Origin of the sequence: Chromobacterium subtsugae (assembly GCF_035919665.1) — a bacterium.
Lineage (GTDB): Bacteria > Pseudomonadota > Gammaproteobacteria > Burkholderiales > Chromobacteriaceae > Chromobacterium > Chromobacterium subtsugae.
Genome location: NZ_CP142381.1, coordinates 1,182,051 through 1,236,956, shown reverse-complemented (window position 1 = coordinate 1,236,956; position 54,906 = coordinate 1,182,051). Strand labels below are relative to the sequence as shown.

Sequence of the window (54,906 nt, the reverse complement as noted above, 5' to 3'; positions counted from 1 at the left end):
CTCAAGCCCGCCCTGTCCAACGGCAGCCTGCGCTGCATAGGGGCGACCACCTACAACGAGTACCGCGGCATCTTCGAGAAGGACAACGCGCTGTCGCGCCGCTTCCAGAAGATAGACGTCTCCGAGCCCACCGTGCAGCAGACGGTGGAAATCCTCAAGGGACTGAAATCGCGCTTCGAGGCGCACCACGGCGTCAAGTACACGCAGTCGGCGCTGTCCACCGCGGCCGAGCTGGCGGCCCGCTACATCAACGACCGCCATCTGCCGGACAAGGCCATCGACGTGATCGACGAGGCCGGCGCCGCGCAGAAGATCCTCCCCAAATCGCGGCAGAAGAAGGTGATCAACAAGTCGGAGATCGAAGAGATCGTCGCCAAGATCGCCCGCATTCCGCCGAAGACGGTCTCCAGCGACGACAAGAACGTGCTGAAGAACCTGGAGCGCGATCTGAAGAACGTGGTGTTCGGCCAGGAGAAGGCGATCGAAGGCCTGGCCAGCGCGATCAAGATGACGCGCTCCGGCCTCGGCAATCCGCAAAAGCCGATCGGATCGTTCCTGTTCTCCGGCCCCACCGGCGTCGGCAAAACCGAGCTGGCGCGCCAGTTGGCCTACATCCTCGGCGTCGAGCTGATCCGCTTCGACATGTCCGAGTACATGGAGCGCCACGCGGTGTCGCGGCTGATCGGCGCGCCGCCGGGCTATGTCGGCTTCGAACAGGGCGGCCAGTTGACCGAGGCCATCAACAAGCATCCGTACGCGGTGGTGCTGCTGGACGAGATCGAAAAAGCGCATCCGGACATCTACAACGTGTTGCTGCAGGTGATGGACCACGGCACGCTGACCGACAACAACGGCCGCAAGGCGGACTTCCGCAACGTGGTGCTGATCATGACCACCAACGCGGGCGCGGAGTCGCTGTCCAAACCGGCGCTGGGCTTCACCCAGACCAAGGTGGCCGGCGACGAGATGGGCGACATCAAGCGGATGTTCAGTCCGGAATTCCGCAACCGCCTGGACGCCATCATCCCGTTCGGCGTGCTGGACGAGCAGATCATCCTGCAGGTGGTGGACAAGTTCCTGATGCAGCTGGAGCAGCAACTGGCGGAGAAGCACGTCGACATCCACTTCACCGACGAGCTGCGCCGCTTCCTGGCCAAGAACGGCTTCGACCCGCTGATGGGCGCGCGGCCGATGGCGCGCCTGATCCAGGACACGCTGCGCAAGGCGCTGGCAGACGAGCTGCTGTTCGGCCGCCTGGTCGGCGGCGGCGAAGTGACCGTCACCGAAGCGGACGGCAAGGTGGAGCTGCTGTTCGACCAGCCCGCGCTGGCCGCCGAGCCCGCCTGAGTCCGGCAAGCCTGGAAACGATGCCTGAACGCCCGCGCAAGCGGGCGTTTTTCATGGCGCTAGCCGCGCGGATGATGGCGCGCGTGCAACTGCTTTAACCGTTCGCGCGCGACGTGGGTGTAGATCTGGGTAGTCGAAATGTCGGCATGGCCCAATAGCAACTGCACCACCCGCAGGTCGGCGCCATGGTTGACCAGGTGGGTGGCGAAGGCGTGGCGCAGCACGTGCGGACTGACCTTGGCCAGCCCTTGGCGCGCGGCGTATTGCGAAATCAAATGCCAGGCCATCTGCCGCGTCATGCCGGCTTTGCGCTGGGTGACGAACACCGCGTCGCACGGCAGGCCGGCCAGCAGCAGCGGCCGCGCTTCGCGCATATAGCGCAGCAGCCAGTCCTGGGCGATTTCGCCCAGCGGCACCAGCCGCTCCTTGCTGCCCTTGCCCATCGTTTTCACCACGCCGTCCAGCAGGTTCAGCTGGGTCAGCGTCATGCCCACCAACTCCGACACCCGCAGGCCGCTGGCGTATAGCACCTCCAGCATCGCCCGGTCGCGCAGGCCCAGCGGCGTCGCCACGTCCGGCGCCAGCAGCAGCGCCTCCACCGCCTGCTCCGACATCGACTTGGGCAACCGCAGTCCCTGTTTGGGCGTGGCCAGTCCGGCGCTGGGATCGTCGGCCCTTTGCCCGCTTTGCGCCAAGTGCTGGTAATAGCGGCGCAGCGCCGATGTCAGCCGCGCCCGCGTCGCCGGCTTTTCGCTGTCGACGCCGGCCAGCAGCGCTTGCCGCAGCTGCTCGGCATCGGCCTGCGCCAGCGTGGCGCCCGCTGCCTGCAAACGGCCTGACAATTTGGCCAGATCGCGCCGGTACGCCGCCAGCGTGTTCTGCGACAGGCCGTCGCTCAGCCACAGTTGGTCGAGAAAAGCGTCGATGCCGTCCTTATCCGAGTTCATGCCGCAACAGCCATCGCTTGATGTCCAGCGTCTCGTCGCCGCGGGACTGGTTGAAACCGCCCAGCCCCGCGCTCGCCACCACCCGGTGGCAAGGCACGATGATGGGAATGGGATTGCGGCCGCAGGCCCCGCCGACCGCGCGCGGCGACGACGCCAGATCGCGGGACAGGTCCAAATAGCGGCGGGTCTCGCCGCGCGGTATCGCCGCGATCTGCTGCCACACCCGCAGCTGGTACGGCGTGCCAAGCAGCCGCCACGGCACGCTGAACGCATGGTCCGCGTCGGCGTAGTAGGCGTCCAGCTGCCGCTCCACCTCAGCCTCCAGGCTGCCCGGCGCGGGCGGCCGCAAAACCGCGCCGGCCGGCAGAAAGCGCAGCCCGCGCAATTCGCCGTCTTCGCAGCGCACGCCCAAGCGCCCGAACGGCGCGGCGATCACCACCGGATACTCCATCCCCGTCTCCCAATAAAAAAAGCGCAAGGCCGAGCCTTGCGCTTTGATCATAACGGCTGTCGCCGACAGGATTAGCCCTGTTTGCGAGCCGGCAGCTTTTCCTTGATGCGTGCGGACTTGCCGGTACGACCACGCAGGTAGTACAGCTTGGCGCGACGCACGTCGCCGCGGCGCTTCACTTCAACGGAAGCCACCAGCGGGGAGTAGGTCTGGAAGGTACGCTCAACGCCTTCGCCGGCGGACATCTTGCGCACGGTGAACGCGCTGTTCAGGCCGCGGTTACGCTTGGCGATGACAACGCCTTCGTAAGCCTGCAGACGCTCGCGGTTGCCTTCCTTTACCTTGACTTGAACCACTACGGTATCGCCAGGAGCGAATTCCGGCAGGGTTTTGCCCAGGCGTGCGATTTCTTCTTGCTCGAGTTTCTGGATCAGATCCATGTTTTACTCCGGTTTTTTGCGGATATCTTGTTCCTGCTGGTACTCCGCCAGCAGCCGAGATTCCTGTTTTGTCAAAACGCGGTCTTGCAGCAGCTCGGGCCGACGCTTCCACGTCCTGCCCAGCGACTGCTTGAGCCGCCATTTGGCGATCAGGGCATGATTACCGGACAACAGCACGTCCGGCACCCGCATGCCTCGATACTCTTCGGGTCGGGTATAGTGCGGGCAGTCCAAAAGACCGTCCACAAATGAGTCTTCATAGGCCGACTGCGCATCGTTGAGCGCGCCAGGCAACAAGCGCACCACCGCGTCGGTCAGCACCATCGCCGGCAACTCGCCGCCGGACAGCACGTAGTCGCCGATGGAGATTTCCTCGTCGACCGCGGTTTCTATCAGGCGCTCGTCTATGCCTTCGTAGCGTCCGCACAGCAGGATCAATCCCGGCCGCTGCGACAGCTCCACCGCCTTGGCGTGGCTGAGCCTAGCGCCTTGCGGCGACAGGTAGATCACATGGCTGCGTTCGACGCCGGCCGCCTGTTGGCGGTTGCGGGCGGAAGCGATGGCCTGCTCCAGCGGCTCGATCTGCATCACCATGCCCGGACCGCCGCCATATGGCCGGTCATCCACCCGACGATAATTGTCGTGGGTGAAATCCCGCGGATTCCAAGCCTTGAAGCCCCAGAGATTCAAGTCAAGCGCCCGCTGGCTGACGCCAAAGCGGGCGATAGAGTCGAACATCTCCGGAAACAGCGTAACCGCGTCGATCTGCATCAGTAGTCCAGGCCCCAGTCCACCAGGATGCGGCCTTCGGCCGGCATCACTTCCAGCACGTACTGGTCGACGAAGGGGATCAGCCTTTGGCCGTGCTCGCCCTTCACCACCAACACGTCGTTGGCGCCGGTTTCCATCAGACTGTCCACCGCGCCCAGCGTTTCGCCCTGCTGATTGACCACCGCCAGACCGATCAGATCGCTCCAGTAGTATTCGCCTTCGCCAGCCTCGGGCAGTTCGCTGCGGGGCACGGCGATCTGCATGCCGCGCAGGGCTTCCGCCCCGTCGCGGTCCTCGACGCCTTCCAGCTTGGCGGCAAGCGCCTTGGGCTGGATGGTGCCGTTCTCAAATGCATGCGGCTTCCAGCTGCCGTCCTTGCCCAGCCACCAGACTGGGTAGTCGAACAGGCCGTCAGCGTGTTCGGTATCGGCGTGGATTTTCACCCAGCCCTTGATACCGAAGGCGCCGCGCACAAAGCCCATTACCACCAGATCTTCGTCGCGCATGCGCCCAATTCCGTCTTGATGTCGGATAGCCGGATTAAGCGGCTACGACTTTCTGCTCTTTCAGCAGCTTGGCAACGGAGTCGGACAGCTGAGCGCCGACGCCAACCCAGTAGTTCAGACGGTCCATGGTGAAGCGAACGCGCTCTTGCTTTTCGTTGGCTACCGGATTGTAGAAGCCAACGCGCTCGATGAAGCGACCGTCACGACGGTTGCGGGAGTCGGTCACCACGATGTTGTAGAACGGACGGTTCTTGGCGCCGCCGCGTGCCAGACGAATCACTACCATTGTCGATTGTCCTTGAAAAAAACTGTGTATAGAAAAGCCCACGATTTTAGGGCAGATTTCCCTTATCTTGCAAGCGCTTAATGCAAGTCCCTGTTCCGCCAGCCTATTGCAGCGTCTTCAGCACCAGGCTCAGCGCCCGGTCTTCGGGGTGGGCCTCGATGCTAAATCCCAGTTTATGCATCAGTTTCAGCATGCCCTTGTTGCCCGCCAGCACCTCGCCGCGCATGATCTTCAGCCCCTGCTCGCGCGCCGCGTCGAACAAGGCCTGCATCAACAGATTGCCTATGCCGCGCCCCTGCCAGTCGTCGGCCACTTCCAGCGCGAACTCGCAGGCTTCGTTGTCCGGATCGGTGATGAAGCGCGCCACCGCCAGCATCTGCTCGGCACCCTGGTCGTCGCGCGTCATCGCCAGCGCCATCTCGCGGTCGTAATCCAGCTGGGTGAAGCGGACCAGCATGCTCTGCGACAGCTGCTTGATGCTCGACAGGTAGCGGTTGTAGCGGCTTTCCTCCGACAAATTGCGCACGAAGGCCTGCTGCATGTCGGCGTCCTCCGGCCGGATCGGCCGTATCATCACCGGCGTGCCGTCGGACAGTTTGGCGCAGATCACCATGTGCGAAGGGTAAGGCATGATGGCCATATGGCCGTAGCGCTTGAGGTCGGCGCGCGCCGGCTCGACGAAGATGCGCGCATCCAGCGCGATCACGCCTTTCTCGTCGGCCACCAGCGGGTTGATGTCCATTTCCCGCAGCTGCGGCAGCTCGCACACCATTTCCGACACCTGCAGCAGCACGTGGCGCAATTCGTCCAGGTCCACCGGCGGCAGGTTCTTGAACGGCCCCAGCAGCTCGCCGATGCGAGTCTGCGCCACCATATTGTCGACCAGGTAGTCGTTGAGCGGCGGCAGCGCCAACGCCAGATCGCGCATCACCTCCACCGCGATGCCGCCGGCGCCGAAGGCGATCACCGGGCCGAAGGCGATGTCGTGCGCCACGCCCACCATCACTTCGCGGGCGAAGCGGCGCTTGCGCATCGGCTGCACCGAGATGCCGTCGATGCGCGCGTCCGGCCGCGCCTGGCGGGTCCGCGACAGGATGGCGTCGAACGCCGCCCGCAGCGTGGCCTCGTTGCTGATGTTGAGCTCCACCCCGCCGACGTCGGACTTATAGATGATGTCCGGCGAATCGATCTTCAGCACCACCGGATAGCCTATCTTGTCGGCCTGCTTCACCGCCTCGTCGGCGTTGCGCGCCAGCGTGGTGGGATTGACCGGGATGCGGAAGGCCGCCAGCACCTGCTTGGATTCGCGCTCGGACAGGATGTTGCGGCCTTCGGCCAGCGCTCTGTCTATCACCTTGCGCGCCGCCGCCGCGTCCGGTCCGGAGCGCTTGCCCTCCAGCGGCCCCGGCGTCTGCAGCAGCAACTGCTGGTTGTGCTGGTAGGCCGCCAGGTGGCGGAACACCTCGATGCCGTATTCCGGCGCGCGAAAATGCGCGCACTTGGCCTTGGAGAACAGTTCGCGGCTTTCCGACACCTTGGCGTCGCCCAGCCAGGACAGGAACAGCGGCTTGGTGGTCTCGCGCTGCAGGCCTATCATCAGCTGCGCGGTGGTCAGGTGGTCGGTGCCGGCCTGCGGCGTGAAGATCACCATCACGCCGTCGACGCCGGAGTCGTCGACGCAGGCCTTGACCGCGGTGCGAAAACGCATCGGGCTGGCGTCGCCGATGATGTCCAGCGGATTGCCGCGCGACCAGTTGCGCGGCAGCACGCTGTCCAGCAGCTTGACGGTGCCCTCGCCCAGCTTCGCCAGCTCCACGCCGTAATCGACGGCGCTGTCGGCCGCCAGCATGCCGGGGCCGAAGCCGTTGGTGACGATGGCCAGCCGCTTGCCGCCGACGCGGTAATTGGCGGCCAGCACCTTGGCGGCGGTGAACAGCTGGGCGATCGACGACACCCTGAGCACGCCGGCGCGGGCCAGCGCCGCGTCGAAGACTTCGCCGCTGGCCACCAGATTGCTGGAATGAGTCAGGCCGCGGGCATCGCTCTCGAAGCGGCCCGACTTGATCACCACCACCGGTTTGGTGCGGGCGGCGGCGCGCAGCGCCGACATGAAGCGGCGCGCGTCGTGAATGTGGTGCACATGCAACAAAATCCCCTGGGTGGCGTTGTCGGCCACCAGGTAATCGAGAATTTCGCCGAAACCGACATCCAGCGCGCCGCCCAGCGAAATCACGCTGGAAAAGCCGATTTCCTTGCTATCGGCCCAGTCCAGCATCGCCGCGCACAGCGCCGACGACTCCGACACCAGCGCCAGATTGCCCGGCCGCACCTTGCCGCTGTAATTGCTGGCGTTGAAACCCGCCACCGGCCGCATCAGGCCCAGCACATTCGGCCCCAGGATGCGGATGCCGAAATGGCGGGCGATGGACAGCGCCTCGTTGATCAGCTCCTGCTCCAGCTGCTCGCTGTCGGAAAACTCCTTGGCCAGCAGCACCGCCTTGACGCCCTTCTTGCCGCAGTCCTTGACGATGGCGGGCAAGGAGCGGATGGCGGTCACCACCACCGCCAGCTCCACCGGCTCGTCTATCTGCCGCACCGAAGCCACCGCCGGAATGCCCCCCACCACCTTATGATTGAGGTTGACCGGAAACAGCTTGCCCTGGAAGGAACTGGCCAGCAGATTGGCGAACACCGCCTGGCCGATCGAGCCGGGACGGTCGCTGGCGCCCACCACGGCCACGGTGCGCGGAGAAAACAGCGGGGTCAGATAATGTGGCCTCATGCGCGTTCATCCTCGGAAACAATGTCTATCGGCGCCGGCGCGCTCGGGCAGCCGCTCCGAGCGCCAGCTTACGCGATCCCGGGCCCGCGCGGCGCGGCAGCGCGGCCGGCCTTGATCATGCGGGCTAAATCTTTTCGTCATATTGACTTTGGGCAAGCGGCGGACAAATGCATTTCATGTCACAGGCAGCGACGATTTTCCCCGCCGCCGCGCCCAGCCAGTAGCGCAGACTTTACAATATTGCTAATCTTTACTATTCCGCAACAAACCTTGTTGCGTTGCACCATTCAGCCGCCGCGGCCCGCGCGCCCGGTCAGGCAGGAGCCGACTCAACCATGACGAAACGCGTCGTCACCCTCGCTCATTATTACACCCAGCCCGAAATCCAGCAGATGGCGGACAAGGTGGGAGACAGCCTGGAATTATCGTTGTACGCCAAGGAAGCCCAAGCCGACATCATCGTGTTCGCCGGCGTGCGCTTCATGGCCGAAACCGCCAAGATCCTGAATCCGCAAGCCACGGTGATCCTGCCGGACGCCGGCTCCACCTGCTCGCTGGTCACCCAGACCGACGTGGCGGAGCTGACGCAGTGGCGCAAGCGCTACCCGGACCACGTCCACGTGTCCTACATCAACTCCAGCGCCGAACACAAAGCCGTGTCCGACTGGATCGTCACCAGCCGCAACGTCGACGACATCATCGCCCACCTGTACGCCGAAGGTAAGAAAGTCATCTTCTCGCCCGACCGCAACATGGGCGGCTACCTGAACGACCAGTACGGCTACGACATGCCGCTGTGGTCGGCGGTGTGCGAGGTCCACGACAAGTTCAACGAAGCCGCGCTGAACGAGGCCTTCGAGGCCGTGCCCGGCGAGAAATACCTGATCGCCCACCCGGAAAGCCCGCTGCCGGTGCTGAAGAAAGCCGACTACGTCGGCTCCACCTCCGGCATGCTCAACTGGGTGAAGGCCTACCAGGGCGACGCCAAGGCGGTGATCTTCGTCGCCACCGAAGACGGCATCCTGTACAACATGGGCCTGGCCCGCCCCGACCTCGACCTGCGCCAGGCGCCGATCTACGCCGGCTGCCAGTGCAACTCCTGTCCGTACATGAAGATGAACACCATCGAGGCGGTCAAGCGCGCGCAGCAGGGCCAGGGTCTGGAGATCGACTATCTGACGCCGGCGCAGATGGACGCCGCCCGGGTGCCCATCGAGCGCATGCTGGAATTCAGCCAGCGCTACTACGCCTGACACAGGCCAAGAAGCCCGCGCGCAGCGGGCTTTTTTACGGCCCGACGCCGCGGCGGCCCTATTCGCTGTCATCCCGGCGGCGCTACAATCATGCGATATCAACGGAAAGACAGTATGAAGTTTCTGCTCAGCAACGATGACGGTTATTCCGCTCCCGGCCTGGCCATGCTGGCCGCCACGCTCTCGCGTTACGGCGAAGTGGTGGTGGTGGCCCCCGAGCGCGACCGCAGCGGCGCCAGCAACTCGCTGACGCTGGACCGGCCGCTGACCGTCCGCACCGCCGCCAACGGCTTCCACTACGTCAATGGCACCCCCACCGACTGCGTCCACCTGGCCGTGACCGGCATGCTCGACTTCAAGCCGGACATGGTGTTCAGCGGCATCAACAACGGCCCCAATATGGGCGACGACACGCTGTACTCCGGCACCGTCGCCGCCGCCACCGAAGGCTTCATGCTGGGCATTCCCTCCATCGCCGTCTCGCTGGCCGGCTATAGCGGCCGGCATTTTTCCACCGCCGGCAAAGTGGTGGCGCAACTGGTGGAGCGCTGCCTGGAACAGCCCTTCCAGCAACCGGTGCTGCTCAACGTCAATGTGCCGGATGTGCCGGAGGACGCGTTGGGCCCCTTGTCCGTGACGCGTCTGGGCCGCCGCCATGCCGCGCAGCCGGCAATCAAATCTCAGAATCCGCGCGGAGAGACGATATACTGGGTGGGACCGGTGGGCGCGGTGCAGGATGCCGCCGCGGGCACCGATTTCGGCTGCGTCGCGGCCTCCCAGGCTTCGATCACCCCGCTGATGCTCGATTTGACCGCCTTCGGGCAACTGGACAGGATTTCCACATGGCTTCACCGCTGACACAGAACGGCCAGGCATACGGCATGCTTTCCGAGCGCACCCGCCGGCGCATGACCGACCGCCTGCGCCAGAATGGCATCAGCGACGAAAGAGTACTCAAGGCCATGCACGAGGTGCCGCGCCACCTGTTCGTCGACCAGGCTCTGGCCACCCGCGCCTACGACGACGTGTCGCTGCCCATCGGCCATGGCCAGACCATCTCCCAGCCGCTGACCGTGGCCAGGATGACGGAGTTGCTGCTGCAGGGTCGCCAGCCGGGGAAAATCCTGGAAATCGGCACCGGTTGCGGCTACCAGGCCGCGGTGCTGCTGAAAACCGGCGCCGAGGTGTATTCGATGGAACGACTGGCCGCGATTCTTGACCAAGCCAGACGCAATCTTCGCGCCTCCAAGCTGGTCAACGCCCGCCTGGTGCATGGCGACGGCAACGCCGGCCTGCCCGAAGCCGCGCCGTTCGACGGCATCATCGTCGCGGCCGCGGCGCGGAGCATACCCGGCGCGCTGGTCGACCAACTGGCCGAAGGCGGCCGGATGGTGCTGCCGCTGGGCGAAACCGAGCAGCATTTGTGGCTGCTGGAAAAAACCTCGCAGGGCGTGCAGAAAACCAAGCTCGACCCGGTGAAATTCGTTCCGCTGCTGAATGGGCGTAGTTGAAACTGCAAAAACGCAACACTATCGCTGTCAGACAATCAAGCAAAACTCTTATTCAACGTTTCAACAAAAAAAACATGCTAAAAATGCATTGCAGGTATGCGTATATATTAGTTGCCGCGCTGGGGGCCGGATTGGCCGGTTGCAGCAGCATGGTGCAACAGGCCGCGCCGGTGGAAAGCGCCGCGCCCGCCCCAGTGGGCCAGAGCAAACCGGCGCAAACCGCGCCGGCGGTTCCGGCCGCGACGACGGGCAATACTGTCGCCACCCCGTACCGGGACCAGGGCAGCCTGGCCGTGCAGCCGGTGGACAGCGGCGCGGCAGCCGCCGGCGAGCAGACTTATGTGGTGAAACCCGGCGACAACCTGTTCCGCATATCGCTGAACCATGGCTTGAAGTACAAGGACGTGGCCGCCTGGAACAATCTGCCGGACACCGGCATCAAGGTCGGCCAGGTGCTGCGGCTGACGCCGCCGGGCGGCTCGATGCCAAGCTCCGCAGCCGGCACGGCGCCGGTCACGGTCGCGACGAGTCCGGCCGCCGGGCAGTCCGCTGCCGGCGCAGGCGCGGTCAAGGCCTATCCCAAAGCCTTGAAGCTGCCATACGGCAGCGACGCGGCGAAAGAACTGGCGGCTCAGAGCGAGGGACGCCAGGTCGGCAAGAACAACGCTCAGGCGTCCGGCTCCGCCGCGGCGCCGGCGCCCGGCAAAAAGCCGGAAGCCAGCGCGGCGGTCATCGCGCCGGCTCCCGCCAAGGACGCCAGCGCGCCGGCCGCCAAGGCCGACGAAGACGCGGTGGCTTGGGCGTGGCCTACCGAGGGCAAGGTGTCGAAAGGCTACTCGGACAGCAATAAAGGCGTGGAAATCGCCGGCCGCATGGGCCAGCCGGTGCTCGCCGCAGGTGATGGCAAGGTGGTGTACAGCGGCGCCGGGCTTCGCGGCTATGGCAAGCTGATCATCATCAAACACAATAAGACCTTCCTGTCAGCGTATGCGCATAACAGCCAGCTGCTGGTAAAGGAAGGACAGTCTGTCAAGAAAGGGCAGAAGATTGCCGAAATGGGCAATTCCGATGCCGACCAAGTCAAGCTGCACTTCGAGATCCGCCGTTTCGGCAAGCCGGTGGACCCGATGCAGTACCTTGAACACAAGTCCTGAACGGGTAGGCTCCGCCCCCGTCGGGACAAGACAGCGACGGGGGTAGAGAGATGAGCAACGAAATGGATATCCTGGACGAGAACGAACTTCTCGACGAGGAAGGCGGCGAGGAAGCCGCCGCCGAAACCGAAGCGGAAGAAGCCGCGGAAAGCACCGCGGTCTTCGAAGACGTGGTCGCCGACGTCACCCAGATTTATCTGAACGACATCGGCAACAACGCGCTGCTGACCCCGCAGGAAGAACTGGCGCTGGCGCGCAGGGTGGTGGCCGGCGAATTCGAAGCCCGACAGAAGATGATCGAGCACAACCTGCGGCTGGTGGTGAACATCGCCAAGCATTACATCAACCGCGGGCTGGCCCTGCTCGACCTGATCGAGGAAGGCAATATCGGCCTGATGCACGCGCTGGAGAAATTCGACCCCGAGCGCGGCTTCCGCTTCTCCACCTACGCCACCTGGTGGATACGCCAGAGCATCGAACGCGCGATCATGAACCAGTCGCGCACCATCCGCCTGCCGGTGCACGTGATCAAGGAGCTGAACGTCTATCTGCGCGCCTCGCGCCATCTGGAAAGCCAGATCGGCCGCGAGCCCAGCATAGAGGAGATCGCCCACCTGGTCGGCAAGCCGGTGGAGGATGTGCGCAAGGTGATGAACCTCAACGAGCGCATGGCTTCGCTGGACGCGCCGCTGGACATCGATCCGATGCTGTCGATCGGCGAATCCATCCCGGACGAGCAGCACGAAGAGCCGGAGCTGCAGCTGCACAACAACCAGCTGGAAATGTTCGTCCACGACTGGCTGAGCCAGCTCAACGAGAAACAGCGGCTGGTGATAGAGCGGCGCTACGGGCTCAACGGCTACGAGATCTGCACGCTGGAGGAACTGGCCGCCTCGCTCAGCCTGACCCGCGAGCGCGTCCGGCAAATCCAGATCGAAGGCCTGGAGCAACTGCGCCGCATCCTGCGCCGCAAGGGCATCTCGCGCGACTTCCTGCTCTGAGCCGCACCCGCTCCATCCGCTTAAGCCCGGCCCTGCCGGGCTTTGTCATTTCCAGCGCCGCGCCCGCCGCAGCCAGCGCCGCTCCTCCGCCGCATCCGGCTCGCTGCGGCGATAGCGCAGCGCCATGTAGTCGTCGACCAGCCGCTTCAGCCCGCGGTAATCGTCCAGCGGCAGTCCCCGCGCCGCCTTCAGCACCTCCAACGGTCCCTGCGCGGCCGTGGTCGGAATTTGCCGCCGCGCCAACCCAGCCCGTATCAGACGCCAGCCCTCCGCCATCGGCGCCTGCGCCGGACGCCTGCGCCACCACAGCAGCAAGGGCAGCGTCGCCAGCAGCATGCCCGCGGACACCCCGCGCGCCACGCTGCCGGCATCCACCCGCGCGCCCAGGCCCAAGCGCTGGAACAGCCCCTGCTGCCGGCTGGCGTCGTAACCCACCACCCACTGCTGCCAGGCGAAATTGACAGCCGTCCATTGCAGGCGCCAGCTGCGCAGCCAGCCCGGCGGCAAGATGGCCGAAACTCCCGCTCCGCCGCTCAGCCCGGGCAGCGCCTGCTCCGCGGCCTGCTCCACCCGCGCCGGCGACACCGCGGCGGTGGGATCCACCCGCTGCCATTCGCCAGTATCTGACAGCCAGATTTCCACCCAGGCGTGGGCGTCGGACGAACGCACCTGCCAGAAGCGCCCCACCGGGTTGTATTCGCCCCCCTGATAACCGACCACCACCCGGGCCGGGATGCCGGCCGCGCGGGCGAGAAAGGCGAACGCCGAGGCATAGTGCTCGCAAAAACCTCGCCGGGTATCGAACAGGAACTGGTCCACCGCCTGCTCTCCCAACAGCGGCGGCCGCAAGGTGTAACGGAAGCCGCCCAGCCGCAGATATTGCAGCGCCTCGCCGGCGAAAGCCCGCTCGCCGCCGGCCTGGCGCGCCAGCCGCTGCGCCAATGCCCGGCTGCGCGGATTGCCCGGCGGCAAGCGCCGGTAGAACGCCTGGCTGGCGGCCGACAAGGCAGCCGGATAACGCCCTCCCAGGCTGCTGGCCAGCGCGTAGCGGGCCAACTCGTCCCGTTTCTCGTCCTGGCGCAACAGCCCGCCGGCCTCCAGATGACTGTCGCCGCCGGCCTGCTGCGGCAGATCAAGCGCCGGCAGCCGGCCCCGGTCCGGTTTCAGCGTCAGACTGTACGCCACCCGGCGGCCCAGCGCTGGCGGCAAGGATTCGCCGCGCTCGCCGCCGACATTCAGCCAGCGCCGGCCGTCGAAATCATCCAGCAGCATCACCCGCCAATACAGCTGGTCCTGCGGCGGCGCGGCGCCGGCGAACACCGCCGAAAACGCCGGCTCGCGATTGAGGATGAGCTGGCTGATGCTGCCGGGCGCCATGCTGTCGCCCAAGCCGCTGGCGGCCGCGCCCTCCTGGCCCGGCATGCTCCACAGCGGCTCTGGCAGCCTGGGCATCACCACAAACAGCACCAGCATCATCGGCAGCGACAACAGCAGCGCCTGCGCGGCGCTGCGCCAGCTGCCGCGCGGCAATTGGCCGGCCAGCGCCGCGGTGGCCCAGGTCAGCAGCAACAGGCAGGCCACCAGCCAGCCAGCCATCAGCGGCGACTGGTCGAACAACAGCGGCATCGCCGCCAGGAAGAAGCCCAGCGCCAGCAGCACCCGCCAGTCGCGCAGGGTAGCGGTTTCGAAAGCCTTGAACGCGATCAGCAAGGCCAGCAGGGCAACGCCCCCCTCCCGCCCCACCAGCGTGCGCAGGCTAAGCCACAACACCGCGACAGCGGCCAGCAGAACCGGCAGCAACAGCCAACGCGACGGCAAGCCGCGTCCTGCCGCCTCCAGCCAGGCCCGGCCGGCCAGCGCCAGCCAGAATAGCGCCAGCAGCCACGGCGGCAAATGCCAGGCCAGCGGCAGCGCGCACCAAGCCAGCGCCAGCAGCGCCGGCCAGCGGCGTTCGCCCGCGGCCTCCGGCGTCATGGCCGCTCTCCATACAGCGCCAGCGCGCTCAGCGCCTGCTCGCGCTGGCGCGGCTGCGGACCGATCTCGCCGCCTGGCAGGCACAGCCGGTAAGGCTGGCAGCGGCGCTCGCAGCGCTCCACCCGCCAGGCAAGCCGCGACAAGCGCCGCTCGGCATCGGGCTCCAGAGCGTAATCGCTCCATCGCAGCAGCATCAATTCGCCCCCGCCCTCGCCGGCGAAGCGCTTGCTGGCCAGCACATCCCGCTGGGCCAGCACTTTCCAGGCGATCCGGCGCGGCGTGTCGCCATGGCGGTATGCGTCCAGATGGGAGAAATCGTCGCCGTCGGGCAGGCTTTCCCTGCCTTCCCCGCCCTCTCCTTCGCTGACGCCGCGCGCCGTGTCCGGCAGCGGCGCCGGATACACCAGCAGCCGCGACTGCAGCCGCAGCACCGCCCAGGCGCGGATCAGGCCGAAAGGCGCCTCGCTCGCCACCACGCAGGCCGGCAGCGCCAGCCAGCCGCGGCTGCCGGCGCGCAGCTCCAGCTCCACGCAGCCGCTCGCCATCGCATCCAGCGTGCAAGACAGCCTTGGCGCGCCAGGCTGCTGCACATAGGCATGCAATTGCCGCTGCAGCGGCGACGGGTTGTCCAGCAACAGGCGGAAGCGGGCGGCGTCGCCGGCGAACACCGCGGCGCCCGGCTCCGCCCGCAGCCTCAGGCCGGACAGCTGGCGGTAAGCCATCAGCACCGCCACCAACACCAGGCTGACGATCCAGAACGCCAGCGCGTAAGCGAGGCTTACCTGGTAGTTGAGCGCCCCCACCCACACCGCCAGCGCCACCGCCAGCAGCAGCAGGCCGAAGCGTGTGGGCAGCAGGTAGATGCGGCGCTGGGACAGCTCGCAGCGCTCCTCCAGCGGCAGCCTGGCCAGCAGCCAGCGCCGCAGGCGCTCACGGAATGGCGACATGGGTCAGCAGCCGCTCCAGTTCCCGCTCCACGCCGCCGGCCGCGGCCTGCAGCCGATGCGCCGCCACCGGCAGGAACACCGCCTTCACGTCTTCCGGCAGCAGATGGTCGCGCCCCGCCAGCAGCGCCCAGCCGCGCGCGGCGGCCGCCAGCGCCTGGCCGGCGCGCGGGCTGAGTCCGGTGGCGAACACGCCGGACTGCCGCGTGGCCTCCAACAGCGCCAGCAGATACTCCGCCAGCGCCGGACTCACTACCACCGCCGCGGCCTTGCGCTGCAGCGCCAGCAATTCGTCGGGCTTCATCACCGCCTGGAAGCGTTCCAGCAGGCTGCGCCTGTCCTCGCCCATCAGCAGCGCGCGCTCGGCCTCCCGCGGCGGGTAACCCAGCGAAATGCGCATCAGGAAACGGTCCAGCTGCGATTCGGGCAGCGGAAAGGTGCCCATCTGCTCGCCCGGGTTCTGGGTGGCGATGACGAAGAACGGCGACGGCAACGCGTGGGTGTCGCCGTCTATCGACGCCTGGCGCTCCTCCATCGCCTCCAGCAGCGCCGACTGCACCTTGGGCGAAGCGCGGTTGATTTCGTCGGCCAGCAGCACCTGGGTGAACACCGGCCCCTTGTGCAGTTCGAAGCGGCCGCTGTCGCGCTGGTAAATGCTGACGCCCAGGATATCGGCCGGCAGCAGGTCGCTGGTGAACTGCACCCGGCGGTAGTCGAGGCCCAGCACCGTGGCCAGCCCGTGCGCCAGCGTGGTCTTGCCGACGCCTGGCACATCCTCGATCAGCAGGTGGCCGCGGGCGATCAAACAGGCGAAAGCCAGCCTCAGCGCCTGCGGCTTGCCCAGAATCAATGTGTTCAGTTGCCGATAGGCCTGGGAGAGTGATTGCATTTGCCCCCGCTTGCGCGCAGTATTTATCAAAAATAGATAAACGATATTTCATTGTAAGCACGCAGGGAGCGTTCGTGTTCACTTGGCTGAAAAACCGCTTGCAGCGCAATGGCCTGACCGCCTACGTCACCCATGCCGACTGCCTGCAGCACAATATGGGGGCGGGCCACCCCGAATGTCCGGAAAGGCTGACCGCCATCCGCGACCAGCTGATGGCCTCGCAGATCTACGACAGCCTGCAGGAAGTGGAGGCGCCGGAAGCCACCTACGAGCAACTGGCCCGCGTGCACCCGCCGCGCTATGTCGAATACCTGGAGGCCTGCGCCCCCAGCGTCGGCACCTTCCGCATGGACCCGGACACCGCGATGTCGCCCGGCACGCTGCAAGCGGCCCGCCGCGCCGCCGGCGCCGTGGTCAAGGCGGTGGAGCTGGTGGCCGAGGACAAGGCGGCCAACGCCTTCTGCGCGGTGCGCCCGCCCGGCCACCATGCCGAAAGCGACAAGGCGATGGGTTTCTGCTTCTTCAACAACATCGCCGTCGGCGTCACCCACGCGCTGACGCACTACAAGTTCGAGCGGGTGGCGGTGGTGGATTTCGACGTCCACCACGGCAACGGCACCGAGGAAATCCTGCACGACGATCCGCGCGTGCTGATGGTGTCCATCTTCCAGCACCCGTTCTACCCCTATTGCGGCGACGAGCCCAGGGGGCCGAACATGCACAACGTGCCGCTGAAAGCCGGCAGCGGCGGCCGCGAGTTCCGCGAGGCGGTGGAAAACGTCTGGCTGCCGCTGCTGCACGACTTCCAGCCGCAGATGCTGTTCATTTCCGCCGGTTTCGACGCCCACCGCGAGGACGACATGGGTTCGCTCGGCCTGGTCGAGTCCGACTACGAATGGGTGACCCGGCATCTGATGCAGATCGCCGACCAATACTGCGCCGGCCGCGTGGTGTCGGTGCTGGAGGGCGGCTATGACTTGTCGGCGCTGGGCCGCAGCGTCGCCGCCCATATCCGCGCGCTGTCCGACGGCTAACTCCCTTTCCCTACACAAGGACTGTCATGAAGAACTGGCTGCGCAACAATCGCGGTTTCCTGGTGTTCCTGCTGGTATTCGGCCTGTTCCGCACCGCGGTGGCCGACTGGAATCCGATCCCCTCGGCCTCGATGCGCCCCACCCTGTTGGAAGGCGACGTGGTGCTGGTCAACCGCCTGGCCTACGACCTCAAGCTGCCGCTCTCCAACATCGTCATCCACCCGCTGGGCGAGCCGCGGCGCGGCGACATCGTCACCTTCTCGTCTCCCAAGGACGGCACCCGGCTGATCAAGCGGCTGGTCGCGCTGCCCGGCGACGTGGTGGAGATGCGCGACGAGGAACTGTGGATCAACGGCCGCAGCGCCCATTACCAGCCGCTGCAGCGGCTGATGGAAAACGTCGCCGCCGACACCGCGCTGCCGGCGCTGCGCGCCGAAGAAAGCGGCGTGCTGCCGGCGCACCGCGTGCAATGGCTGTCCGGCGTCGACGCCCGCAGCAGCTTCGGCCCCATTACAGTGCCGGCCGGCCAATACCTGATGCTGGGCGACAACCGCGACGACAGCGCCGACTCGCGCTACTTCGGCATGGTGCCGCGCCATCTGCTGATCGGCCGCGCCGTCGGCGTGATCGCCTCCGCCGACATCACCGCCAACTGGATGCCGCGCTGGGAGCGCTTCGCCAGCGGCTTCCGCTGAGCCGCGCCGGACAAACAAAAAGCCGTCCCGGAGGACGGCTTTTTTCATGCACGACGCGCGGCTCAGCCGGCGTCGCCCTTGTTGCCGATCTTGTCTTCCTGACCGGTCATCAGCTTGATCAGGTTGGATTTGTGGCGGTGGACCACCACGATGGCGATGATGATGCAGGTGCCGAAGAACACGCTGTGCGGCCCCAGGATGAAAAAGGCGTACACCGGCACCAGCACGCAGGCGATGATGGCCGACAATGAAGAAATCTTCACCACGAAGGCCATGAACAGCCAGGTGGCCAGCGCCGCCAGCGCCAGCCAGACATTGATGCCCAGCAGGATGCCCACCGCGGTGGCCACGCCCTTGCCGCCCTTGAAGCCGAAGAACACCGGCCACATGTGGCCGAACAGCACCGCCAGCGCGCACAGCGCAATGCCCTGCTCGCCCAGGCCGTAGCGCGGCCCCAGCCAGTTGGCCAGCGCCACCGCCAGCCAGCCCTTGGCGCCGTCGCCCAGCAGCGTCAGCGCGGCCGCCAGTTTTTTGCCGGTGCGCAGCACATTGGTGGCGCCCGGGTTGCCCGAGCCGTAGCTGCGCGGGTCGGCCATGCCCATAGCCTTGCTGACGATCACGGCGAAAGACAGCGAACCGATCAGATAGGCCGCAATGACAAAAGCAAATGCTGTCGTGGTCATGGTGGAGGAGTATCCGTTAGATTAGAATAGGAGGCTTCGGATTTTACGGTATCGGGCGACAAAGCCCAACCACCTGACAGACAGATGGACATCATATTCCTGCGCGAAGTGCGCGCCGACACCGTGATCGGCGTGTACGACTGGGAGCGCAAAGCCGCACAGACCATCGAGATCGACCTGGAAATCGGCATTCCCAGCGACACACCCTGCCATAGCGACAATATCGGCGATACCATCCATTACGGCGTAGTGGTGGAGCGGCTGCGCAAATCGCTGGCAGAACAGCACTTCCTGCTGATCGAGGCGCTGGCGGAGCATATCGCCAAGCTGGTGCGCGAGGAATTCGGCGCGCCCTGGGTCCGGGTTGCCGTCACCAAGCTCGGCATCCTTCCCGGCGTGAAGCGTGTGGGCGTGGAGATCGAACGCGGCCACCGGCCGCATTGAGTCGGCGGCGGCTCAGTCGGTATTGAATTTCAGCCTCAGGCCGACATCCTTGTGGTGCATGCGCACCGACAGATGGGTGTGCTTGCCCAAGTCCATCGCCGGCGTCAGCCGCAGCGTCTGGCTGGCCGGATCGCTCTCGAAGCGGATCGGGCCAAGCTGAAAGCCCTTGGGGTCGAGATCCTGCTTCTGGACGGCGGCGTCGCGCGGCGACGCGCACATCAGCGCCTGCGGCAAACACGCCCCCCAGGCGCTCTGGCATCCCAAGGCAAGCAGCAACAACAGACGGCGCCCCATGTCCAGACTCCGCGTACGGATACTTTAATCATGGACAAGGCCGCGCCGACTTCAAGCCTATCTTGAATCTTACTGATTACGCATGAAATCGGCGGTATTGTAGAACGCCTCCAGCAGCTTTTGCTTCAGCCAATCCTCCGCCACCAGCTCATCCACCGCCCGGCTCATGCACCACATCCATTGGTCGCGCGCCGCCTCATCCACGGCGAACGGCATGTGGCGCATGCGCAAACGCGGATGGCCGAAGGCCTCCATGTAGAGCGCGGGGCCGCCCAGCCAGCCGGACAGGAACATGAACAGCTTCTGGCTGGAGCCGGCCAGATCGGCCGGATGCATGGCGCGCAGCGGCGCCACCGCCGGCTCGCTGTCCATGATCTGGTAGAAACGGTCGCACAGCCAACGCACCACCCCCTCGCCGCCCAGCAACTGGTACGGCGTCATTTCCTGCACTTCGCTCATTCACGCTCCACAGGCCGGCGCATAGACCGGCTCTCATTCATTCAAAGCTTTCCGCCTGCCGCGGATCTTACAGGCCGCAAAAGGCGAAATCCAGCCGCGGCCGCTTGCCGCTGATGATTTCCGCCAGCGCCCGGCCCGAGCCCGCGCCCTCGGTCCAGCCCAGCGTGCCATGGCCGGTGTTCAGATACAGCCCGTCCAGCGCGCTCTTGCCTATCAGCGGCACATTGCCCGGCGTCGCCGGCCTGAGGCCGCTCCAGAAGCGCGCGGCGTCCCAGTCGCAGGCATCGGGAAACAGCGCGCGGCCGCGGCGGATCAGCGCCTGGCAGCGCACCGGATTGAGGCTGCTGGAATAGCCGGCCAGTTCGGCGGTGCCGGCGATGCGCAAATCATTGCCCAGCCGGCTGAACACCAGCTTGCAGGCTTCGTCGGTGATGCTGACCATCGGCGCCGCCACCAGGCTTTTCACCGGCACGGTCGCCGAATAACCCTTGGCCGGGTAGATCGGCAGCCTCAGGCCCGCCGGCGCCGCCAGCAGCGGCGAATGGCTGCCCAGCGCCAGCACATAGGCGTCGGCCTTCACTTGCTGGTAGCTGCCGTCCGGCGCCGTCACCGACACCGCGGCCACCGCGCCGTCGGCGGTCTCCAGCGCGTTGATCCGGGTATTGTAGCGAAACTCCACTCCCAGGCCGGCGGCGGCCTCGGCCAGGCCGCGGGTGAACAGATGCACGTCGCCCGACTCGTCGTCCGGGCACCAGCTGGCGCCGGCCAGCTGCGGCAGCACCGGCTCCAGCGCCGGCTCCAACGCCAGCAACTGGCCTGGGGACAGCACCCGCTTGTCGACGCCCAGCGCCTGCAAATGCGCGGCGCTGCGCTCGGCGCGGCGCAATTGGCTGGCATCGTAGTGCAGGCTGAGAATGCCGCGCGACAGGCGGCGGTAGGAAATATCGGTCTCGTCGCGCAACTGGCGCATGGCGTCGCGGCTGTAGAGGCCCAGCGCCACCATCTGCCGCATATTGGCCAGATGGCGTCCGGGCAGGCATTCGCGCAGGAAGTCGGCGGCCCAGCGCCATTGCGACGGGTCCAGCCGCGGCCGGAACAATAGCGGCGCATCATCGCGCCACAGCCAGCGCAGCACCTGCCAGGGCGCGCGCGGGTTGGCCCACGGCTCCGACTGGCTGACCGACAACTGGCCGCCGTTGGCGAAACTGGTCTCCCGGGCCGCGCCGCAGGCGCGCTCCAGCACCACCACCTCATGCCCCATCCTGGCCAGGAACCAGGCGGTGGACACCCCCACCACGCCGGCCCCGAGTACCGCCACTCGCATTCTGCCTCCATCCGACAAGACAACGGGCAAGACTGGCTTGCCCGTTCAAGACGTGATGTTAATGGCAATCGCCGGCGGCGGCGACTGTTTTGTCGGACAAATGCCTACTTTTTCGCGTGCTCGTAAACCGTCTTGCCGCGCAGATGGAAATAGTCGGAAGCGAAATAAAAGTTTTCCGAGTGGCCGACAAACAGCAGGCCGTCCGGCTTCAACAGCGGCGCGAAGCGCTTGAGCACGCCGAACTGGGTGTCGCGGTCGAAGTAGATCATCACGTTGCGGCAGAAGATGGCGTCGAACTGCTTCTTCACCGACCAGTTGCCCTCCACCAGGTTCAGCCGCTGGAAGGTGATCATATTGCGCAGCGCCGGCTTGGCCTGATAGCTGCCGTCCGGCAGCTTGTCGAAATACTTGACCGCGTGCCCGGCCGGCAGGCGAGCGATCTTGTCGGCCGGATAAATGCCCTTGCGGCCGGTTTCCAGCACGCTGGTGTCCAGGTCGGTGGCCAGCACGCTGATATTGGGCTTGGTCATGCCCGGGAAAGCCTCCAGCGCGGTGATGGCCAGCGAGTATGGCTCTTCCCCGGTGGAAGCCGCCGCGCACCAGATCGACAATTCGCCGCTGGCCGCCGCCTTTTTCTTCAGATGCTCGGACAGGATGGGGAAATGGTGCTCCTCGCGGAAGAAGAAGGTCAGGTTGGTGGTCAGCGCGTTGACGAACTGCTCGAACTCGCGCTTGCCGCCGGCCGATTCCAGAAAATCGACGTAGGCGGCGAAACCCGGCAGTTTCAGTTCGCGGATGCGGCGCACCAGCCGGCCGTAGACCATGTCCTTCTTGGACGGATTGAGGGCGATGCCCGCTTCCTTGTAAATCAGCTTGCGTATGCGTTCGAAGTCGGCGTCGCTGAAGGCGAACTCGCGGTTGAATTCGATCTTGGGCAATACCACCGGCGGCAGCTTGTTCATGTACGGGATTCCAGCAAAAAGGCCCGGGCAAGTGCCCGGGCCTGGTTCTTACCATGGGTCCAGTATCACACCGAGAACGAAGAACCACAACCACAAGTGGTGGTGGCGTTCGGGTTGCGGATCACGAATTGAGAGCCTTCCAGGCTTTCCTGGTAGTCGATCTCGGCGCCGACCAGGTACTGGTAGCTCATCGGATCCACCAGGAAGGTCACGCCCTGGCGCTCGATGGCGGTATCGTCCTCGTTGGCGATCTCATCGAATGTGAACCCGTACTGGAAGCCTGAGCAGCCGCCGCCGGTGACGAAAACGCGCAGCTTCAGGTCGGGATTGCCCTCTTCGGCGATCAGGTCCTGCACCTTGGCGCAGGCGCTGTCGGTGAAGTTGATCGGGCACGGCATTTCGGTAGCAGCTTCTGTCATGTGTAACCTCGCAATTCAATCAGGCCGGTCGCGGCCATTCGCCCACTATTTTAGTCGGATATCGGGGCGGATGGCGAGCCTTCAAGCCCTGGGCCGCGATTGTTGTCGGATGGATGCCTCGCAGCGTCCCCCGCTCAACTCCCGCGACTGGCCATCATGAATGGAGAATGCCCCGCTAGCGGAATCTCCGCCTTACGGCATCAAGGGCACCACGTCCAGGCCGTCCTGCTCCGGCAGGCCGAACATCAGGTTCATGTTCTGCACCGCCTGGCCGGCCGCGCCCTTGACCAGATTGTCTATCACCGACAGCACGACGACGGTGTCGCCGCCCTGCGGCCTGTGCACGGCGATGCGGCACAGATTGGCGCCGCGCACCGAGCGCGTCTCCGGGTGGCTGCCGGCCGGCAGCACGTCGACGAAGGCTTCGCCGGCGTAGCGGTTTTCGAACAGTTGCTGCAGATCCACATCCTTGCTCAGGCGCGCGTACAGCGTGGCGTGGATGCCGCGTATCATCGGCGTCAGGTGCGGAACGAAGGTCAGTCCTGCCGGCTTGCCCGTCGCCCGGGCCAAGCCCTGGCGGATTTCCGGCAGGTGACGGTGGCCGGCCACGCCATAGGCCTTGAAGGAATCGCCGGCCTCCGCCAGCAAGGCGCCGATCTCGCCCTTGCGCCCGGCGCCGGACACGCCCGACTTGCAATCGGCGATCAGGCTGGACGCGTCCACCGCTCCGGCCTCCAGCAAGGGCAGGAAGCCCAGCTGCACCGCGGTCGGGTAGCAGCCCGGATTGGCCACCAAGCGGGCCGAGCGGATTGCGGCGCGGTTGACTTCCGGCAGGCCGTAAACCGCCTGCTCCACCAGTTGCGGCGCGGCATGCGGCATGCCGTACCATTTTTCCCACTCGGACACGTCCTGGATGCGGAAATCGGCCGCCAGGTCTATCACCCGCACGCCGGCGTCCAGCAGCGCCGCCGCCTCCTGCATCGCGATGCCGTTGGGCGTGGCGAAGAACACCACGTCGCATTCGCTCAGGCGAGCCTCGTCCGGCGTGGAGAAGGCCAGGTCGATTCGGCCGCGCAGGCTGGGGAACATCTCGTCGACGCGGATGCCCGCGTCCTTGCGCGAGGTGACCGCCGTCACCCTGGCCTGCGGATGCTTGGCCAGCAAGCGCAGCAACTCCACCCCGGTGTAACCGGTGCCTCCAACGATACCAACCTTGACCATGGCCAGCCCTTTACATAAAAAAATGTCGCAAAGGCGACAGTTTAGGCAGCGCGGACCGCGGCCGCAAGCATTGCGCGCCGCAAAAACGAAAAAACCGCCGGGCCGAAGCCAGGCGGTTTTTTGCGGAAGCAGTATCCGGCGAATTAACGCTTGGAGAACTGCTTGGCGCGGCGTGCTTTGCGCAGGCCGACCTTCTTACGCTCAACTTCACGAGCGTCGCGGGTCACGTAGCCAGCGGCCGACAGAGCCGGCTTCAGAACTGCGTCGAAGTCGATCAGGGCGCGGGTGATGCCGTGGCGGATCGCGCCGGCTTGGCCGGTTTCACCACCGCCAACCACGTTCACCTTGATGTCGAAGGATTCGAGGTTTTCGGTCAGGACCAGCGGCTGGCGGATAACCATGCGACCGGTTTCGCGGGCAAAATACTCGTCAACCGGCTTGCCGTTAACGATGATCTGGCCGGAACCCTTTTGCATGAACACGCGAGCAACGGAGCTCTTGCGACGGCCGGTGCCGTAGTAGTATTTACCGTTCATTGTTATGCCTTAAAATCAGATTTCCAGCACTTTGGGCTGTTGGGCGGAGTGCGGATGCTCGGAACCAGAGTACACCTTGAGCTTCTTGATCATGGCGTAACCCAGCGGACCCTTCGGCAGCATGCCCTTAACGGCTTTTTCCAGAACGCGCTCCGGGAACTGGTTTTGCAGTTCGGTGAAGGTGCGCTCGTAGATACCGCCCGGGTAACCGGAGTGACGGTAGTACTTTTTGTCCAGAGCTTTGGTACCGGTAACGCGCAGCTTCTCGACGTTCACCACGACGATGAAATCGCCGGTGTCAACGTGAGGAGTGAATTCCGGCTTGTGTTTGCCACGCAGGCGGCGGGCGATTTCGGCAGCAAGGCGACCCAGCACCTTATCGGCGGCGTCGACCACGTACCATTCGCGCTTTACCTCATGCGGCTTGGCAGAAAAGGTCTTCATGGAACTCTTCCATCGTAATTCTTGAAAGTTACGGATTCTAGTGCAGTGGCCGGGTAGCTGTCAAACCCTTGTGACACAACAGATTTCCAGCAGGCGGGAAACGACGGAATCCAGGCGGGAAAAGCGGCAAAAAAAAAGCGCAACGCTGCTGCGTGTTGCGCCAAGTTCCACCTTGGAAGGAGGATGGAGGAGACAACACCAGGAGCGCCACAGTGCGTAACGCCCTGATGCAATACCGATTATCGGTATCCCATCGGGATTAGGCAAGCAGTTTTTGTGCAGTGCACGATAAATCGTGTGCGGTAATGAGACACCCTGTCGCGCCAAGCGTGAACAGGCGCGGGACCGGCAAGCCTCCCGCGCCTGTTTCACTGCCGAATCAGCGACTTACAGCTTGATGGCGGCATCCAGCGCCACTTCCATCATGTCGCGGAACGAGGTCTGGCGCTCCTCCGCGCTGGTAGCCTCGCCGGTCGGGATAATGTCGGACACGGTCAGAATGCCGACCGCGCGCGCGCCGTACTGGGCGGCCACGCTGTAGATGCCGGCCAGCTCCATTTCGATCACGTTGACCTGCATCTTGGACAGCACGTCCAGCATGTTGGGCTGCACGCCGTAGAACAGGTCGGCGGAGAACACGTTGCCGACGGTGATCTTCTTGCCCTGCTCGGCGGCGGTGTCCACCACGGTGCGCAGCAGCGTGTAGTCGGCGATGGCGGCGTAGTCATGGTCGTTGAAGCGCATGCGGTTGACCTTGCTGTCGGTGGACGCGCCCATGGCGACGAACAGCTCGCGCAGCTTGATGTCCGGCGTCACCGCGCCGCAGGAGCCGATGCGGATGATGTTCTTGACGCCGTAGTCCTTCACCAGCTCGGTGGTGTAGATGCTGGCGGACGGGATGCCCATGCCGTGCGCCATCACCGACAGGCGCTTGCCCTTGTAGGTGCCGGTGTAGCCGAACACGTTGCGCACGTTGGTGACCAGCTCCGCGCCTTCCAGGAAGGTTTCGGCGATCAGCTGGGCGCGCAGCGGGTCGCCCGGCATCAGTACGGTTTCGGCGAAAGCGCCGTCTTTGGCGTTGATATGCGGGGTTGCCATTCAAGGTCTCCTCTAAATGATTCTGCTCCTGCCCCGCTTGCGCGGACCGGGAAAAACGACGCCGGGCCGCGCGCGGCGGCCCGGGGCGGCGGCATCAGTCCAGGAAGGACGCGCCGTAGTCCATCCTGGGCAGGCCCAGGTGGGTGGCGACGCTCTGGCCGATGTCGGCGAAAGTGGCGCGCTCGCCGATGGAGCCCGGCTTCACCTTCTTGCCGTAGCACAGCACCGGGATGTGCTCGCGGGTGTGGTCGGTGCCCGGCCAGGTGGGGTCGCAGCCGTGGTCGGCGGACAGGATCAGGATGTCGTCGTCGCCCATCGCGGCCATCACTTCGGGCAGGCGCGCGTCGAACTCCTCCAATGCCGCGGCGTAGCCGGCGGTATTGCGGCGATGGCCGTAGCTGGAGTCGAAATCGACGAAGTTGGCCATGATGATGGCCGGCTTGTCCTGATGTCTATCCATCGCCGTCAGCGTGGCGTCCCACAATTGGTCAAAGCCGGTGGCCTTGTGCTTGTGCGTGATGCCGACGTGCGCGTAGATGTCGGCGATCTTGCCGATCGACACCACGTCGCCGCCGGCATCGGCCAGCTTCTGCAGCACCGTGGCCGCCGGCGGTTCGACCGCCAGATCCTTGCGGTTGCCGGTGCGGGCGAACTTGCCCTTGCCTTCGCCGACGAAGGGCCGGGCGATCACGCGGCCGATATTGTAAGGCTCCAACAGCTCGCGGGTGATCTTGCACAGCTCGTACAAGCGCTCGAGGCCATAGGTTTCTTCGTGGCAGGCGATCTGGAACACCGAATCGGCCGAGGTGTAGAAGATCGGCTTGCCGGTCTTCATGTGCTCCTCGCCCAGGCGGTCCAGGATCTCGGTGCCGGAGGCGTGGCAATTGCCCAGATAGCCCGGCAGGCCGGCCTTCTCGACGATGGCGTCCAACAGTTGCTGCGGGAAGCTGTCGTCGTGGTCGGAGAAATAGCCCCAGTCGAACAACACCGGCACGCCGGCGATCTCCCAGTGGCCGGACGGGGTGTCCTTGCCGCTGGAGATTTCGCGGGCGTAGCCGTAGGCCGCCAGCGGCGCCGCCGGGTCCATCCCTTCCGGGAAATAGCCGGACGACAGCTGGCAGGCGTGGCCCAGGCCCATCTTGGACAGATTGGGCAGATTCAGCGGACCGCTGCGGCCGATGTCGGCGCGGCCCGCGGCCGCCTCCATCGCGATATGCCCCAGCGTGTTGCTGCCGGCATCGCCGAACTTCGGCGCGTCGGCCGCCGCGCCTATGCCCAGCGAGTCGAGGATTAATATGATTGCGCGTTTCATGATGCCTCCCTGGCCTTATTCGCCACGGATGATCTGGTAAACCTGCGGCAGCGCGGCCGGCGCGATTTCATCGATGCGGATGGCGGCCTTGACTCGGCGCGCCGCGTCTTCGAAGCTCGCCTCGTCGGCGGCGTGGATCATCATCAGCGGGGTGTCTTTGCCGATATTCTGGCCCAGTTCGGCGAACTGCGACAGTCCTACGCGGAAGTCCAGCACATCGCTGGCCAGGCGGCGGCCGCCGCCCAGCGCGCACACCGCCATGCCGATGCCGCGGGTGTCCATCGCGCCGACGTAGCCGGCCTTGTCGGCGTACACCGGGCGCACGATGGGCGCCGGCGCCAGATGGCGGTCGTAGTTTTCCAGGAAATCGGCCGGGCCGCCCAGCGCGGTGACCATGCGGCCGAAGATCTCGGCGGCGCGGCCGGAATCCAGGCCCGCCTGCAGCTTGGCGCGGGCGTCGGCCTCGTCGCTGGCCAGCTTGCCGCCGATCAGCATCTGCGCGCACAGCGCCATCGTCACTTCGTGCAGGCGTGGATTGCGCTCGTCGCCCTTCAGGTAGCGCACCGCTTCGCGGGTTTCGATGCTGTTGCCGGCGGTGGAGGCCAGGGGCTGGCTCATTTCGGTGATCAGCGCGGTGGTGGCCACGCCGGCGCCGTTGCCCACCTTGACGATGCGGCTGGCCAGCTCGATCGATTTCTCCATCGTCGGCATGAAAGCGCCGCTGCCGGCCTTCACGTCCATCACCAGCACATCCAGGCCTGCCGCCAGCTTCTTCGACAGGATGGAGGCGGTGATCAGCGCGATCGACTCCACAGTGGCGGTGACGTCGCGGGTGGCGTAGAAGCGGCGATCTGCCGGCGCCAGGTCGGAAGTCTGGCCGATGATGGCCACGCCGACTTCCTTCACCACCTTGCGGAACAGCTCCGGATCCGGGAACGGGTTATAACCGGGCACCGCCGACAGCTTGTCCAGCGTGCCGCCGGTATGGCCCAGGCCGCGGCCGGAAATCATCGGCACGAAGCCGCCGCAGGCGGCCACCATCGGCCCGAGCATCAGCGACACCACGTCGCCGACGCCGCCGGTGGAGTGCTTGTCGACGATGGGGCCCGGCAGGTTCAGGTCTTGCCAGTGCATGCGGCGGCCGGAATCGCGCATCGCCAGCGCCAGGTGCACGTTTTCTTCCAGCTCCATGCCGTTGAAGTAGATCGCCATCGCCAGCGCGGCGATCTGGCTGTCGGCCACGCTGTCATCGGTGATGCCGGCGACGAATTGTTGGATGTCCTGCTGCGACAGCATCAGGCCGTCGCGTTTCTTGCGGATGATTTCCTGCGGCAAAAACATGGCATTCTCCCTGCCTGAAACCCATTGCGCGGCAAAGCGAAAACGGCAATGGGCGGTGCGGCCGGGAAATCGCCCGGCCAGAGTGCGGTAGCCCCGCGAATTCGTGGGTGGATCAGTAGCCGGCAGTCGGCTTGGCCACGCCGCCGGCGATCTCGGCCTGCAGATTGGCCAAGAGGCTGGACGCGCCGAAGCGGAAGTGGTCGGCATTGACCCAGGCGTCGCCCAGCAGGCCGCCGGCCAGTTCCAGGTATTGCTTGGCCTCGGCCGCGCTCTTCACGCCGCCGGCGGCCTTGAAGCCGCACTTGCCGCCCTGCTCGCGGATCACGTTCAGCATCACGTCCGCGGCTTCCAGCGTGGCGTTGACCGGCACCTTGCCGGTGGAGGTCTTGATGAAGTCGGCGCCGGCGCGGATGGAGATTTCGCTGGCCGCGCGGATCAGCGCCGCGTCTTTCAGCTCGCCGCTTTCGATGATCACTTTCAACAGCTTGCCGCCGCAGGCTTCCTTGCAGGCCTTCACCAGCTCGAAGCCGATGTCGCGGTCGCCGGCCATCAGCGCGCGGTACGGGAACACCACGTCCACTTCGTCGGCGCCGTAGGCGATGGCGGCGCGGGTTTCGGCCACCGCGATGGCGATGTCGTCATTGCCGTGCGGGAAGTTGGTGACGGTGGCCACCAGCACTTCCGGGCAGCCGGCTTCGCGCAGCGTCTTCTTGGCGATGGGCACGAAGCGCGGGTAGACGCAGACGGCGGCCACGGTGCCGTCCTGGCTCTTGGCCTTCTGGCACAGCGCGATCACCTTGGCGTCGGTATCGTCGTCGTTAAGGGTGGTCAGGTCCATCAGCGACAGCGCGCGGCGCGCGGCTTCAATCAGTGCAGACATGGTCTATCTCTCTCGAAATGCGGCCAATGGATAAAAACCGCGGCCGGCATGACGGCGGTTTGCCAAAGGCAATGACATGGATTATGAAAATTTCTTCACGTGAAAGCAAATCGCAAACAACTGCGGCTTGCTTAAACGCAAACCGCCCGGCATCGCCGCGGCGGCCCCTGAAAAGCCAAACCGGCCGAAACGCCCGACAGACGGACATTTCAGCCGGCTTGGCCGCATCAAGCGTCACACCCGGCGCGCTTCCTGCACGCCGGACAATTCCATCAAGCGCGACAACACCCGGCTGATGTCCTGCACATTGCGCACCTCCACCGTCAGGCGCAGCTTGCTGCGCAAATCGCGCGACAGCGTGTTGACGCCTATCAGGTTGAGCTTTTCGCGCGACAAGGTGTCGGACAGGTCGCGCAGCAGGCCCGGCCGGTCCTGCGAGATCACCTCGATGTCGATCGGGAACACGCTGTTCTTCAGCTTGCCCCATTCCGCGGCGATCAGCCGCTCCGGCACCTCCTGCGACAGCTTCTTCAAGGTGATGCAGCTGCTGCGGTGGATGGAGATGCCGCGGCCCTTGGTGACGAAGCCCATCACCTGGTCGGGCGGCGCCGGCTTGCAGCACTTGGCCAGCACCGTCATCAGGTTGTCGACGCCCTCGATCAGCACGCCGCCGGTTTCCGGCCCGCCCTTGCTGGCCTTGACCAGGCTCTCCGGCAGCACTTCCACCGTCGGCGGCGGCGCGAAGCTGCCGATGGCGTTGGCCACCGCGCGGGTGGTCAATTCGCCGTGGCCCAGCGCGCCGTGCACTTCCTCCAGCTTGTCGTAGCCGAGCCTCTCCGCCAGCTGCTGCAGATTGGGCTGGATGTGCGGCCGGCGCGCCAGTTCGCGCTCGAACAGCGCCTTGCCGGTTTCGCGCACGGTGTCGGCGTTTTGTAGCCGGATGTACTGGCGGATGCGGGAGATGGCGCGATGGCTCTTCACCCAGCCGTCGTGCAGCCAGTTGACCGACGGGCCGCCTTCCTTGGCAGTGAGAATCTCCACCCGCTGGCCGTTTTGCAGCGGCGTCGACAAGGGCACGATCTGGCCCTCCACCTTGGCGCCGCGGCAGCGGTTGCCAAGGCCGGAGTGGATCGCGTAGGCGAAGTCGATCGGCGTGGCGCCCTGCGGCAGCGCCAGCACCCGGCCTTGCGGCGTCAGCACGTAGATGGTGTCGGCGAACAGCTCGGTCTTGAACGCCTCGGCCAGGCCTTCGCGGTCGGACATCTCCTCGCGCCAATCCAAGAGCTGGCGCAGCCAGGAAATCTTTTCCTCGTAGGCGGCGTCGCCCTTGCCGCCCTCCTTGTAGCGCCAGTGCGCGGCCACGCCGAATTCGGCGTGCTCGTGCATGTCGAAAGTGCGGATCTGCACTTCCAGCGCCTTTTCCTCCGGGCCGATCACCGCGGTGTGCAGGCTGCGGTAGTTGTTGGCCTTGGGGTGGGAGATGTAGTCGTCGAACTCGCCGCGTATCGGCTGCCACATGCCGTGGATGATGCCCAGCGCGGTGTAGCAGTCCGGCAGCTTGTCCACCAGAATGCGCACCGCGCGGATGTCGTAAAGCTCGGTGAAATCGAGCTTTTTCTTCTTCATCTTCTTCCAGATGGAATAGATGTGCTTGGGCCGGCCGGCCACCTCGGCCTTGACGCCGGCCTTGCGCAGCTCTTCGCGCAGGATGTCCAGCACCCGCTCGATGTAGTCGATGCGCTCCAGCCGCCGCTCGTCCAGCAGTTTGGCGATCTTCTTGTAGGTGTCCGGCTCGGTGTGCCGGAGGCCCAGATCCTCCAGCTCCCACTTGATCTGCCACACGCCCAGCCGGTTGGCCAAAGGCGCGAACAGCTCCAGCGTCTCGCCGGCGATGCGGCGGCGCAGCGCCTCGTCCGGCACCTGCGCCAGGTAATGCATGGTCTGGGTGCGCCAGGCCAGCTTGATCAGCACCACGCGGATGTCGGCCACCATCGCCAGCAGCATCTTGCGCATGGTTTCGGCCTGGCGGGCGCCGTCTTCCGGCGTGGCCATCTTGTCGATGCGCGCCAGCTCGGTGATGCGGCGCACGCCGCCCACGCCGTCCACCAGCATCGCCACCGTGGGATTGAAGGTTTCGGTCAGCCAGGCCTGCCACTCCGGCTTGAAGTCGGGCGCGGCGAACATCAGCGTGGCGACGATGGCGTCGGGCAGCAGGTTGAGGTCGGCGACGACCGCGGCGGCGGCCACCGCGTGGGTGAACAGGTCTTCGCCGGTGGCGGCGACGGTCTTGCCGGCGTACAGCTCGCGCGCGGCGTCGAAGGCGCGCGCCAGCAGCGCGCCATCCTCGGCGGGAAAGGCGGCGGACATATGCTCCAGCCAGCGCGCCGGATCGGCGGCGTCGGCCAGGGTATCGGCAACGGTGCGGACTACGGAAACCATATCTGTCTATCTGGACGGACCAGCCGTCTTAGCCACGGCCGGGCGGGCCCGGCCATCGGATTTGCCACATGGGCGGGATGCGCCCCGCCCTCTTCAAACTTGCGCCAGCCTCAACAGCAAGCGGCGAACCGGCGCCGGCACGCCGGCATCGACAGCCTGATCCAACGCCAGCCACTGGCCGTCGGCCTCGGCGGCGCCATGCGCCCGCAGCTGGTCGATGCGCACCGGCTGCGGCGTGATGATCAGGCGAAAATGGGTGAATACATGTTCCAGCTCCGGCCAGGCGGGCAGCATGTCGCCATCGCCGCGCGCGTTCAGCCAGTCTTCTATTTCGAGCGTCGCGCCGAATTCCGGCAGCGACAGCAGGCCGCCCCAGATGCCGGTGGGCGGCCGCCGCTCAAGCCACACCCGGTTGCCGTGGCGCGCCAGCAGCATCACCGTCTGCCGGGTCGGCACCGTTTTTTTCGGCCTGGGCGTCGGCAGCTCGCCGGTGCGCCCTTCGCGCGCCGCCACGCAGCCATCAACCATCGGACAGGCGGCGCAGGCCGGCTTGCCGCGGCCGCAAACGGTGGCGCCCAGGTCCATCAGGCCCTGCACATACGGCTGGATGGCCGCCGCGTCGGCCGGCAGAATTTCCTCCGCCAGCGCCCACATCCGTTTTTCGATCGCCTTGTCGCCGGGAAAGCCGTCGATCCCGAAGCAGCGCGCCAGCACCCGTTTGACATTGCCGTCCAGAATGGTTTCCCGGCGGCCGAAGGCGAAGGCGGAAATCGCCGCGGCGGTGGAGCGTCCGACGCCGGGCAGCCGCTCCAGCCGCTCGCGCTCGGGCGGGAAGCTGCCGCCGAACTCGGCCATCACCATCTGCGCGGCCTTGTGCAGATTGCGCGCCCTGCTGTAGTAGCCCAGCCCGCTCCATTGCGCCAGCACGTCGTCTACCGGCGCCGCGGCCAGGCTCGCCACATCGGGAAAACGGGCGAGAAAGCGCGGATAATAATCCAGCACGCTCTTCACCTGCGTCTGCTGCAGCATGATCTCGGACAGCCAGACGCGGTAAGGGTCGCTGACCTGCCAGGGCAAATCGTGGCGGCCATGCCGCCGCTGCCAGTCCACCAGGCGGGTGGCAAAACTGCTGTGCAACATTGCAATCCAGTATCGAATCGAACCGGTCATGTTAGCGGAAAGCCCGAGCATCACCAAGCAGGCGGCGGCCAAATACGTTAAAATTAAAGGATTACTTACAAGTTTGATCATGTCGAGGTCGTTTCAATGTCCAGTTTCCGTTCCCGCCAGCGCAATAACCAGCGCCGCGATCTAACCAGCCGTGAACGCTCGGCCAACTCGCCGGCTGGCGGAAACCAAAGCCCGCCGGCGGCAAGCGGCAAACCGCCGCGCGCCGACAAGCGCCAGGACGGCAGCCAGCCGCGCGCGCCCTACTCCGGCCAGCGCCCAGGCCCGGGCAAGCCGGACTGGAAACAAACGCCGCGCCAGGGCGAGCGCAGCTTCGACCAGCGCGGCCCGGCCGCGCGCGCGCCGCAGGAAGGCGGCTTCCAGGACAAGCGTTACGACCGCGACCGCGGCCCCTCCGGCCGCAAGCCTATGCCCGCCGACGACGCCCGCGCGCCGGCCTTCCGCCGCGAAGACCAGCCGCAGGACAAGCGCTACAGCCGCGACCGCGGCCCGTCCGGCCGCAAGCCGCTGCACACCGAAGACGCCCCGCCGCGCCAGTTCAAGCCCCGCGCCGAAGGAGAACCGCGCCGCGACGACAAGCCGCAATGGCAAAACCGCGAAGACCGCGCGCCGCGCGACGACAACGGCCCGCGCAAGCTGTTCGGCAAGGGCGGCGACAACCGCCCGCCGCGCGACGACAAGCCGTGGCAGCCGCGCGAAGAGCGCGCGCCGCGCCAGTTCGATAACCGCGACGGCGAGCGCGACAACCGCTTCCGCCGCGACGACAAGCCGCAATGGCAGAACCGCGAGGAGCGCGCGCCGCGCGATGACAACGGCCCGCGCAAGCTGTTCGACAAAGGCGGAGACAACCGCCCGCCGCGCGAGGACAAGCCGTGGCAGCCGCGCGAAGAGCGCGCGCCGCGCCAGTTCGATAACCGCGACGGCGAGCGCGACAACCGCTTCCGCCGCGACGACAAACCGCAATGGCAAAACCGCGAGGAGCGTGCCCCGCGTCAGTCCCACGACCGCGACGGCGAGCGCGACAACCGCTTCCGCCGCGACGACAAGCCGCAGTGGCAAAACCGCGAGGAGCGCGCGCCGCGCGACGACAACGGCCCGCGCAAGCTGTTCGGCAAAGGCGGAGACAACCGCCCGCCGCGCGAGGACAAGCCGTGGCAGCCGCGCGAAGAGCGCGCGCCGTGCCAATTCGATAACCGCGACGGCGAACGCGATAACCGCTTCCGCCGCGACGACAAGCCGCAATGGCAAAACCGCGAGCAGCGAGCCCCGCGCGAAGACCAGCCTGCGCGCAAGCCGCTGTTCGGCAAGCCGTCCGCCGACCGCGACGCCGTGGAGCGCGACAACCGCTTCCGCCGCGAAAACCATCACGACGAGCGCCCGCGCCAGCATCCGTCGCAAGGCCTGCAACCGTTCGGCGACAGCCATCGCGTCGACAGCCCGGAGCGCCGCCAGCAGTTCGAGCAGCGCCGCCATGACAAGCCGCAATGGCAGGCCAGCGGCAGCAAGCCGGAAATCACCCTGACCGGCCGCCTGGACAGCAAGCTGGCGCTGTTCGCCCCCTGCCCGCGCGGCCTGGAGGCGCTGCTGGCCGACGAACTGAAGGCGCTGGGCGCCGACGACATCGCCCCGGCCGACGGCGGCGTAGCCTTCGGCGGCGACGCCCGCCTGATGATGGCGGTCAACCTGCACTCGCGCACCGCCAGCCGCGTGCTGCTGCGCCTGGCGCACGGCCCCTACCACGCCGAGCAGGACATCTACCGGCTGGCGCTGAGCGTGGACTGGCCGCGCTGGTTCGACGTGTCGCGCACCATCAAGCTGAAGGCGGACGGCATCGCCGCCCGCGTCAAGAGCCTGGACTACATCGCGCTGACGGTGAAGGACGCGATCTGCGACCGCTTCCGCCAGGCGCAGCTGGGCCGCCCGAATGTCGACACCCGCGCGCCGGACGTGCGCGTCAACGTGTTCCTCACCGCCGATACCGCCACCGTCTACCTGGACACCAGCGGCGAGCCGCTGTTCAAGCGCGGCTGGCGCGAAGAGGCCGGCGAGGCGCCGCTGCGCGAAAACCTGGCCGCCGGCATCCTGATGCTGGCCGGCTACGACGGCAGCCAGCCGCTGATCGACCCGATGTGCGGCAGCGGCACCTTCCTGGTGGAGGCCGCCGACATCGCGCTGAACCGCGCGCCGGGCCGCAACCGCCGCTTCGGCTTCGAAGCGCTGGCCAGCTTCGACCAGGTCGGCTGGGAAACGCTGCGCCTAGCCGCGAGCCAGGCTGAGAAAGCGCCCGCCGCGCTGGACATCCGCGGCTCCGACCGCGACAAGAAGATGATCGCCATCGCCCGCGCCAACCTGCAGCGCGCCGGCCTGGCCGGCCTGGTGGAAGCCATGCCCGCCGACATCCTGGACGTGCGCCCCGGCGCGCAAGCCGGCCTGATCGTCAGCAACCCGCCCTACGGCATCCGCCTGGACGAACTGGATCAGCTGGCCGCCTGGTATCCGCTGCTGGGCGACTGGCTGAAGGCCCACTTCTCCGGCTGGACCGCCTGCCTGTTCAGCGGCGACCTGCGCCTGGGCAAGCTGATCCGCCTGTCTCCCAAGCGCCGCACGCCGCTGTACAACGGTTCGCTGGCCTGCCGCCTGTTCGTCATCAATATGGTGGAAGGCAGCGCGCGCAAGCAAAAGGACGGCGGCGAAGCGGCCGACGACGACGCGGCCGAAGAATAATCGGCCGCCTCAGCCGCCATCCGCTCGCACTGCGGCCGGATGGCGCGAAAAGGGCCGGGAAGGCGTCATGCCCTCCCGGCCCTTTTTATGCCCGCCCGCCGCCAGCGGCGCGCGTCAGTTCTTCGCCAAGGCCTTGCGGAAGTCCTCGTCCGCCAGCAACTGGCTCACCAGCTTGCGATACAGGCCCTCGTACTGGCTGGCCGCCAGCGGAATGGCCACCGCGCCGATGAAGGACGACTCCCACTGCGACTTCGCCTCCACCTTGCGGTCGTAGCGCACGGCGCCGTCGCGCGTCACCACGAAGCGCGCGGCCAAGGCCGCCGTGCCGGTCGACATCGCCGGGTCCAGCGCGTTTTCCAGCAACTCGCCGCTCACTTGCGCGCCCGACTTGTCGTCGAGCAGGCCCGCCGCCTGCAATTCGGCCTTCAGCGTCGCGCCCAGATACTGGGAGAAAGAGCCGTCGGTCGGCGCCGTCAGGCTGTTCGCGCCGCGCACGCTGAGGCTCTTGTCAGCGTCGGCGCTCAGGCTGGCCGCCGGCTTGAACGCGCCTACCGCCACCGGCGTCAGATTGCTCTCGCGGATCTTGGCGATGTTTTCCATCGACGGCTTGGCCGGAGACATCACCATCTGCGCGCAGCCGGTCAGCAGCAGGGAAGACGCGCCGAGCAGCGCCACGATAGCCAGTTTGATGATTTTTTGCATGATGTGCCTTTTGCTTGATTAATTGCCGAATCCGCTGTCCTGCGACAAATCGCGCAGCGCGTTGCTCAAGACTTCATGAGTCATCTGCAGCACCGCCTCGCCGACATTGGCCGACTTTTTCGCCCCCGCCGGCGGCTCGGCGTTGCCTATCGTGGTGTGGATGGCGTGCCGCGCCGTCTTGACTATCGGTTTGCTGCTGCCCGCCGGCAGGTAGCTGACGGTGCAGACATAGCCGTCGGTCACCGCGGTGCCGACCGCGCCGAAGGTCAGTCCGGTGACGAAGCCGCCGGCATTGCCCTGGTTCAGCGGGATGTTGTTCAGGCTGATGTTCAGAATCGGCGCTCCAGCGGTCGGCTGGGTTGCCACCGCGGAGAACAGGCCCGACTCCGCCACCTGGGTCTTGACCGCGGCCTGCAGGAATTCGGTGGCGCGCGGCACCGGCATGCCCTGGTTCTGGAATTCGAACACCAGTTGCACCGGCTGCGGCGACGCCGGTTTTTTCAGCTCCGACACCGGCACATTCTTGGTGGCGGTGTCGACATAGACGCTGGCGCAGCCGGTCAGCAGGGAGCTGCCTGCCAGCAGACATGCTGCGAACCAGCGATTTGCGCCGGAAAAAAGCTTATAATTTTTGAATATCATGTAAATATCTCTGCGAGTCAGCACGCTAAAAGAAAATAAAACGCAAAGCGGACAATCCGCCATCGTATCTTCACGGACTGGCAGTCTAACAAAAGCTGCCGCTGAAAATACATCGTCATCGAAGTAATTTTTAACACAATCACCATGACGGCCGGGACGCTTGCCCCGGCGTCAACCGAGCCGCCGCCACGACATGCAAACTTCCTTCCTGTCCGCCACCATCCTGCTGATCCTGATTACCGATCCGCTGGGCAATATCCCGCTGTTCATCGCCGCGCTCAAGCAGGTGAAGCCGGAACGCCGCCGCCGCGTGGTCTACCGCGAATGCCTGATCGCCTTCCTGGTGCTGACCATCTTCATGCTGTTCGGCCGCAACTTCCTCGAACTGATGCACCTGACCGACGAGTCGATGCGCATCGCCGGCGGCGTGATCCTGTTCCTGATCGCCATCAAGATGATCTTCCCCGGCGAAGGCAGCGTGTTCGGCGGCGACAAGCTGCACGGCGAGCCCTTCATCGTGCCTATCGCCATTCCGCTGATCGCCGGCCCGTCGGCGATGGCCACCGTGCTGCTGCTGTCCACGCGCGAGCCGGGCCGGATGCTGGAGTGGATGGGCGCGCTGACCATCTGCATGCTGGTCACCACCGTCACCTTCCTGTTCTCCAGCCGGCTGCAAAAACTGCTGGGCGAACAGGCGATCACCGCGCTGGAGCGGCTGATGGGCCTGGTGCTGACAGCCATCTCGGTGGAGATGCTGCTCAGCGGCTTCGCCTCCTATCTGAAGCAGCTGCACTGAGCCTGGCCATTGCGGATAAGTCGTCAGGGTTATCCCCGATAGGGATATCGACAATGCTCCCGACTTGAGTCAGTTGTTAGCATCGGATGCAAATGGGCCAACAAGAGCCCGCATTCCATGCAACGCAACGCCAGTCGGGACAAACATGCAAACCAAGACTCCGTTCTATTCGCGCCTTTACGTACAGGTGTTGATCGCCATCGCCGCCGGCGTGCTGCTGGGCAGCTTCATGCCCGATTTCGCCGCCAAGATGAAACCGCTGGGCGACGCCTTCATCAAGCTGATCAAGATGCTGATCGCCCCCATCATCTTTTCCACCGTGGTGGTCGGCATCGCCAAGATGGGCGATATGAAGGAAGTCGGCCGCGTCGGCGTCAAGTCGCTGCTGTACTTCGAAGCCGTCACCACGCTGGCGCTGGTGATCGGCCTGATCGTGGTCAACCTGCTGCAGCCTGGCGCCGGCCTCAACATCGACCCGCACACGCTGCACGCCAAGGACATCGCCAAGTTCACCGCTGGCGCCAAGGACATGAACACCGTGGACTTCCTGCTGCACATCATTCCGGACAGCGTGGTGGGTGCCTTCGCCAGCGGCGAGATCCTGCAGGTGCTGACCTTCTCGGTGCTGCTGGGCCTGGCGCTGACCAAAATGGGCGACAACGGCAAGAACATCGTCCACATCCTGGACGAGTTCTCGCACGCGCTGTTCGGCGTGATCAACATGCTGATGAAGCTGGCCCCGATCGGCGCCTTCGGCGCGATGGCCTTCACCATCGGCAAGTACGGCATCGGCTCGCTGAAACAGCTGGGCTTCCTGATGGCCTGCGTGTATCTCACCTGCTTCGCCTTCGTCTTCATCGTGCTGGGCGCCATCGCCCGCTTCTCCGGCTTCAGCCTGTGGAAGTTCCTGGTCTACATCAAGGAAGAAATCCTGCTGGTGCTGGGCACCTCGTCGTCGGAATCGGCGCTGCCGGGCATCATGAAAAAGCTGGAAAACCTGGGCTGCGCGAAACCGGTGGTCGGCATGGTGGTGCCCACCGGCTATTCGTTCAATCTGGACGGCACTTCCATCTACCTGACCATGGCGGCCATCTTCATCGCCCAGGCCACCAATGTGAACCTGACGCTGGGCGAGGAGCTGGCCATCATCGGCGTGCTGCTGCTCACCTCCAAGGGCGCGGCGGCGGTGACCGGCGGCGGCTTCATCACACTGGCCGCCACGCTGGCCACGCTGGGCGGCAAGCTGCCGGTGGAGGGCCTGGCGCTGCTGATCGGCATCGACCGCTTCATGTCCGAAGCGCGCGCCATCACCAACCTGATCGGCAACGGCGTCGCCACCGTGGTGATCGCCAAGTGGGAAAAGGCGCTGGACGTGGAGAAGATGCGCCTGGTGCTGGAAGGCGGCGAGCCCCCGGCCCCGCCCAAAGACCGGCGGGAACCCATGCCGGAGCCGGCGCTGCAAACGCGCTGAGCCTCGCTTCAGCTAGCTGTCGAACCCGCTGCGAAGCGGGTTTTTCGTTTCATGTAGGACGAAATCCTTGATTTCGCCGTCTGCTCGTCCACGATGAAAATTCGAGGAGGAGCGCAAATGGAAGACTTTTGGATACAGTATGGCGATGACATGCTGCCCGTCATCGGCGATTTCCCGCGCAAGGGAAACTACCTGCCCAGCTTCATGCTGGTGGACGACCAGAAACACGACGCCGCGCTGGAGAGCTTCTCCCACACGCCCAAACTGATCGTCACCCTGCTGTCGGTGGACGAAGACGAGCACGCGGGTTTGCTGCTGCTGCGCGAAACCCGGCGCTTCCTCGACAGCTGGCCGCACCTGAAGCTGATCGTGATCACCGTCGACTCGCCGTCGTCGCTGGAACGCGCGCGCCACGAGCACGGCCTGCCCAATATCGCGCTGCTGTCCACGCTGCGCGGCCGCGATTTCCACAAGCGCTACGGCGTGCTGATCACCGAATACCCGCTCAGCGGCTACACCGCGCCGTCCATCATCCTGGCCGACACCGCCAACGTGGTGCACTACTCGGAGCGGCTGGCCAATACCCGCGACTTCTTCGAATTCGACGCCATCGAGAAACTGCTGCAAGAAGGCGAACAGCAGGCGATGGCCGCCGAGCGCGAGGCCGAGGAGGCGCGGCAGCAACAGGATGCGGAGCGGGAGAAAGGCACCGAGCGGCTGCTGGAGAAGGCCAAGCAGATCCAGGACCAACTGGGCAGGAATATCGACCCCGGCCGCTGACGCGATGCCGGCGCCGGACAAACAAAAACCGCCCGTTGCCGGGCGGTTTGTTTGACTTTACTGATGGATTATCGACAGCCTTAGCTGTTCAGTTCCTTGGCTAGGTAGAGCCAGGTTTCCACCACGGTGTCCGGGTTCAGCGACACCGTCTCGATGCCCTCTTCCACCAGCCACTTGGCGAAGTCCGGATGGTCGGACGGGCCCTGGCCGCAGATGCCCACGTACTTGCCCAGCTTGCGGCAAGCCTGGATCGACATGTGCAGCATCGCCTTCACCGCCTCGTTGCGCTCGTCGAAGGTGCTGGCGATCGGGCCGCCGGAGTCGCGGTCCACGCCCAGCGTCAGCTGGGTCATGTCGTTGGAGCCGATCGAGAAGCCATCGAAGTGCTGCAGGAACTGCTCGGCCAGCACGGCGTTGGCCGGCAGCTCGCACATCATGATCAGGCGCAGGCCGTTGTCGCCGCGCTTCAGGCCGTTGTCGGCCAGGATCTCGACCACCTTCTCGGCTTCCGCCAGCGTGCGGACGAACGGGATCATCACTTCCACGTTGGTCAGGCCCATCACGTCGCGCACCTTCTTGATCGCGCGGCATTCCAGCTCGAAACAGTCGCGAAACGATTCCGCCACGTAGCGCGCCGCGCCGCGGAAACCGATCATCGGGTTTTCTTCATGCGGCTCGTACAGCTGGCCGCCGATCAGGTTGGCGTACTCGTTGGACTTGAAGTCCGACATCCGCACGATGACCTTTTTCGGATAGAAAGCCGCGGCCAGCGTCGACACGCCTTCGGCGATCTTGTCGACGTAGAAGTCCACCGGGCTGGCGTAGCCGGCGATGCGGTCGGCGATGGTCGCCTTCAGTTCCGGAGTCTGCTTGTCGAATTCCAGCAGCGCCTTCGGGTGGATGCCGATCTGGCGGTTGATGACGAACTCCATCCGCGCCAGGCCTACGCCTTCGTTCGGCAGCTGGGCGAAATCGAACGCCAGTTCCGGATTGCCGACGTTCATCATGATCTTGACCGGCGCCTTCGGCATCTTGTCCAGTTCCAGATCGATGATTTCCACGTCCAGCAGGCCGTCGTAGATATTGCCGGTGTCGCCCTCGGCGCAGGACACGGTCACTTCCATGCCGGCCTTCAGCACGCGGGTGGCGTCGCCGCAGCCCACTACCGCCGGAATGCCCAGCTCGCGCGCGATGATGGCGGCGTGGCAGGTGCGGCCGCCGCGGTTGGTGACGATGGCGGCGGCGCGCTTCATCACCGGTTCCCAATCCGGGTCGGTCATGTCGGTCACCAGCACGTCGCCCGGCTTGACCTGATCCATCTCGGACGCGTCGCGGATGGTACGCACGGTGCCCTGGCCGATCTTCTGGCCGATGGCGCGGCCTTCGCACAGGATTTCGGACTTGCCGTTCAGGCGGTAGCGGCGCAGGGTGTCCTTGCGGTCTTCCTGCGACTTAACGGTTTCCGGACGCGCCTGCAGGATGTACAGCTTGCCGTCCAGGCCGTCGCGGCCCCACTCGATGTCCATCGGGCGGCCGTAGTGTTTTTCGATGATCAGCGCGTACAGGGCCAGTTCGGCCACTTCGGCGTCGGTGATCGAGAACTGCTTGCGCAGCTCGGGCGCCACATCCACGGTCTTGACCGAGCGACCGGCTTGCGAAGCGTCGGTGAACTCCATCTTGATCAGCTTGGAGCCCATGGTCTTGCGCAGCACCGCCGGGCGGCCGGCGCGCAGCGTCGGCTTGTGCACGTAGAACTCGTCCGGGTTCACGGCACCCTGCACCACGGTTTCACCCAGGCCGTAAGAGGCGGTGATGAACACCACGTCTTCAAAGCCGGATTCGGTGTCGATGGTGAACATCACGCCGGCCGCGCCGGTATCGGAGCGCACCATGCGCTGCACGCCGGCGGACAGGGCCACCACGTCGTGGGCGAAGCCCTTGTGCACGCGGTAGGAGATGGCGCGGTCGTTGTACAGGGAGGCGAATACGTGCTTCATCGCATCCTTGACGTTGTCAAGGCCGCGGATATTCAGGAAGGTTTCTTGCTGGCCTGCGAACGAGGCATCGGGGAGGTCTTCGGCGGTGGCGGAGGAGCGCACGGCTACCGAGATGTCGGCGCCGCCGGCATCGGCGACCATCTGGTCCCAGGCTTCCTTGATGTCGGCATCCAGCTTGGCAGGGAACGGGGTGTCGATGATCCACTGGCGGATTTCCTTGCCGACGCGGGCCAGCTCGCTGACGTCGTCGATATCCAGCTTGGCCAGCGCGGCGCTGATCTTGTCCGCCAGGCCGTTGTGCTGAAGAAAATCGCGATAAGCCTGGGCGGTGGTGGCGAAGCCACCTGGTACCCGCACGCCGGAACCGGCCAGCTGACTGATCATTTCACCGAGGGAGGCGTTCTTGCCGCCTACCTCTTCCACATCGGTCATGCGCAGCTTCTCGAACCAGATGACGTAGTTCTCTGCCATCACTTCACTTCCTGTGTTGGATTGGGACGATAGGGCCGCATTCTAGCCGAATTACGCGCCGATTGCGTAGCAACTTTTGCAGCGCACAAGACTTAATTGCGACAAGAGAACGGTTTAAGCCAATACAATCAAACGGTTGATCTCAAAACCGCCGCGCAATCAATGATATTGTCATGTAGTTTGAAGATTACATGTCAAAAACGGGAGGCCAGCGGCAGGTATCGCCATGGCTTGCATCGGTATACACTTTGCCGCAACCGAATACACTTTGCCAAGGTGCATCATGTCCCATCGTCGTTCCGCCTTCTTCATCTCCGACCGCACCGGCATCACCGCCGAATCGCTGGGCCACACGCTGCTGACCCAGTTCGACGCCCTGGACTTCAAGCGCGAAACCGTGCCCTTCGTCGATACCGTCGACAAGGCCAAGACGCTGGCGCAGCGCATCAGCGACATCGCCGAGCGCGACCACCTGCGTCCGCTGGTGTTCACCAGCATCGTCAATCCGGAAGTGCGCGAGGCGCTGCGGCTGGAAAACGTGGTGCTGATCGATTTCTTCGAAACCTTCATCGGCCATCTGGAGGCGGAAATCGGCCAGAAAGCGTCGCTGTCGGTCGGCAAGGCGCACGGCATGGTCAACGAGGAGAAGTACGACCACCGCATGGAGGCGGTCAACTTCTCGCTGAACCACGACGACGGCGTCAAGCTGAAGGACCTGGACGAAGCCGACGTGATCCTGGTCGGCGTGTCGCGCTCCGGCAAAACCCCGACCTGCCTGTACCTGGCGCTGCAGTACGGCATCCGCGCCGCCAACTATCCGCTGACGCCGGAGGACCTGGGCAGCCCGACCCTGCCCAAGCTCTTGCTGCCGTTCAAGGACAAGATCTTCGGCCTGACCATCGACCCGGCGCGGCTGCACAATATCCGCTCGGAACGCCGCCCCGACTCCAAATACGCCAGCATGGACAACTGCCGGCGCGAAGTGAACGAAGCGGAATCGATGTTCCGCCACCACGGCGTCACCTTCATCAGCACCACCCACAAGTCGATCGAGGAGATCGCCTCCACCATCATGCACAAGGCGGCGCTGGGACGTAAGTTTTAAGCGGCTTGCCGCCGACCGCGCGCGCATGCAAGATGTCTTTTTCATAACAAGAAAGAGTCCGCGTGCGCCCTGCTCCCGACATCGTCGCCAGACAAGTGGCCAGCAGCCGTTTCCCCGATGCCGGCTGCGCGTTGATGACCGGCTCCATCGTGCGCGGCCAGGCCACGGCAAGTCCGACATCGACCTGGTGCTCATCCATCGCCAGCTGCCCGCCGCCAGGCGCGAGTCGCTGCGGGAACAGGGTTGGCCGGTCGAGGCCTTCATCCATGACCTGCACACGCTGCAGTATTTCTTCGACCATGTAGACCGGCCCAGCGGCGTGCCTTCGCTGGCGTCCATGGTCAACGACGGCCGGCTGCTCTGCGGCGACGAAGCGCTGGCCGCCCAAGCCAAGGCCATGGCGCAAGCCGCGCTGCGCCGCGGCCCGCCGCCATGGGACGCCGCCGCCCGCGACGCGTCGCGCTACGCCCTCACCGACATCGTCGACGACATCCGCGCGCCATTCCCCGATTTCGCCTTGCGCGCGGCGCTGGCCCAGCTTCTGCCGCTGCTGGCCAATCACTATCTGCGCGGGCGCGGCCTGTGGTCGGCCAAGGGCAAGGCCATTGCCAGACGCCTGGCCCAAGTCGACCCCGGCTACGCCGCCCGTTTCGACGCCGCCTTTCAGCTTGCGTTTCATAGCGGGGAAACCGCGCCGCTGATACAGCTGGCGGCAGACACCCTGCAAGCGGACGGCGGCTGGCTGTTCCAGTCCTATCAATTGACGACGCCCGCCGATTGGCGCTGCGAGCCGGTCTACGGCTAGCCGCCCGCCCGCTTGCTCTTGAAGCCCAGCTTTTCCAGTTCGGCGATCACCGTATCCACGTGATCGCCCTGGATTTCCAGCACGCCGTCCTTGACCGTGCCGCCGCTGCCGCAGCGCGTGCGCAGCTGCTTGCCCACCCGGGCCAGCGCATCGGCGGCCAGCGGCAAGCCCTTCACCACCGTCACTTCCTTGCCGCCCCTGCCCTTGGTCTGGCGCGCCACCCGGGCGATGCCGTCGCCCGCCGGCGCCGCCGGCTTGCCGCACTCGCACTGCGCCAGCGGCTGCCGGCATTGCGGACACATCCGGCCATGCTCGGTGGAATACACCAGCCCGCCCGCCTCGTTTTGTTTCGACTTCATCTTGATTGATCTCTTTTCGCCATCGCCGCCATGGTTGCGGGGAATCCACGCGCCGACAAGCCCGCGCCTTGATATGCCAATGACAAAATCAGCAATAAAACTCTATCTCTTTGTTTATTTGTAAATTTTTTATTAAGACAGGAACAATAAAAACCACTCGCTTTCAAAAACAACAAGAGCCACGTCTGCGAGAACCACCGATGAACATCCCCGATTTCAATCTGCCCCCCATCGCCGCCGCGCGCCGCTGGCCGCAGCAGCTGACCGGCGTGCAGGCGGGTCGGCAACTCACATCGGAACAGCAGCACGAATTCGCCGAGATGCTGTTCCGCACCGTGCTGCAAAACCCCCCGCACGGCGCATCGCCGTTCACCCTAGCCGGCGGCCCCGTCGACCATCCCGCGCGGCCGCCCGCGCGCCCGGCGCGGCAACGCTCCGCCGCCCGCGCCTACGGCAAGGATCTGCCGCAAGCCGGCTTCCTGCTGCAAACCCAGGCTTGACGCCCTGCCCTGCCGCATGGTTTGATGAAACCATGAATACCGCACCCGCTTTCGCAATCCATTTTTGGTGGTGGCGCCTCTCTTAGGCGGCACCGGCGAACGCGCACGCAAAAAACCCGGAGGCTGCCGACAAGGCGCACCGGGTTTGTTTTTAGCCGCACCTCCCCCCCAGTCCGCCCTGCCGGTCTCCTCATTCCAACAGTGGAGATCGAAATGAATCTGGACAACATCAGCTCGCAAGACATCATCCTCACCGGCGACCGCACCACCGGCCAACTGCACCTGGGCCATTACGTCGGCTCGCTGCGCAACCGCGTGATCCTGCAGGAGCGCTGCGCGCAATTCCTGCTGCTGGCCGACGCCCAAGCGCTGACCGACAATATGGGCAATTACTTGAAAGTGCGCGACAACGTGCTGCAGGTGGCGCTGGACTACCTGGCCGTCGGCATCGACCCGGCCAAGAGCACCATCTTCATCCAGAGCCTAGTGCCGGAACTGACCGAGCTGGCCTCCTACTACCTGAACCTGGTGACGGTGGCGCGGCTGGAGCGCAACCCCACCATCAAGGACGAGATCAAGCAGCGCGGCTATGAACGCGACATTCCGGCCGGCTTTCTCACCTACCCCGCCGCCCAGGCCGCCGACATCACCGCGTTCAAGGCCACCATCGTGCCAGTCGGCGACGACCAGATCCCGATGATCGAACAGACCAACGAAATCGTGCGCCGCTTCAACGCCAGCGTCGATCAGACCGTGCTGGTGGAAGCCAGGGCGGTGGTGCCGGAAGTGGGTTCGCGGCTGCCCGGCATAGACGGCAAGGCCAAGATGTCCAAATCGCTGGGCAACACGCTGACGCTGTCCGCCAGCCCGGACGACATCCGCCAGGCGGTGAAAATGATGTACACCGACCCGAACCACCTGCGCGTGGCCGATCCCGGCCAGGTGGAAGGCAATGTGGTGTTCACCTATCTGGACGTCTTCCACCCCGACCAGGCGCTGGTGGCGGAATTGAAAGCCCAATACCAGCGCGGCGGCCTGGGCGACACCGTCATCAAGAAGCATCTGGAAGAATGCCTGCAGGAGCTGCTGGCGCCGATACGCGCGCGCCGCGAACACTACGCGCAAGATCCGGCCGCGGTGCTGGAAATGCTGAAGAGCGGCACCCGCCGCGCCCGCGACGTCGCCGCCCGCACGCTGGCTGAAGTGAAGGCCGCGATGGGCCTCAACTACTACTGAGCCGGAGCGGGAATATGGAACATCTCTATCAATGCCAGAGCCTGGACGAAGTACGCGGGCAGATCGACCGCATCGACCGCGAGCTGGTGGCGCTGATCGCCGAGCGCGGCATCTACGTGCGCCAGGCGGCGCGCTTCAAGGAAAGCCGCGCCGAAGTGGAAGGCGGCAAACGGGTGGATCAGGTGATGCGGCGGGTGGAGCGGCTGGCGGGCGAAATGGGCGCCGACGCGGCGCTGACGGCGGCGATCTATCGCGCCATGATCACCCATTTCGTCGCCGACGAGCTGCAAGCCTACCGGCAGCGGTTCGCAAACAGCGATTGAGCGGCGCGGCCGGCTTCCCTACAATTCCGGCATCATGGCCGTCTTGATGGCGGCCTCTTTGCTCCCCCAAGGAAACCGCGATGAAGAAAACCGCGCTGCTGCTGGCCTGCCTGCTGGCCGCCCCGTTCGCCCGCGCCGAGGAAATCGGCGAAGTCTCCACCACCTTCAAGCTGCTCAGCCCCAACGACAAGGTGGTGGTGGAAGCCTTCGACGATCCGGCGGTGCAAGGCGTGGCCTGCTATGTGTCGCGCGCCAAGACCGGCGGCTACAAGGGCGCGATCGGGCTGGCCAAGGATCCGTCGCGCTTTTCCGTCGCCTGCCGCCAGGTGGGGCAGATCCGCTTCGGCCGGCCGCTGCCGCCGCAGGAACAGGTGTTCAAGGAGAGCGCGTCCTTCGTGTTCAAGCACGTGCGGGTGGTGCGCATCGTCGACGCCAAACGCAATGTGCTGACCTATCTCACCTATTCCGACAAGCTGGTGGACGGCAGCCCGGACAACGCCATCAGCGCGGTGGCGGTGCTGGATCAGAAAATTCCGCTGAAAAAATAGCTATCGCAAGCTATTGATATTCATCATTATTATTAAGATGACAGGCATCATCCCATAGCCAGCTTCGCCTGCCAGCCATCGAACCCCACCTCGACGCCCGGCGGGCACAGCGCGCCCAGCGCATGGTATTCCAGCCGGTGAGTCATGTGGATCAGCACCGTGCGGCGGGCGCCTATCCTCGCCGCCCAGTCGAATGCCTGCCCCACCCCCAGATGCGACGGGTAGGGGTCGTGGTTCAGGCAATCCAGGAACAGCAGCTCCAGCCCCTGCAGCAAGGGCAGGCTGCTCTCCGGGATGTCGGACAGATCGGTCAGCCAAGCCATATTGCCGATGCGCCAGCCCAGGCAAGGCCAGCTGCCGTGCCGCAGCGGGATGGGCGTCAACTTGACGCCCTGGTGCTCGAACGGGCCATGCACCGTTTCCGGCAGCAGCACCGGCTTGTCCCACATCTTCGACGGCGCCTGCAGCGCATAGCCGAAGCGCTCGCGGATGTTGGACATGGTGAAATCGTTGCCGTACAGCGAGATCGGCCCCTGCTTCAGGTAGCAGAAGGCGCGCAGATCGTCGATGCCGTTCAGGTGGTCGGCATGGGGATGGGTGTACAGCACCGCGTCCAGCCGCGACAAACCCTCGCGCAGCGCCTGCTGGCGCAGATCCGGTCCGGTGTCGATCAAGAAACCCAGCTCGCCGACGCGGACATAGGCGCTGGCGCGAGTGCGCCGGTTGCGCGGCTCGCCGGACAGGCAGGTGGCGCAGCGGCAGCCTATCGCCGGCGTGCCGGAACTGGAGCCGCAGCCCAGGATGGTGACTTCTAGCGTATTCACGGCGCTCCTTGCACAATCATTGGCACAACGGCGGGCGCACCGCCGGCGCCGCCACCGTGCCGCCATCGCATTGTATCTGCCCGTCGGCGGCCACCTGGCAGCTGCCGCCTGGGCGCGCGGCGCAACGCGGCGAGCCGTCCGGCCCCAGCAGGCACATGCCCGGGCCGGCGTAGAAAGCGCCGCCGGCGCGGATGGCGCCGCCGCCGGGGTACGGCGAGCAGAACAGGTTGCCGAATTCGTCGGCCACGCAGGCGCCGGCGCCGCAATAGGCGTTGCCCTGGTGCAGCACCGCCTGGCCGCCGGGCTGCGCGCAGAAGCTGCGGCCGCCCAGATTGACGCAATTGGCCGCCGCGGCCAGCGAAGCCAGCCCGATCAGCATGCCCGCGGCGAAATGGCGCAAATGCATTCCGGCTCTCCCTCAGCGTTCCGCCTTGGCGAACAGGCGGAAGAAGTTTTCCGTGGTGGCGGCCGCCACCTGCTCCACTGGCACGCCGCGCAGCTCGGCGATGAATTCCGCCACATGGCGGACATAGGCCGGCTCGTTCTGCTTGCCGCGGTGCGGCACCGGCGCCAGGTACGGCGAATCGGTTTCGATCAGCATCCGCTCCAGCGGCACTTTCTGCGCCACTTCCTGCACCTGCTTGGCGTTCTTGAAGGTCACCACGCCGGAGAAGGAGATGTAGAAGCCCAGCGCCAGCGCCGCCTCGGCCACTTCCCAGGTTTCGGTGAAGCAGTGCATCACGCCGCCGCATTGCTCGGCATGCTCTTCCTGCATGATGCGGATGGTGTCGGCGGCCGACTCGCGGGTATGGATCACCAGCGGCAGGCTCACGCGCCGGGCGGCGCGGATATGGGTGCGAAAGCGCTGGTGCTGCCAGGCCAGGTCGCCCTTGCACCAGTAGTAGTCGAGGCCGGTTTCGCCTATGCCGACCACGCGCGGATGGCCGGCCAGCTCGACCAACTCGTCCTCGCTGTACTCCTCCGCCTCGGGGTCGTCCGGATGCACGCCGACGGTGGCGTAAAGATTGGCGTGCGCCTCGGCCAGCGCCAGCACCTGCGGATACTTGGGCCGGCTGACGCCTATCACCAGCGCGTGCGTGACCCGGTTCTCGCGCATATTGCCCAGCACTTCGGGCAGGCGGGCGGCCAGGTCGGGAAAATTGATGTGGCAGTGGGAATCGATAAGCATGATGGGGCGGCCGCAAAACTCTGACAGTAACCGCGCAAGCATACCACGGCGGCGGCCGGCGCTTCAGCCGCGCGCCGGCTACATGGTGTGGGTGGGGCGGCTGGAGTTGAGCACCCCGCCCAACAGCGCCTCTATCTTGTCCTTGGCCTGCTTGCCCGCCTCGCCGGAAACGAACTCGACGCCGACGCCTTGCACGCGGCTGTTGTTGGCGCCGCCCGGCGTGATCCACACCACCTTGGCCTGCACCGCGATGCGCTGCGGGTCTTCCATCAGCGTCAACAGCAGGAACACTTCCTCGCCCAGCTGCATTTCCTTGTTGGTGGGAATGAAGATGCCGCCGTTGCGGACGAAGGGCATGTAGGCGGCGAACAGCGCGCTGCGCTCCTTTATATGCAGCGACAGCACGCCGGGGCGGTTGGGATTGTTCAGGTCCGGCCTGGTGTTGGCGGCATCCATGCAAATGTCCCCTCTGCGCGCTCAAGCGGGCTTGGCGCCGGCGAAAATCTTCAGGTAGTCCATCAAGACCGCCTCCAGCTGCAGGCGGATGTTCAAGGTATGTTGCGAGAACGGCGCCAGCGCCGCCAACGCCTGCTGGCAGGCCATCAGCTGCGCCAGGTCGCAGCGCGGCGCCAGCGCCGACAGCGCGCGTTCCTGATCTGGATAATAGCGGACCCGTCCGGCCAGGCACAGCGCCGCCAGGTCGTGCAGCCACTTCTGCAGCCAGTTCAGCGGCTGCAGCAGCGACAGCTGCTTGTTCTTGTCGGCCAGTTCCGCCAGCTGCAGCATGCCGGCGAAGCTGGGCTGGCCCAGCGCCTTGACGAACTGGCCGCGCAGCGCGGCCAGCTCCGGATCGTGGTCGAACAGCGGCGCGCCGCCATTGTGCGCCAACTCGATCTCGGCGTTGGCCACGCCCTGCTCCCGCAGCCAGGCCAGCGCGGCGGCCGCGCCCGGCCGGGTCAGCGCGAACTGGCGGCAGCGGCTGCGGATGGTCGGCAGCAGGCGCTGCTGCGCGTGCGACACCAGCAGGAACAGCACCGCTTCCGGCGGCTCCTCCAGGATTTTCAGCAAGGCGTTGGCCGCGGCCGGGTTCAGGTTTTCGGCCGGTTCCACCAGGATCACCCGGCGGCCGGCGCGGTGGGCGGACAGGTGGGCGAAGTCGATGACGTCGCGCACCGCCTCGATCTTGATCTGCGGCAGCTTGCGCACCGCCTTGGCTTCCTTGCCCTCTTCCTCTTCGTCGGCGAACGGCGACAGCAGGCGGAAGTCGGGATGGGTGCCGCTGGCGAACCAGCGGCAGCCCTGGCACTGGCCGCAGGGCTGATGCTCCGCTTGCGGCGCCTCGCACAGCAGCGACTGCGCCAGGTGGCGGGCGAAAGCCAGCTTGCCGATGCCGGCGCCGCCGGTGAACAGCCAGGCGCCGGGCATCCGTTGCCGCTCGGCGTTCAGCCGCCGCCAGTCATGGTTCTGCCACGGGTACAACATCAGCCGCGCTCCAGCAGGCGCTGCAGATGCAGCGCGATGTCGGCCTGGATCTCGGCGATGCCGCGGCTGGAGTCCAGCACGGCGAAGCGGCCCGGCTCCGCCGCCGCGCGCGCCAGATAGGCGTCGCGCACGCGCTGGTGGAAGCCGGCGGCCTCCTGCTCGAAACGGTCCAGCTGGCGCGTGCCCGACATCCGCTGCGCCGCCACTTCCAGCGGCAGGTCGAACAACAAGGTCAAGTCCGGCTGCAGGCCCCGCTGCACCCAGTCTTCCAGCACGCGGATGCGCTCGAAGGGAATGCCGCGGCCGCCGCCCTGGAACGCGTAGGTGGAGTCAGTGAAGCGGTCGGACACCAGCCAGCGGCCGGCTGCCAGCGCCGGTTCGATCACCTCAGCGATATGCTGCTGGCGCGCGGCGAAAGCCAGCAGCGCCTCGGCGTCCAGCGACACCACCGTCTCCGGCGCCAGCAGCAGCTCGCGTATCTTCTCGGACAGCGGGGTGCCGCCCGGCTCGCGGCTGAACGCGGCGTCGATGTCGCGCCCGGCCAGCCAGTCGCGGATAAAGCCCAGATGCGTGCTCTTGCCGGCGCCGTCTATCCCCTCCAGGGTGATGAAGCGGCCGCGGCGGGCGGACTGCTCTATCGGCATTACTGGCCTTTCTTCAGGATGTATTTGCGCACCGCCTGGTTGTGTTGCTCCAGGGTGCTGGAAAATTGCGAGCTGCCGTCGCCGCGGGCGACGAAATACAGCGCGTCCGACTCGGCCGGCTGGGCGGCGGCGTACAGCGCGGCCTTGCCCGGCAGCGAAATCGGCGTCGGCGTCAGGCCGGCGCGGGTATAGGTATTGTACGGCGTATCGCGCCGCAAGTCGGCCTTGCCGATATTGCCCTGGTAGCTGGCGCCCATGCCGTAGATCACCGACGGGTCGGTCTGCAGCCGCATGCCCTTCTTCAGCCGGTTGACGAACACCGAGGCCACCATGCCGCGATCGGCGTCGCTGGAGGTTTCCTTCTCGATCAGGCTGGCCATGGTCAGCAGCTCATACGGCGTGCGGTAGGGCAAGTCGGCCTTGCGCGCCGCCCAAGCCGCGTTCAATTGCTGCTGCATCACATTGAAGGCCTGGCGGTAGATGTCGAGGTCGGACGCGCCCGGCGTGAACAGATAGGTGCTGGGGAAGAACAGCCCCTCGGGACTGGCGCCGGGCATGCCCAGCTGCGCCATCACCTCGGCGTCGCTCAGCGGCTTCGCCTCGTGCTGCACGTCGGGGTTGCGGTCCAGCGCCTGGCGCAGCTGGCGGAAGGTCCAGCCCTCTATCGCGGTGACGCTGGCTTCGTCCGGATGGCCCTGCACCAGCCGCTGCAGCACGTCCAGCATGCTCTGCGGACCCTGGAAGCGGTACAGGCCGGCCTTGACCTTGCGGTCGGCGCCGGACAGCCGCGCCAGCGCCGTCATCAGCTGGCGGTTGCGGATGGCGCCGTCCTGTTCCAGCGTGCGGGCAATCTGCTTCATCGTGCGGTTCGGGCCCACAAGCAGCTTGTAGCCGCCCTCGGGCAGCGCGACCGGCAGCAGCGCGGCCCAGGCCAGCCAGCCCGCCGCGCACAGCAGGACAATCAACAGAAAGCCGGATAGTTTTTTCATCTTGAATGCGTCGAGAATTCGGTATCTATAGCCGCTCGGGCGGCAAAGGCGGAATCATACCAGCAAGCCGTCCTGTACGACATGACAGGTCAGACTGTCCTTCAGCCGGAGAGTTTGTCCCACATCAACTGCGGACAGCGCGCTTTTGCCTTATGTTTCGGTATGCAATCCGCCCTTGCGGACCCAACTCATCTACGCTACGGACGGCGATGAAACCTTTCTTCAATTTTGGCTGCGCGCTGGTCGCCTGGAGCGAGCTGTGCCGGGTGGCGCGAACCCCAGGCGCCCTGGCCGGCGCCGACCCGCTGCCGCCGCAGGCCTTGTGCCAGGGCAGCCAGAGCCACCAGTTCGTCTACGCCGGCTCGCCGCAGTCGCTCGCCTCCTACCAGGCGGTGCTGCTCGAGCCGCTATGGCTGCTTGACCAGCGCCGCGACGGCCGCTGGCAACTGGTGTCCACCGCGCTGGGCAACAGCATGAATCTGCGGCTGCAGGCGCTGTTGCGCGCCGGGATGCCGGCGCTGCCGCTGGCGGAGGAGGCCGGCCCGCGTGTGGCCAGGCTGCGCCTGGCTTTGCGCAGTTTCCAGGGCGAGATCGGCAGCCTGCCGGCGGCGCGCCAGTCCGATGACCGCGCGCCGCTGACACGCGGCATCGCCCCGTATCTGGAGCAGGTGTCCAGCATCGTGCAGCTGGAGGACGCCGGCGATGGCAGGCTGCTGGGCGGCGGCGTCAATCTGCGCGGCGGCCGCGCCGGCCAGGCCGCGGCCGCCGGCAAAGGCTGGCCGGACCTGCTGGCCTGCAATTGGCAGCAAGTGCTGCAAGTCGAGCAGGCGCCGCTGGCAGCTGGCTAGGATGGCGATTTTGGCTGCATAATGACGGCCACCTCACCCCTCCGGAGCGCCGCCATGCCCCGCCTGCGTCTTGCCCTGCTTTGCCTCTGCCTGTCTCCGCTGGCCCTCGCCGACACCGTCAATGTGGCGGTGGCCAGCAATTTCCAGCAAACGCTGGACAAAATCGCCGCCGCCTTCAAGGCCGCCACCGGGCATGAGATCAAAGCCAGCGCCGGCGCATCCGGCAAGCTGGCCGCGCAGATCCGCCAGGGCGCGCCGTTCGACGTATTCCTGTCCGCCGACGACGAGCGTCCGACCGAACTGGTCCGCGCCGGCGTCGGCCAGCCCGCCAGCCAGTTCACCTACGCCTACGGCCAGTTGGCGCTGTGGAGCAAAAAACGCGACGACGCCGGCGAAGCCGCTCTGCGCCAGGGCAAGTTCAACAAGCTGGCGGTGGCCAATCCCGCCACCGCTCCCTACGGCCGCGCCGCGATGGAAACGCTGGCGGCGCTGAAGCTGGAGGCGGCGGTGAAAGCCAAGCTGCTGACCGGCGACAATATCGGCCAAACCATGCAATTCGCCGAAGTCGGCGGCGCCGACTTCGCCTTCGTCGCCTACTCCCAACTGCTGGAGCAGGGCATACGCAGCCGCTACTGGCTGGTGCCGGAGAAGCTGCACCAGCCTATCCGCCAGGACGCGCTGCTGATCAAGCCCTCGCCCGCCGCGACCGCCCTGATGGCCTTCCTCAAGGGCGAGCAGGCGCGCGCGCTGATGGCCCAGGCTGGCTACCGCTTCAAGCCGTGACTCCGCAAGACTGGGGCGCCATCGGCCTCACCCTGAAGCTGGCCGGCATCAGCACCCTGCTGCTGCTGCTCTTGTGCGTGCCCTGCTCCTGGTGGCTGGCGCGCAGCCGCTCGCCGCTGCGGCCGATGCTGGAAGCGGCGGCGATGCTGCCCTTGGTGCTGCCGCCCACCGTGCTGGGCTTTTACCTGCTGCTGGCTTTCGGCCCGCGCGGGCCGCTGGGCAAGCTGACCTCGGCCCTGGATCTTCCCGGACTCGCCTTCACCTTTCACGGCGTGGTGATCGCCTCGGTGCTGTATTCGCTGCCCTTCGTGCTGCAGCCGCTGCTGGCCAGCTTCCGCGCGGTGCGGCAGGAAGAGCTGGAGAGCGCGCTGCTGCTGGGCGCGGGACGCTGGCAGCGGATGCGCCACGTGATTCTGCCCTCCTGCCGCAACGGCGTGCTGAGCGCGGCCTGCCTGGGCTTCGCCCATACCGTCGGCGAGTTCGGCGTGGTGCTGATGATAGGCGGCAATATCGACGGCGAAACCCGGGTGATTTCGATCGCGCTGTACAATCAGGTTGAGCAGGCCAATTATGGCGCCGCCCACCAGCTGGCGCTGATGCTGCTGCTGTTCGCGCTGGCGGCGCTGACCGCCGTCTACTGGCTGAACGCCAGGCGCGAC

The 54,906-nt window shown here is 65.8% G+C and carries 58 protein-coding genes (2 of these 58 running past the window's edge); 22 read left to right on the top strand and 36 right to left on the bottom strand.

Annotated elements, in window-relative coordinates; all coding sequences use genetic code 11:
* A protein-coding gene (gene clpA, locus U6115_RS06045) for an ATP-dependent Clp protease ATP-binding subunit ClpA (RefSeq protein ID WP_043576533.1) crosses the window boundary here: on the top strand, positions 1–1,347 show its 3' portion. Its footprint begins 933 nt before the window's first position; the window shows 1,347 of its 2,280 coding nt (coding positions 934–2,280); its start codon lies off the left edge, out of view; the stop codon is at positions 1,345–1,347.
* 59 nt (positions 1,348–1,406) lie between these two features.
* Here the strand turns inward: clpA and xerD are convergent, their stop codons facing one another.
* The 7 genes from xerD to U6115_RS06010 all read right to left on the bottom strand — a co-directional run bounded on the left by xerD (position 1,407) and on the right by U6115_RS06010 (position 7,530).
* Positions 1,407–2,294: a site-specific tyrosine recombinase XerD gene (xerD, locus tag U6115_RS06040; RefSeq protein ID WP_043576535.1), complete on the bottom strand. Its 888-nt coding sequence runs from the start codon at positions 2,292–2,294 to the stop codon at positions 1,407–1,409.
* The gene (locus tag U6115_RS06035; protein ID WP_043576740.1) at positions 2,281–2,745 is read right to left on the bottom strand and encodes a methylated-DNA--[protein]-cysteine S-methyltransferase; all 465 of its coding nucleotides are present in this window, start codon (positions 2,743–2,745) and stop codon (positions 2,281–2,283) included. The genes xerD and U6115_RS06035 overlap by 14 nt, the downstream gene beginning before the upstream one ends.
* Positions 2,746–2,816: 71 nt before the next feature.
* Positions 2,817–3,185: a 50S ribosomal protein L19 gene (rplS, locus tag U6115_RS06030; RefSeq protein ID WP_011137219.1), complete on the bottom strand. Its 369-nt coding sequence runs from the start codon at positions 3,183–3,185 to the stop codon at positions 2,817–2,819.
* Positions 3,186–3,188: 3 nt separating this feature from the next.
* Positions 3,189–3,956 carry a tRNA (guanosine(37)-N1)-methyltransferase TrmD gene (gene trmD, locus U6115_RS06025; RefSeq protein ID WP_043576538.1) on the bottom strand — a complete coding sequence of 256 codons (768 nt, stop codon included), beginning with the start codon at positions 3,954–3,956 and terminating at the stop codon, positions 3,189–3,191.
* Positions 3,956–4,462, bottom strand: coding sequence for a ribosome maturation factor RimM (rimM, locus tag U6115_RS06020; RefSeq protein ID WP_043576540.1), 507 nt, complete (start codon positions 4,460–4,462; stop codon positions 3,956–3,958). Before rimM ends, trmD begins: the two co-directional genes overlap by 1 nt.
* Before the next feature lie 34 nt (positions 4,463–4,496).
* On the bottom strand, positions 4,497–4,748 hold the full coding sequence (gene rpsP / locus U6115_RS06015) for a 30S ribosomal protein S16 (protein WP_011137222.1): 252 nt from the start codon (positions 4,746–4,748) through the stop codon (positions 4,497–4,499).
* A 103-nt stretch (positions 4,749–4,851) separates the two neighbouring features.
* The gene (locus U6115_RS06010; protein WP_043576542.1) at positions 4,852–7,530 is read right to left on the bottom strand and encodes a bifunctional acetate--CoA ligase family protein/GNAT family N-acetyltransferase; all 2,679 of its coding nucleotides are present in this window, start codon (positions 7,528–7,530) and stop codon (positions 4,852–4,854) included.
* Between the two features lie 335 nt (positions 7,531–7,865).
* Here U6115_RS06010 and nadA point away from each other — a divergent pair, with 335 nt between their 5' ends.
* The 5 genes from nadA to rpoS all read left to right on the top strand — a co-directional run bounded on the left by nadA (position 7,866) and on the right by rpoS (position 12,449).
* Complete coding sequence (nadA, locus tag U6115_RS06005) at positions 7,866–8,783, top strand: quinolinate synthase NadA (RefSeq protein WP_043576544.1); 918 nt, start codon at positions 7,866–7,868, stop codon at positions 8,781–8,783.
* A gap of 114 nt (positions 8,784–8,897) precedes the next feature.
* A complete protein-coding gene (gene surE, locus U6115_RS06000; protein WP_043576546.1) occupies positions 8,898–9,641 on the top strand; it encodes a 5'/3'-nucleotidase SurE in 744 nt (247 codons plus the stop codon).
* The gene (locus U6115_RS05995) at positions 9,626–10,294 is read left to right on the top strand and encodes a protein-L-isoaspartate(D-aspartate) O-methyltransferase (protein ID WP_043576548.1); all 669 of its coding nucleotides are present in this window, start codon (positions 9,626–9,628) and stop codon (positions 10,292–10,294) included. Before surE ends, U6115_RS05995 begins: the two co-directional genes overlap by 16 nt.
* Complete coding sequence (locus U6115_RS05990; protein WP_326912748.1) at positions 10,291–11,448, top strand: peptidoglycan DD-metalloendopeptidase family protein; 1,158 nt, start codon at positions 10,291–10,293, stop codon at positions 11,446–11,448. The genes U6115_RS05995 and U6115_RS05990 overlap by 4 nt, the downstream gene beginning before the upstream one ends.
* A gap of 50 nt (positions 11,449–11,498) precedes the next feature.
* Positions 11,499–12,449, top strand: a complete 951-nt coding sequence (gene rpoS, locus U6115_RS05985; RefSeq protein ID WP_043576550.1) for an RNA polymerase sigma factor RpoS — start codon at positions 11,499–11,501, stop codon at positions 12,447–12,449.
* A gap of 45 nt (positions 12,450–12,494) precedes the next feature.
* On the opposite strand, the gene U6115_RS05980 is transcribed toward rpoS, so the two are convergent.
* From U6115_RS05980 to U6115_RS05970, 3 genes are read right to left on the bottom strand one after another with little or no spacing between them, the layout of a single operon-like run.
* Positions 12,495–14,423: a transglutaminase family protein gene (locus U6115_RS05980; RefSeq protein WP_043576552.1), complete on the bottom strand. Its 1,929-nt coding sequence runs from the start codon at positions 14,421–14,423 to the stop codon at positions 12,495–12,497.
* Positions 14,420–15,370: a DUF58 domain-containing protein gene (locus U6115_RS05975; protein WP_043576554.1), complete on the bottom strand. Its 951-nt coding sequence runs from the start codon at positions 15,368–15,370 to the stop codon at positions 14,420–14,422. Before U6115_RS05975 ends, U6115_RS05980 begins: the two co-directional genes overlap by 4 nt.
* The gene (locus U6115_RS05970; RefSeq protein ID WP_043576556.1) at positions 15,354–16,256 is read right to left on the bottom strand and encodes an AAA family ATPase; all 903 of its coding nucleotides are present in this window, start codon (positions 16,254–16,256) and stop codon (positions 15,354–15,356) included. The genes U6115_RS05975 and U6115_RS05970 overlap by 17 nt, the downstream gene beginning before the upstream one ends.
* Before the next feature lie 74 nt (positions 16,257–16,330).
* Between U6115_RS05970 and U6115_RS05965 the strand changes: the two genes are divergently transcribed.
* Both U6115_RS05965 and lepB read left to right on the top strand, forming a co-directional pair.
* Positions 16,331–17,290, top strand: coding sequence for a histone deacetylase family protein (locus tag U6115_RS05965; RefSeq protein ID WP_043576559.1), 960 nt, complete (start codon positions 16,331–16,333; stop codon positions 17,288–17,290).
* A gap of 26 nt (positions 17,291–17,316) precedes the next feature.
* Positions 17,317–17,985, top strand: coding sequence for a signal peptidase I (gene lepB, locus U6115_RS05960; RefSeq protein ID WP_043576561.1), 669 nt, complete (start codon positions 17,317–17,319; stop codon positions 17,983–17,985).
* 62 nt (positions 17,986–18,047) lie between these two features.
* Here lepB and plsY read toward each other — a convergent pair whose 3' ends face one another.
* Positions 18,048–18,668 carry a glycerol-3-phosphate 1-O-acyltransferase PlsY gene (gene plsY / locus U6115_RS05955; RefSeq protein WP_043576564.1) on the bottom strand — a complete coding sequence of 207 codons (621 nt, stop codon included), beginning with the start codon at positions 18,666–18,668 and terminating at the stop codon, positions 18,048–18,050.
* 84 nt (positions 18,669–18,752) lie between these two features.
* Here plsY and folB point away from each other — a divergent pair, with 84 nt between their 5' ends.
* On the top strand, positions 18,753–19,112 hold the full coding sequence (folB, locus tag U6115_RS05950; RefSeq protein ID WP_043576567.1) for a dihydroneopterin aldolase: 360 nt from the start codon (positions 18,753–18,755) through the stop codon (positions 19,110–19,112).
* 12 nt (positions 19,113–19,124) lie between these two features.
* Here folB and U6115_RS05945 read toward each other — a convergent pair whose 3' ends face one another.
* From U6115_RS05945 to mutY, 14 genes are all read right to left on the bottom strand, one after another.
* Positions 19,125–19,406, bottom strand: a complete 282-nt coding sequence (locus U6115_RS05945) for a hypothetical protein (RefSeq protein WP_047237083.1) — start codon at positions 19,404–19,406, stop codon at positions 19,125–19,127.
* Between the two features lie 69 nt (positions 19,407–19,475).
* Complete coding sequence (locus tag U6115_RS05940) at positions 19,476–19,865, bottom strand: group II truncated hemoglobin (RefSeq protein WP_172670387.1); 390 nt, start codon at positions 19,863–19,865, stop codon at positions 19,476–19,478.
* Positions 19,866–19,932: 67 nt separating this feature from the next.
* Complete coding sequence (locus tag U6115_RS05935) at positions 19,933–21,189, bottom strand: D-amino acid dehydrogenase (RefSeq protein WP_043576572.1); 1,257 nt, start codon at positions 21,187–21,189, stop codon at positions 19,933–19,935.
* A gap of 104 nt (positions 21,190–21,293) precedes the next feature.
* Positions 21,294–22,151 (bottom strand): CheR family methyltransferase, encoded by an 858-nt coding sequence (locus U6115_RS05930; RefSeq protein ID WP_043576574.1) that lies wholly within the window; start codon positions 22,149–22,151, stop codon positions 21,294–21,296.
* Positions 22,152–22,216: 65 nt separating this feature from the next.
* Positions 22,217–22,549 carry an iron-sulfur cluster insertion protein ErpA gene (gene erpA, locus U6115_RS05925; RefSeq protein ID WP_369816066.1) on the bottom strand — a complete coding sequence of 111 codons (333 nt, stop codon included), beginning with the start codon at positions 22,547–22,549 and terminating at the stop codon, positions 22,217–22,219.
* 213 nt (positions 22,550–22,762) lie between these two features.
* A complete protein-coding gene (argC, locus tag U6115_RS05920; RefSeq protein ID WP_043576579.1) occupies positions 22,763–23,791 on the bottom strand; it encodes an N-acetyl-gamma-glutamyl-phosphate reductase in 1,029 nt (342 codons plus the stop codon).
* Positions 23,792–23,934: 143 nt separating this feature from the next.
* The gene (rpsI, locus tag U6115_RS05915) at positions 23,935–24,327 is read right to left on the bottom strand and encodes a 30S ribosomal protein S9 (RefSeq protein ID WP_043576582.1); all 393 of its coding nucleotides are present in this window, start codon (positions 24,325–24,327) and stop codon (positions 23,935–23,937) included.
* Positions 24,328–24,342: 15 nt separating this feature from the next.
* Positions 24,343–24,771: a 50S ribosomal protein L13 gene (gene rplM, locus U6115_RS05910; protein WP_043576584.1), complete on the bottom strand. Its 429-nt coding sequence runs from the start codon at positions 24,769–24,771 to the stop codon at positions 24,343–24,345.
* 387 nt (positions 24,772–25,158) lie between these two features.
* Complete coding sequence (gene deoD, locus U6115_RS05905) at positions 25,159–25,869, bottom strand: purine-nucleoside phosphorylase (RefSeq protein WP_043576588.1); 711 nt, start codon at positions 25,867–25,869, stop codon at positions 25,159–25,161.
* 94 nt (positions 25,870–25,963) lie between these two features.
* A complete protein-coding gene (locus U6115_RS05900; RefSeq protein WP_043576591.1) occupies positions 25,964–27,181 on the bottom strand; it encodes a phosphopentomutase in 1,218 nt (405 codons plus the stop codon).
* 15 nt (positions 27,182–27,196) lie between these two features.
* Positions 27,197–28,522: a thymidine phosphorylase gene (gene deoA / locus U6115_RS05895; RefSeq protein ID WP_043576595.1), complete on the bottom strand. Its 1,326-nt coding sequence runs from the start codon at positions 28,520–28,522 to the stop codon at positions 27,197–27,199.
* Between the two features lie 112 nt (positions 28,523–28,634).
* Positions 28,635–29,402: a deoxyribose-phosphate aldolase gene (deoC, locus tag U6115_RS05890; RefSeq protein WP_043576597.1), complete on the bottom strand. Its 768-nt coding sequence runs from the start codon at positions 29,400–29,402 to the stop codon at positions 28,635–28,637.
* Between the two features lie 234 nt (positions 29,403–29,636).
* The gene (locus U6115_RS05885; protein ID WP_043576600.1) at positions 29,637–31,841 is read right to left on the bottom strand and encodes a RelA/SpoT family protein; all 2,205 of its coding nucleotides are present in this window, start codon (positions 31,839–31,841) and stop codon (positions 29,637–29,639) included.
* Between the two features lie 93 nt (positions 31,842–31,934).
* Entirely contained in the window at positions 31,935–32,978 is a 1,044-nt protein-coding gene (gene mutY, locus U6115_RS05880) for an A/G-specific adenine glycosylase (RefSeq protein WP_043576748.1), read from the bottom strand.
* A 129-nt stretch (positions 32,979–33,107) separates the two neighbouring features.
* On the opposite strand from mutY, the gene U6115_RS05875 reads away from it, so the two are divergent.
* Positions 33,108–35,753: a THUMP domain-containing protein gene (locus U6115_RS05875; protein ID WP_043576603.1), complete on the top strand. Its 2,646-nt coding sequence runs from the start codon at positions 33,108–33,110 to the stop codon at positions 35,751–35,753.
* 114 nt (positions 35,754–35,867) lie between these two features.
* Here U6115_RS05875 and U6115_RS05870 read toward each other — a convergent pair whose 3' ends face one another.
* Both U6115_RS05870 and U6115_RS05865 read right to left on the bottom strand, forming a co-directional pair.
* The gene (locus tag U6115_RS05870) at positions 35,868–36,455 is read right to left on the bottom strand and encodes a hypothetical protein (RefSeq protein WP_197465961.1); all 588 of its coding nucleotides are present in this window, start codon (positions 36,453–36,455) and stop codon (positions 35,868–35,870) included.
* 18 nt (positions 36,456–36,473) lie between these two features.
* On the bottom strand, positions 36,474–37,097 hold the full coding sequence (locus U6115_RS05865) for a hypothetical protein (RefSeq protein ID WP_047238720.1): 624 nt from the start codon (positions 37,095–37,097) through the stop codon (positions 36,474–36,476).
* 193 nt (positions 37,098–37,290) lie between these two features.
* Here U6115_RS05865 and U6115_RS05860 point away from each other — a divergent pair, with 193 nt between their 5' ends.
* From U6115_RS05860 to U6115_RS05850, 3 genes are all read left to right on the top strand, one after another.
* The gene (locus U6115_RS05860; RefSeq protein WP_043576605.1) at positions 37,291–37,893 is read left to right on the top strand and encodes a MarC family protein; all 603 of its coding nucleotides are present in this window, start codon (positions 37,291–37,293) and stop codon (positions 37,891–37,893) included.
* Positions 37,894–38,038: 145 nt separating this feature from the next.
* On the top strand, positions 38,039–39,364 hold the full coding sequence (locus tag U6115_RS05855) for a dicarboxylate/amino acid:cation symporter (protein ID WP_043576608.1): 1,326 nt from the start codon (positions 38,039–38,041) through the stop codon (positions 39,362–39,364).
* A gap of 117 nt (positions 39,365–39,481) precedes the next feature.
* Positions 39,482–40,144 (top strand): redoxin family protein, encoded by a 663-nt coding sequence (locus U6115_RS05850; protein ID WP_043576610.1) that lies wholly within the window; start codon positions 39,482–39,484, stop codon positions 40,142–40,144.
* Between the two features lie 80 nt (positions 40,145–40,224).
* Here the strand turns inward: U6115_RS05850 and ppsA are convergent, their stop codons facing one another.
* Entirely contained in the window at positions 40,225–42,612 is a 2,388-nt protein-coding gene (ppsA, locus tag U6115_RS05845; protein ID WP_043576613.1) for a phosphoenolpyruvate synthase, read from the bottom strand.
* A 283-nt stretch (positions 42,613–42,895) separates the two neighbouring features.
* Between ppsA and ppsR the strand changes: the two genes are divergently transcribed.
* Entirely contained in the window at positions 42,896–43,717 is an 822-nt protein-coding gene (gene ppsR / locus U6115_RS05840; RefSeq protein ID WP_043576615.1) for a posphoenolpyruvate synthetase regulatory kinase/phosphorylase PpsR, read from the top strand.
* 187 nt (positions 43,718–43,904) lie between these two features.
* A complete protein-coding gene (locus U6115_RS05835; protein WP_052258108.1) occupies positions 43,905–44,522 on the top strand; it encodes a hypothetical protein in 618 nt (205 codons plus the stop codon).
* Here the strand turns inward: U6115_RS05835 and U6115_RS05830 are convergent.
* Complete coding sequence (locus tag U6115_RS05830; RefSeq protein WP_043576618.1) at positions 44,519–44,881, bottom strand: translation initiation factor Sui1; 363 nt, start codon at positions 44,879–44,881, stop codon at positions 44,519–44,521. The two genes, U6115_RS05835 and U6115_RS05830, sit on opposite strands and share 4 nt — an antisense overlap.
* Before the next feature lie 200 nt (positions 44,882–45,081).
* On the opposite strand from U6115_RS05830, the gene U6115_RS05825 reads away from it, so the two are divergent.
* From U6115_RS05825 to U6115_RS05810, 4 genes are all read left to right on the top strand, one after another.
* On the top strand, positions 45,082–45,381 hold the full coding sequence (locus U6115_RS05825; RefSeq protein ID WP_043576621.1) for a hypothetical protein: 300 nt from the start codon (positions 45,082–45,084) through the stop codon (positions 45,379–45,381).
* A 213-nt stretch (positions 45,382–45,594) separates the two neighbouring features.
* The gene (gene trpS, locus U6115_RS05820; protein ID WP_043576624.1) at positions 45,595–46,617 is read left to right on the top strand and encodes a tryptophan--tRNA ligase; all 1,023 of its coding nucleotides are present in this window, start codon (positions 45,595–45,597) and stop codon (positions 46,615–46,617) included.
* A gap of 14 nt (positions 46,618–46,631) precedes the next feature.
* Entirely contained in the window at positions 46,632–46,940 is a 309-nt protein-coding gene (locus U6115_RS05815; RefSeq protein ID WP_043576627.1) for a chorismate mutase, read from the top strand.
* An 80-nt stretch (positions 46,941–47,020) separates the two neighbouring features.
* Complete coding sequence (locus U6115_RS05810; RefSeq protein ID WP_043576630.1) at positions 47,021–47,488, top strand: CreA family protein; 468 nt, start codon at positions 47,021–47,023, stop codon at positions 47,486–47,488.
* Between the two features lie 47 nt (positions 47,489–47,535).
* On the opposite strand, the gene U6115_RS05805 is transcribed toward U6115_RS05810, so the two are convergent.
* The 7 genes from U6115_RS05805 to mltG form a co-directional block, all read right to left on the bottom strand.
* Positions 47,536–48,312, bottom strand: coding sequence for an MBL fold metallo-hydrolase (locus tag U6115_RS05805; protein WP_043576633.1), 777 nt, complete (start codon positions 48,310–48,312; stop codon positions 47,536–47,538).
* Positions 48,313–48,328: 16 nt separating this feature from the next.
* On the bottom strand, positions 48,329–48,718 hold the full coding sequence (locus U6115_RS05800; protein WP_043576636.1) for a hypothetical protein: 390 nt from the start codon (positions 48,716–48,718) through the stop codon (positions 48,329–48,331).
* Between the two features lie 12 nt (positions 48,719–48,730).
* On the bottom strand, positions 48,731–49,501 hold the full coding sequence (locus U6115_RS05795) for a TatD family hydrolase (RefSeq protein ID WP_043576639.1): 771 nt from the start codon (positions 49,499–49,501) through the stop codon (positions 48,731–48,733).
* Between the two features lie 78 nt (positions 49,502–49,579).
* Positions 49,580–49,957 (bottom strand): PilZ domain-containing protein, encoded by a 378-nt coding sequence (locus U6115_RS05790; RefSeq protein ID WP_043576641.1) that lies wholly within the window; start codon positions 49,955–49,957, stop codon positions 49,580–49,582.
* Between the two features lie 21 nt (positions 49,958–49,978).
* Positions 49,979–50,983 carry a DNA polymerase III subunit delta' gene (locus tag U6115_RS05785; RefSeq protein ID WP_043576644.1) on the bottom strand — a complete coding sequence of 335 codons (1,005 nt, stop codon included), beginning with the start codon at positions 50,981–50,983 and terminating at the stop codon, positions 49,979–49,981.
* Positions 50,983–51,627, bottom strand: a complete 645-nt coding sequence (tmk, locus tag U6115_RS05780; protein ID WP_043576646.1) for a dTMP kinase — start codon at positions 51,625–51,627, stop codon at positions 50,983–50,985. Before tmk ends, U6115_RS05785 begins: the two co-directional genes overlap by 1 nt.
* Entirely contained in the window at positions 51,627–52,616 is a 990-nt protein-coding gene (gene mltG, locus U6115_RS05775; protein WP_043576648.1) for an endolytic transglycosylase MltG, read from the bottom strand. Before mltG ends, tmk begins: the two co-directional genes overlap by 1 nt.
* Before the next feature lie 209 nt (positions 52,617–52,825).
* Between mltG and U6115_RS05770 the strand changes: the two genes are divergently transcribed.
* The 3 genes in view from U6115_RS05770 to modB are tightly spaced (at most 54 nt apart) and all read left to right on the top strand, a layout consistent with a single transcriptional unit that may run on beyond the window.
* Positions 52,826–53,464: a DUF3313 family protein gene (locus U6115_RS05770; RefSeq protein WP_043576650.1), complete on the top strand. Its 639-nt coding sequence runs from the start codon at positions 52,826–52,828 to the stop codon at positions 53,462–53,464.
* A gap of 54 nt (positions 53,465–53,518) precedes the next feature.
* Positions 53,519–54,247 (top strand): molybdate ABC transporter substrate-binding protein, encoded by a 729-nt coding sequence (gene modA / locus U6115_RS05765; RefSeq protein ID WP_043576652.1) that lies wholly within the window; start codon positions 53,519–53,521, stop codon positions 54,245–54,247.
* Positions 54,244–54,906 carry the 5' portion of a molybdate ABC transporter permease subunit gene (modB, locus tag U6115_RS05760; protein WP_043576654.1) on the top strand. Its footprint extends 12 nt past the window's final position, so 663 of the gene's 675 nt are visible here — the first part of the coding sequence; the start codon lies at positions 54,244–54,246; the stop codon falls past the right edge of the window. Before modA ends, modB begins: the two co-directional genes overlap by 4 nt.

Excerpts from the sequence above, each read along its gene's own strand:
- U6115_RS05860 (WP_043576605.1), top strand. The coding sequence starts at position 37,291 with ATGCAAACTTCCTTCCTGTCCGCCACCATCCTGCTGATCCTGATTACC.
- tmk (WP_043576646.1), bottom strand. The coding sequence starts at position 51,627 with ATGCCGATAGAGCAGTCCGCCCGCCGCGGCCGCTTCATCACCCTGGAG.
- U6115_RS05795 (WP_043576639.1), bottom strand. The coding sequence starts at position 49,501 with ATGCTTATCGATTCCCACTGCCACATCAATTTTCCCGACCTGGCCGCC.
- erpA (WP_369816066.1), bottom strand. The coding sequence starts at position 22,549 with ATGCCGTGCCCGATCAACTTCACCGACAGCGCCTGCGCCAAGGTGCAG.
- U6115_RS05885 (WP_043576600.1), bottom strand. The coding sequence starts at position 31,841 with ATGGTTTCCGTAGTCCGCACCGTTGCCGATACCCTGGCCGACGCCGCC.
- modA (WP_043576652.1), top strand. The coding sequence starts at position 53,519 with ATGCCCCGCCTGCGTCTTGCCCTGCTTTGCCTCTGCCTGTCTCCGCTG.
- lepB (WP_043576561.1), top strand. The coding sequence starts at position 17,317 with ATGAAGAACTGGCTGCGCAACAATCGCGGTTTCCTGGTGTTCCTGCTG.
- U6115_RS05870 (WP_197465961.1), bottom strand. The coding sequence starts at position 36,455 with ATGCAAAAAATCATCAAACTGGCTATCGTGGCGCTGCTCGGCGCGTCT.
- U6115_RS05945 (WP_047237083.1), bottom strand. The coding sequence starts at position 19,406 with ATGGGGCGCCGTCTGTTGTTGCTGCTTGCCTTGGGATGCCAGAGCGCC.
- U6115_RS05940 (WP_172670387.1), bottom strand. The coding sequence starts at position 19,865 with ATGAGCGAAGTGCAGGAAATGACGCCGTACCAGTTGCTGGGCGGCGAG.
- rplS (WP_011137219.1), bottom strand. The coding sequence starts at position 3,185 with ATGGATCTGATCCAGAAACTCGAGCAAGAAGAAATCGCACGCCTGGGC.
- trmD (WP_043576538.1), bottom strand. The coding sequence starts at position 3,956 with ATGCAGATCGACGCGGTTACGCTGTTTCCGGAGATGTTCGACTCTATC.
- xerD (WP_043576535.1), bottom strand. The coding sequence starts at position 2,294 with ATGAACTCGGATAAGGACGGCATCGACGCTTTTCTCGACCAACTGTGG.
- surE (WP_043576546.1), top strand. The coding sequence starts at position 8,898 with ATGAAGTTTCTGCTCAGCAACGATGACGGTTATTCCGCTCCCGGCCTG.
- mltG (WP_043576648.1), bottom strand. The coding sequence starts at position 52,616 with ATGAAAAAACTATCCGGCTTTCTGTTGATTGTCCTGCTGTGCGCGGCG.
- ppsA (WP_043576613.1), bottom strand. The coding sequence starts at position 42,612 with ATGGCAGAGAACTACGTCATCTGGTTCGAGAAGCTGCGCATGACCGAT.
- argC (WP_043576579.1), bottom strand. The coding sequence starts at position 23,791 with ATGGTCAAGGTTGGTATCGTTGGAGGCACCGGTTACACCGGGGTGGAG.
- U6115_RS05875 (WP_043576603.1), top strand. The coding sequence starts at position 33,108 with ATGTCCAGTTTCCGTTCCCGCCAGCGCAATAACCAGCGCCGCGATCTA.
- rpsI (WP_043576582.1), bottom strand. The coding sequence starts at position 24,327 with ATGAACGGTAAATACTACTACGGCACCGGCCGTCGCAAGAGCTCCGTT.
- rpsP (WP_011137222.1), bottom strand. The coding sequence starts at position 4,748 with ATGGTAGTGATTCGTCTGGCACGCGGCGGCGCCAAGAACCGTCCGTTC.
- U6115_RS05975 (WP_043576554.1), bottom strand. The coding sequence starts at position 15,370 with ATGTCGCCATTCCGTGAGCGCCTGCGGCGCTGGCTGCTGGCCAGGCTG.
- U6115_RS06035 (WP_043576740.1), bottom strand. The coding sequence starts at position 2,745 with ATGGAGTATCCGGTGGTGATCGCCGCGCCGTTCGGGCGCTTGGGCGTG.
- U6115_RS05970 (WP_043576556.1), bottom strand. The coding sequence starts at position 16,256 with ATGCAATCACTCTCCCAGGCCTATCGGCAACTGAACACATTGATTCTG.
- U6115_RS05770 (WP_043576650.1), top strand. The coding sequence starts at position 52,826 with ATGAAACCTTTCTTCAATTTTGGCTGCGCGCTGGTCGCCTGGAGCGAG.
- deoC (WP_043576597.1), bottom strand. The coding sequence starts at position 29,402 with ATGTCTGCACTGATTGAAGCCGCGCGCCGCGCGCTGTCGCTGATGGAC.
- U6115_RS05855 (WP_043576608.1), top strand. The coding sequence starts at position 38,039 with ATGCAAACCAAGACTCCGTTCTATTCGCGCCTTTACGTACAGGTGTTG.
- deoA (WP_043576595.1), bottom strand. The coding sequence starts at position 28,522 with ATGTTTTTGCCGCAGGAAATCATCCGCAAGAAACGCGACGGCCTGATG.
- U6115_RS05995 (WP_043576548.1), top strand. The coding sequence starts at position 9,626 with ATGGCTTCACCGCTGACACAGAACGGCCAGGCATACGGCATGCTTTCC.
- folB (WP_043576567.1), top strand. The coding sequence starts at position 18,753 with ATGGACATCATATTCCTGCGCGAAGTGCGCGCCGACACCGTGATCGGC.
- U6115_RS05800 (WP_043576636.1), bottom strand. The coding sequence starts at position 48,718 with ATGCATTTGCGCCATTTCGCCGCGGGCATGCTGATCGGGCTGGCTTCG.
- U6115_RS05865 (WP_047238720.1), bottom strand. The coding sequence starts at position 37,097 with ATGATATTCAAAAATTATAAGCTTTTTTCCGGCGCAAATCGCTGGTTC.
- U6115_RS05790 (WP_043576641.1), bottom strand. The coding sequence starts at position 49,957 with ATGGATGCCGCCAACACCAGGCCGGACCTGAACAATCCCAACCGCCCC.
- deoD (WP_043576588.1), bottom strand. The coding sequence starts at position 25,869 with ATGGCAACCCCGCATATCAACGCCAAAGACGGCGCTTTCGCCGAAACC.
- U6115_RS05850 (WP_043576610.1), top strand. The coding sequence starts at position 39,482 with ATGGAAGACTTTTGGATACAGTATGGCGATGACATGCTGCCCGTCATC.
- trpS (WP_043576624.1), top strand. The coding sequence starts at position 45,595 with ATGAATCTGGACAACATCAGCTCGCAAGACATCATCCTCACCGGCGAC.
- U6115_RS05930 (WP_043576574.1), bottom strand. The coding sequence starts at position 22,151 with ATGAACAAGCTGCCGCCGGTGGTATTGCCCAAGATCGAATTCAACCGC.
- U6115_RS05825 (WP_043576621.1), top strand. The coding sequence starts at position 45,082 with ATGAACATCCCCGATTTCAATCTGCCCCCCATCGCCGCCGCGCGCCGC.
- U6115_RS05830 (WP_043576618.1), bottom strand. The coding sequence starts at position 44,881 with ATGAAGTCGAAACAAAACGAGGCGGGCGGGCTGGTGTATTCCACCGAG.
- plsY (WP_043576564.1), bottom strand. The coding sequence starts at position 18,668 with ATGACCACGACAGCATTTGCTTTTGTCATTGCGGCCTATCTGATCGGT.
- rimM (WP_043576540.1), bottom strand. The coding sequence starts at position 4,462 with ATGCGCGACGAAGATCTGGTGGTAATGGGCTTTGTGCGCGGCGCCTTC.
- U6115_RS05935 (WP_043576572.1), bottom strand. The coding sequence starts at position 21,189 with ATGCGAGTGGCGGTACTCGGGGCCGGCGTGGTGGGGGTGTCCACCGCC.
- ppsR (WP_043576615.1), top strand. The coding sequence starts at position 42,896 with ATGTCCCATCGTCGTTCCGCCTTCTTCATCTCCGACCGCACCGGCATC.
- rplM (WP_043576584.1), bottom strand. The coding sequence starts at position 24,771 with ATGAAGACCTTTTCTGCCAAGCCGCATGAGGTAAAGCGCGAATGGTAC.
- U6115_RS05810 (WP_043576630.1), top strand. The coding sequence starts at position 47,021 with ATGAAGAAAACCGCGCTGCTGCTGGCCTGCCTGCTGGCCGCCCCGTTC.
- rpoS (WP_043576550.1), top strand. The coding sequence starts at position 11,499 with ATGAGCAACGAAATGGATATCCTGGACGAGAACGAACTTCTCGACGAG.
- nadA (WP_043576544.1), top strand. The coding sequence starts at position 7,866 with ATGACGAAACGCGTCGTCACCCTCGCTCATTATTACACCCAGCCCGAA.
- U6115_RS05900 (WP_043576591.1), bottom strand. The coding sequence starts at position 27,181 with ATGAAACGCGCAATCATATTAATCCTCGACTCGCTGGGCATAGGCGCG.
- U6115_RS05980 (WP_043576552.1), bottom strand. The coding sequence starts at position 14,423 with ATGACGCCGGAGGCCGCGGGCGAACGCCGCTGGCCGGCGCTGCTGGCG.
- U6115_RS06010 (WP_043576542.1), bottom strand. The coding sequence starts at position 7,530 with ATGAGGCCACATTATCTGACCCCGCTGTTTTCTCCGCGCACCGTGGCC.
- U6115_RS05785 (WP_043576644.1), bottom strand. The coding sequence starts at position 50,983 with ATGTTGTACCCGTGGCAGAACCATGACTGGCGGCGGCTGAACGCCGAG.
- U6115_RS05815 (WP_043576627.1), top strand. The coding sequence starts at position 46,632 with ATGGAACATCTCTATCAATGCCAGAGCCTGGACGAAGTACGCGGGCAG.